The following is a 56,789-nucleotide window of genomic DNA, read 5'->3' as shown; positions in this document are numbered from 1 at the left end:
GCAGCGCGGCCATCACCTTGCGCAGCGCGGAACCGAGCGCGGCGTCGAGGCCGAGTGCGGCGTGGGCGCCCTGCGCGGCCAGGATGAACAGGGCGCGTGACTCGTCGGCGGTCAGTCCCGTGACGTCCGTACGGAACCCGGCGAGCAGCTCGATCCCGCCGTGCCGCCCGCGCTCGGCGTACACCGGCACCCCGGAGGCGGACAACGCCTCGACGTCCCGGTAGATGGTCCGCACCGACACCTCCAGCCGGTCGGCGAGTTCGTGCGCGGGGACACGGCCCCGGGTCTGCAGGAGCAGCAGGATCGAGAGCAGTCGGTCGGCCTTCACACCCCCAGAATCCACCGCCCGAAAGCCCCGCGCAAATGTTGACGGAAACTGTCAGGTTATGCGTCCACCATCGGGGCCGTGAACACAAACGCCACGGACCCCCGCCCCCTGTACACCCGAGCCACCGAGCAGGCCGCCGCCCTGATCAGGACGGTACGACCGGAGCAGCTGTCCTCCCCCACCCCGTGCACGGAGTTCGACGTACGCACCCTGCTGAGCCACCTCGTCGGGGGTACCCACCGCATCGCGACGGTGGGCGAGGGCGGCGACGGCATGGCCGTACACCCCTTCGTGGACGGCGTCGACGACAAGGGCTGGCCGACGGCGTACGACGAGGCCCGCACCCGGGTCAGGAACGCCTGGGCGGACGACGCCCGCCTGGACGCCCTGGTCCAGGTCCCGTGGGGCGAGGCACCGGGCCGTATCGCCCTCTCCGGCTACCTGATGGAGGGCGTCACCCACACCTGGGACCTCTCGGAGGCGCTGGGCCACCCCATCCAACTCGACCCGGAACTCGCCGAGTTCGCGCTGTCGATCGCCCGCCGGGTCCTCCCTGACGAGCAGCGAGACTCCGACACCCCCTTCGACACGGCCCAGCCGGTAGCCGAAGAGGCCGACGCCTACAGGCAGTTGGCGGCCTGGCTGGGGCGGAAGCCGGTCAGCTGAGTCGGGCGCGAGTCCGTCAGGACAGCCGGGCGCGGGCCAACTGCCGGGACTGGGCCACCAGTCGGTCGCCGCTGTCCCAGATCTCCGCGTCCTCCTCCAGGAAGCCGCCGGCCAGGTTGCGGGTGGTGATGGAGACGCGGAGAGGGCCCGGGGCCGGGCTGGCGCGGCCGAGCACCGTGAGATCGACCGTGGGGCCCCAGCCCATGATCCCCATCTCGAACGCGGTCGGGGGGAGGGCGTCCACCGCGAGGAGCAGGGAGAGGGGGTCGGCGTCGCGGCCGTCGGCGAGGCCGAACCAGGAGCGCATCTCGCCCTTGCCGGAGGGGGCGCCCAGGGCCCAGCCGAGGGTGGAGGGGTCGAGCTTGAGCATCAGGCGGTCGGCGATCGCCGAACTGCCGGAGACGGGGGTGGGCCCGTCCTCAGGGCCGAAGCACTGGTCCATGGGCGGGAACACCGGCGGGCGCGCCGTCGTACGGACGTCGTCCGGGAGCGTGTCCAGGTCGCCGTAGGAGGCGAGGACGCGGATGCGTTCCACCTCGTGGCCCTCGTCGTCGTACTGGAAGAGGGAGGCCTGGCCGGTGGAGAGGGTGCGGCCGGTGCGGACGGTATCCGTGCGGATGACCGCGGGGCCCGGCTGGGACGCGGTCAGGTAGTGCGCGGAGATCGTGAACGGGTCGCTGTGAGGGAGCGCGTCCGCGAGGGCTCGGCCGAGGACGGCGAGGAGGTACCCGCCGTTGACGGCGCTGATGATCGTCCAGCCGGCCGAGAGGTCGATGTCGTAGACGCCCGGCGCGCGACGGGTGACCGCCGTGTCGCGGTCGAACTCGCTGTCGCCGATCGTGGCCCGGGGAGCCCGGGTGGCCGCCGGTGCGGATGCTGCTTCTCGCATGGATGAACCGTACAACAGTTGATTACTAAGCGGTAGCTTTGTTGTTGCGGGCATATGAAACCACCGGCAAACCATCGGCCACTCGGGTGAGGAACCGGCAATTTCTTGGTAAGTGTCCGAACTCGTCCGTGACGCGTGGCCCGTGATCCCCCTCTTTGGGGACATGAGCCTCACCGGGACTCCGTTCCTCTACACCGCCGTCGTGCTGACGATCGTCGCCCTGATACTGCCGCTCGTGCTGTGGTCGCGGATGCGCGGCCCCAAGGTCGTACGCGTGGCGGCACGGGCCCTGATGCTGCTGTTCGCCCAGGCTACGGCCGTCACCCTGGTCTTCGTCATGGTCAACAACGAGAACAACCTCTACGACAACTGGGCCGACCTCCTCGGCACCGGCAACCACGTCCAGCAGGCCGCCAACCTCGGCAAGAACGGCACCGGCAACATCTCGCTGAAACGGTTGCCCAAGGTCAAGCAGGCATTCTCGCCCGCCGAGGGCCCCGGCATGCGCGCGGCAGGCGGGGTGGAGGTCACCCAACTCAAGGGCCGGGTGTCGGGCGTCAACGCCGAGGTGTACGTGTGGCTGCCGCCGCAGTACAGGGAACCCGCCTATCGCCACCACAAGTTCCCGGTCGTCGAGCTGCTGCCGGGCTATCCCGGTTCGGCGAAGGCCTGGTTCGGGTCGCTGCACGCGAACGAGCAGCTGCTGCCGCTGATGAAGAGCGGGCGGGTCGCGCCGTTCATCCTGGTCGCGCCGCGCACCAACCTGCTGGCCGGCGTCGACACGGGCTGCGCCAACATCACCGGCACGGTCAACGCCGACACCTGGCTGAGCGTCGACGTACCGAAGATGGTCATGGACAACTTCCGCGCCGAGCCCGCCCCTTCGGGCTGGGCGGTGGCCGGCTACTCGGCCGGGGCGCACTGCGCGGTCAAGCTCGCCGTCGCCCACCCGGACCGCTACCGGGCGGCCGTGGGCATGTCCGGCTACAACGACCCGATCGGCGAACGCAATTCACTCGCCGCGGCGAGCCCGGCCCTGCGCGCCGAGAACAACCCGTACCTGCTGCTCAAGGCGAAGAAGACCCCGCCGCCGATTGCGCTGTACATCTCCGGCGAGTCCGGCGACGGCTACGAGGCGGGCACCGCCCTGGCCTCCGTCGCCGAGGCGCCGACGACCGTGCACGTGGTGTTCCTGCCGCACAGCGCGGGCGGTCACACGATGGCGCTGTGGCGGCCGCAGGTGAAGTCGGTGTTCCGCTGGCTGACGCTGGAAATGGGCAAGAACCGTCCGCACGCGAGGACCGGGACCACTACTCCTCACGGACGGTCGACCGCCGGTTCCACGCACGCGGAGCTCGCCAGTGGAACCTCATCGCGAGCAGGCGCAACACGAAAGCGGTGACGACCGCGAGCCCGCTGGTGAACGGGCCCAGCGCGTCGTAGCGGATGCACAGGGCGACCATGGTGGCGCCGACGATCGCGGGGACCGCGTACAGGTCGCGGTCCCAACGCAGCAGGGACGGAGTCTCGTTGGCCAGCACGTCCCGCAGCACACCGCCGCCGACGGCGGACCCGAGGCCAAGGGCCACCGAGGAGGTCAGGCCGAGCCCGTAGTCGTACGCCTTCACCGTGCCGGTGACACAGAACAGGCCGAGGCCGGCCGCGTCGAAGACGTTCACTCCGAACTGGATCCGCTCCACGTGCGGGTGGAGGAAGAAGACGAGCAGGGCGGCGAGGAACGGAGTGAGGAAGTACCCCAGGTCCGTGAAGGCGGCCGGGGGCACCGCCCCGATGACGAGGTCCCGGAAGACCCCTCCGCCCAGCGCGGTGACCTCGGCGAGCACGGCGATGCCGAACACGTCGAAGTTCTTGCGGACGGCCAGCAGCGCGCCGGAGATGGCGAACACGAAGATGCCGACGAGGTCGAGCGTGTGCTGGACGGAGGGGCTGAACAGTTGCTGAAGCACCCCACATTGTTACTCGTGGAGATCTGTCGGCTGTTCTCTCGGGGATCTACAGGGTGGGCTTGCCGGGCGTGGAGAGCCAGGTCTGGAACAGGTCGTCGAGCTGTTGCCCGCTGATCTTCTCGGCGAGCTTGATGAACCCGGCGGTGTCGCCGTTGCCGTAGCGGTGGAGTTTCGTCCAGGCGGGCAGCAGCTTGAAGAACGCGGTGTCGCCGATGCGCTCGCGGAGCATCTGGAGGGTCATCGCGCCACGCTGGTAGACGGCCGAGGCGAACATGGTGTCCCGCTGCGGGTCGCCGACGACGGTCTGCCAGAAGGCGTTGTCGGCGGGGCGTGAGTTGTAGCCGGCCAGGAACGAGTCGTGCGCGGTGCGGGTGCCCTGGTGTTCGGCCCACAGCCACTGGGCGTAGGTCGCGAAGCCCTCGTTGAGCCAGATGTTCTTCCACTGCGACACGCTCACCGAGTCGCCGAACCACTGGTGGGCCAGCTCGTGCACGATCGTCGTCTCGCTGCGCACGGCCGAGTAGGCGGGCTTGCTCTGCACCTCCAGCGAGAACCCGGCCTCCGGCATGTCGTCGACGATCGCGCCGGTCTCCTCGAAGGGGTACGGCCCGAAGACCTGCGACCAGTAGTCGGTGGCGGCGGCCGTCACGGCGTACACGTCGACGCTGTTGCTGTTGGCGAGGACGGGGTCGATGGCGACGTAGATCGGCGTCCCGCCGGGGGTCGTCCCCGTCTTGACGTCGAACTTCCCGATGGTGGCGGTGGCGAGGTAGGTCGCCATGGGCTTGCTCTCCCGCCAGTGGGTGTAGGTCGAGGCGCCCTTGTCGTACGTGGATATGAGCCGGCCGTTGGAGACGCCGGTGAGGCCCTTGGGGGCCTTGATACGGATGTCGTAGGTGGCCTTGTCGGAGGGGTGGTCGCTGGACGGGAACCAGGTGGAGGCGGCGTTGGGTTCACAGGCGACGAAGACTCCGTCGGCGGTCTTCATCCAGCCGTAGTCGGAGCCGAACACGATGGGACCGTTGAGGGGTTCGGGTACGCCGCCGTAGGTGACGGTGACCGTGAAGTCCCTGCCCTTGCGGAGGGAGTCCCGCGGGGTGATGCGCAGTTCGTCACCGGTGCGGGTGAACTGGGCCCGTCTTCCGTTCACTTGGACCTTGGTGACCTCCAGCTTCTGCAGGTCCAGGTCGAAGGAGGAGAGGTTCTGGGTGGCGCGGGCGGTGAGCGTCGTACGCCCGTCGAGCCGGTCGGTGTCGGGGTTGTAGGCGACGTCGAGGGCGTAGTGCCGGGCGTCGAAGCCGCCGTTGCCCAGTTGCGGGAAGTAGGAGTCACCGATGCCGTCGGCGCCGGGGGTGGGGGCGGAGGAGGCGGCGATGACAAGAAAAGAGGCCGCCGCTGTCGCGAGGGCCCCCAGACGTGCCGAACGGGAGAGTGCCATGAGTCGTCCCTACGGGTGCGTTTCCGATCAGACGGACACGCTCGACTCTGCACTCTCCCGTTTCGACATGGACATGACTTTACCAACTTGTCATGTGCTACTTAGCAGTTGACTCCTGATCGCCGGATTCCGCTTCGGGGGAAGCAGGGGCCGGGGTTTCGGGGGTCTCCTCGGAAGTGGCCGGGGCTTCGGCGGCGGGCGCCTCCGCAGCGGCTTCCTCGGCGTCCGACGCCTCGGTCACAGTCGCGGTCTCGGCCGCCTCGGCCTTGGCTTCCGCCTCGATCTCCGCCGACTTCTCCAGGACCGCGGCGCCCACCAGTTCCACCGCTTCCTTCGCGGCGCTCAGCAGGACGGTGTCCTGCGGGGCCTGGTCCGCGAAGTTCTCCGGGTGGTGGCAGGCGACCTGCTGACCGGGCCGGAGCTCGATCAGCTGGGGTTCCGACGTCCTGCAGATCTCCGTGGCCTTCCAGCAGCGCGTGTGGAAACGGCAGCCGCTGGGCGGGGAGATCGGCGAGGGGACGTCGCCCTTGAGCAGGATGCGCTCGCTCTTGGCACCCCGGCGCTTGGGATCCGGCACCGGCACGGCCGACATCAGGGCCTTGGTGTACGGGTGCATCGGCGACTCGTACAGCTTGGTGCTGTCGGCGAGTTCGACGATCTTGCCGAGGTACATCACCGCGACGCGGTCCGAGACGTGCCGGACCACGGAGAGGTCGTGCGCGATGATCACGTACGTCAGGCCGAGCTCCGTCTGGAGGTCGTCCATGAGGTTGACGACCTGCGCCTGGATCGACACGTCGAGCGCCGAGACCGGCTCGTCCGCCACCACGAGCTTGGGCTTCAGAGCGAGCGCGCGGGCGATGCCGATGCGCTGGCGCTGGCCGCCGGAGAACTCGTGCGGGTAGCGGTTGAAGTGCTCGGGGCTCAGGCCCACCAGCTCCAGAAGGCGCTGGACCTCCTTCCTCACCCCGCCCTCGGGCTCCACGCCCTGCAGCCGGAACGGCGCCGAGACGATCGAGCCGATGGTGTGCCGGGGGTTCAGGGAGCCGTACGGGTCCTGGAAGATCATCTGGATGTCGCGCCGCAGCGGACGCATCCCGGCCGCGTTCAGCCGCGTGATGTCCTGGCCCTCGAAGTGGATCGAGCCGCCCGTCGGGTCCTGGAGGCGGGTGATGACCCGGCCCATGGTCGACTTGCCGCAGCCCGACTCGCCGACGACGCCCAGGGTCTCGCCCTTGCGCACCTCGAAGTCGATGCCGTCGACGGCCTTCACCGCGGCGACCTGACGCTGCAGGATCCCCTTCTTGATGGGGAAGTGCTTCTTCAGGCCCTCGACCTTGAGCAGGACCTCACGGTCCTCCGAGGAGGCCGCCTGCTCCGGTACGGCCGCGGTGGCGGTCTGTTTCTTCGTATCGCTCACAGCTTCGGCGCAATCTCTTCGGTCCAGATCCGCGTACGGTCCTCAGCCGGAAGGTGACAGGCGGACCAGTGCCCGCCGGCGACCAGCTCCAGCTCGGGGCGCACGGTTCGCGTGACGTCGCCCTTGGGGATGTCCGCGTACGGGCAGCGCGGGTGGAAGGCGCAGCCCGAGGGGACGTTGATGAGGCTCGGCGGCTGGCCCTTGACCGGGATCAGCCGCTCCGAGGTCTCCCGGTCGATGCGCGGCATCGAACCCAACAGGCCCCAGGTGTACGGGTGTTGCGGCTTCTCGAAGATCTCGTCGACGGGACCGCGCTCCACGCACCGGCCGCCGTACATGACCAGGACGTCGTCGGCGATCTCGGCGACGACACCGAGGTCGTGCGTGATCAGGACGACCGCGGAGCCGAACTCCTTCTGCAGGTCCCGGATCAGGTCGAGGATCTGCGCCTGGACGGTCACGTCCAGGGCGGTCGTCGGCTCGTCCGCGATGAGCAGTTCGGGGTTGTTGACCAGGGCCATCGCGATCATGGCGCGCTGACGCATACCGCCGGAGAACTCGTGCGGGTAGCCGTCGACGCGCTTGGCGGGCTCGGGGATGCCGACCCGGTCGAGCATCTCGATCGCGCGCTTGCGGGCGACCTTCTTGCTGACGTCGTGGTGGACGCGGTACGCCTCGACGATCTGGTCGCCGATCTTGTAGTACGGGTGCATCGCGGACAGCGGGTCCTGGAAGATCATGGACATCTGCCGGCCGCGGAGCTTGCGCACCTCGTCCGGCCGGGCGCCCACGAGTTCCTGGCCGTCGAGCCAGATCTCGCCGGTCATCCGCACGTTCTTGCCGCGCGGGCCGAGCCGGTGCAGGCCCATGATCGCGAGCGAGGTGACGGACTTGCCGGAGCCCGACTCGCCCACGATGGAGAGGGTCTTGCCCTTCTCCAGCGAGAAGCTGAGCCCGTCGACGGACTTGACCACGCCGTCGTCGGTCGGGAAGTGCACCTTGAGGTCGCGGACTTCCAGGAACGCGTTCGGGGCGGCCTTGGCGGTGTCGACGGGCTCGCCGACCGCGGCGCCGGTCTTGGAAAGGTCGGTCACGAGAGCCTCACCCGCGGGTCGGCGGCGGCGTACAACAGGTCCACCAGAAGATTTGCGATCACTACGAAGAACGCTGCGAGCAGGGTCACGCCGAGGATCGGGGGCAGGTCGTTGCTCTCGATCGACTGCACCGCGTACTGGCCGATGCCGTGCAGGGAGAACACCGACTCGGTGATCAGAGCGCCGCCGAGCAGCAGACCGAGGTCCATGCCGAAGACGGTGATGATCGGCGTCAGGGCGGCCCGCAGACCGTGCTTGACGACGACGTTGCGTTCCCGCAGGCCCTTGGCGCGGGCCGTGCGGATGAAGTCCTCGTTCATCGTCTCCAGCATGCCCGAGCGGGTGAGCCGCGCGTAGATGGCGGAGTAGAGGAGCGCGAGCGAGCACCACGCCGGGAACAGCGTGTTGGCCCACTGCACGGGGTTCTCGGTGAACGGGACGTAGGTGCGGCCGAAGATCGGCCACTGGTACGTGAAGAGCAGGATGGCCAGGTTGCCCGTGAAGAACATGGGCAGCGAGACACCCGCGAGCGCCACGCCCATGAAGGCGCGGTCGAAGAACGACCGCGGCTTGAGCGCGGAGATCACACCGACCGTGACACCGGACACCAGCCAGAGCACGGCGGCGCCGGAGGCCAGCGAGATGGTGACCGGAAGGCGGGAGGTGAGCTGCGGCCAGACCTCGACGTGGTCCTTGAAGGAGTAGCCGAAGCAGGGCGCGTCGCAGTGCACCGTGGTGGGGCCGATGTTGTAGGTGGCGCCCGCCACGATCCCCTTGATGAAGTGCCAGTACTGCAGGTAAAGGGGCTGGTCCAGACCGAGGTTGTGCTTGACCGCGGCGATGTCCGCCGCCGACGGGCTCTTCCCGATGTACTGCTGGGCCAGCTGGTCCGCGGTCTGGCCGGCGAGCCGTGGCAGCAGGAAGAAGATGCCGAAGGTGACCGCGGAGACGACCAGCAGCAGGATCACCGCTGCGACCGTCCGACGGAGAATGTACGAGATCACGGGGATCGGCGCTGGTGCCCGCGGGCCGCTAAGCCCGCGGGCACCAATGCCTTCACCTGCCTTCCGGGGCTACGACTACTTCGTGGTGCCGATGTTGAGGTAGTCGTACTGGCCGCTGAAGGCCGCCGTAGACACCAGGTTGCTGTAGTTCGCCGGACGGGCGAGCAGGACCTTGAAGTAGGTCAGCGGGACGAGGGCCGCGTCGCTCATGGTCTGCTTGTCGACCTGCGCGTACATGCTGTTGCGGGTGGTCACGTCCTCGGTGCCGATGGCCTTGGAGAGGAGCTCGTTGACCGTCTTGTTGTCGTACTGCGACAGGTTGGTGTTACCCGAGGCACCGATCGCCGCACCGTTCAGGATCTGCTGCTCGAAGCCGTAGCCGGAGGGCCAGTCGGCACCCCACTGCATCATGATCAGGCCGATGTTCTGCTGCTCGGTGAACTTCGGGACACCCGCGTAGTCGGTGAAGTACTTGCCCGACGGGTACTGCTTCAGGCTGGCGTTGATGCCGACGGCCTTCAGCGAGTTGATGATCGCGGTGGCCGCGGAGATCTCCTGCGGGCGGTCGCTGCGGGCCGAGAGGTTCGTCGAGATCGACGTCTTGCCGCAGGCCTTCAGCTGCGCCTTGGCCTTGGTGACGTCACCCTTGTTGCCGGTGGTGGCGTACTGGTCGGCCTTCTCGTAGCCGGTGATGTCCGGCGGAAGGACGGTGCTGGCGATCTCACCGCGGATCGGGCCGCCCTCGGCGGTCTGCACCGAGACCTTGTCGATGGCGTACTCGACGGCCTTGCGGCAGGCCACGTTGTCGAACGGCTTCACCTTGGTGTTGATCGCCATGTAGACGAGGCGGCCACCGAAGGTGTTGTCCGTGCCCGCCTTCTTGTCGGCGGAGGTCAGCAGCTGCGCCTGGGTCGCGGCCTGGACACCCGTACCGCCGAGGTCGACAGCGTCGCCCGCGAGGACGTCCTTGTCGATCGTGTCGGCGTTGACCTTCAGGTTCACGACGATCTTGTCCGGGTACTGCTTGCGCAGCGGGTCCGTCGCCGCGTTCCAGTTCTTGTTGCGCACGAGGACGGCCTGCTTGCCGTCCTGGTAGCTCTGGAACTGGTACGAGCCGGAGGACACGATGTTCTTGACGTAGTCGACGCCCTTGTCCTTCGCCTGCGGCACCGGAGCCGTCTGCGGCGCCGCGACCAGGTAGTCGAACTCCTGGAAGGCCGTGTTCAGGTGGAAGACGATCGTGGTGTCGTCCGGCGTCGCGATGGACTTGAGGCCCTCGGCGCTCTTGTCCTTGTACGGGCCCTTGTATGCCTTGCCGCCGACCAGGAACTGCTGGAAGTAGTTCGGGCCGAGGGAGAGCACGTCACGCGCGAAGTTGGAACGCTCCACGGCGTACTTGACGTCCTTGGACGTGATCGCCGTGCCGTCCTGGTACTTCAGGCCCGAACGCAGCTTGTACGTCCAGGTCTTGCCGCCGTCGCTGGAGACACCCTTGCTCGCGGCGAGGTCCGGGGCCAGGGTGTTGCCCTTGGAACCGGGGCCGGGCTCGAACGTCATCAGCGGACGGGCGTACAGCCGGCTGAAGTTGTACATGTACGCGTAGTACGTGTTGCCCGGGTCGAACGAGTCGGGAACGTCGGACAGTTCGTAGGTGACCGTCCCGCCCTTGTGCGTAGAGGCGTTGACGACGTCCTTGGTCGCTGCGTTGGCCCCAGCCGCCTTCGTACCGTTGTCACTCTTACTGTCATCGGCCTTGCTGCAACCTGCCATGAGCAGTGTCGCGGAGCCGATGGCCGCAACTGCGGCCAGCGCTGACCTTCGCATGATGGTCTGCTTCCTCCATTGTCGGAAACTTGGTGGACTCTCGGGTGCGGGCCCTAGCGGCTGCGGGGGTCGAGAGCGTCGCGGAGACCGTCGCCCAGCAGGTTGAACGCCAGGACGGTCACGAAGATGGCGAGGCCGGGAACGATCATGTACGCGGGGTCGACCTCGTAATAGGTGACCGCGTCCCGCAACATGCCGCCCCAGGATGCCTGCGGGGGCTGGATACCGACCCCGAGGAAGCTGAGGGACGCCTCGAAGAGGATGTTGGTCGGGATGAGCAGCGTCGAGTAGACGATGATCGGGCCGACCAGGTTGGGCAGCAGCTCCCGGAAGAGGATGTACGGCGCCTTGGCGCCCATGCCCCGGGAGGCGTCCACGAACTCGCGCTCGCGCAGGGCGAGGGTCTGGCCGCGGACGATCCGGCCCAGGTAGGGCCAGTTGAAGAAGCCGATGACGAAGATCAGCACGCTCAGGTGCAGCGGCAGGCCGTTGAGGCCGAAGGCGCCGCCCTGCAGGGTCGCCGAGATCGCGATGGCGAAGAGCAGGAGGGGGAAGGCCAGGAAGGTGTCCATCAGGCGGCTGATGATCGAGTCGACCCGGCCGCCGTAGTAACCCGCGACGACGCCGAGGATCGTGCCGATCACGTTCGACAGGATCGTGGCGCCGAAGGCGACCACCAGCGACACCCAGGAGCCTTCGAGGATGCGGGTGGCGACGTCCCGGCCGAACTGCGGGTCCACACCGAGCGGGTGGTCCCAGCTCATGCCGCCCCAGCCGCCCGTGGGCAGCGAGGTGTTGGCGTCGATCAGGTTCTGGTGGAAAGCGTCGGGATCCAGCCCGAACATCGACTGGATCGGACGCGAGAGTGCCGCGACCAGGATCAGGAGGACGACGATGACACCGCCGGCCACGGCGACTCTGTCCTTCTTGAACCGGGTCCAGGCGATCTGTCCAAGGGAACGGCCCTCGATCTGCCCCTTCTCGGCGCCGACGAGCACAGCCTCCGGCTGCGCCCCGGCTTCCGCTCCCGTGGTCTCGATCGGTGCGGTCACTGTGACCCGACCCCTCTCGCCGGTGGTTACCGGCTTACGCCTGCCGCGGATTAGCGGCTTTGTCGACTTGCAGTGGACATGGGTCCCTGGACCCTGTGTCTGAGTCGCGAGTCTTCAGCGTGGCTGCGATCACCCGCCAGGTCTGGCGGCGAAAGTATGCGCAACCGTGATGCTTAACTAGGGATTCCGTTATCCGAACAGTGGGTAACGCCCCCCGGACGCCGGGCACTTGGGACAGAACGGAGATTCGGCGTATTTCGGGGCACCACACCGCCGTCTACGCGCGAAGAAATGTGACGTAGACGTAAATCCTGCGGAGAAGCTGGGAAGAGGACTCGCGGGTTCAGTATCCACCACGGACGGGTGGGTATCCGTACCCACCCGCCTGAGCGGGCGCCGCGTGGGCCTCACGGTCGTAGAACGGGCGGGCGTTCGCCCGCAGCCACAGGGCCACCGGGTCGTACTCGTCGGACATCGCCACGGTCGACACCGGCAGCCCGTCGGGGACCGCCCCGATCGACTGCTGCATCATGCCGCGCACCGAGTCCACGGCGGGCGGGCTGGTGTCGTAGACATCCAGACCGATCGCGAGATACGGCGCTCCGAGCGCGGGCTGCACCCAGGCGCGGCGCAGGGCGCGGACCGCAGGGGTGCGGTGGGCGTTCTGCGTGAGCTGGGCGTAGAACTGCGGGATCTCGATGCCCGGCTCCGACAGGCGCAGGGGCCCCGCCGGCTGGCGTTCCAGGCCGGTGGCGATCCGGCGCAGGTCGAGCCAGGGGATACCGACGCCGCCGCCGGGGGCGTGCGGGTTGAGCCAGAGGCCGAAGTGGTCGGGGTAGAGCGTGCGGGCCACGTCGAGGCCGTCGACCACCTCGTAGGAGCGGTTCCAGCCGCTGGCGGAGAGCTCCTGGGCGGAGGTGACGCAGGGGGCGTAGCCGTAGTTCTCGACCTGCATGTTTCCGTACTGGGCGTCCGGGGAGCCGGACTGGCCGTGCCACAGGAGCATCCAGATCTGACCGGAGTGGGGGGTCGCGAGGGCGCGCAGGAGCGCCTCGTAGGCGTCGTAGCGCCCGGGCGTCACCTGGCGCAGCATGTGCTCGACCTGGCCGGTCGCGGTGCCGCTGGCGCTCACGTGTACCGCCCCTTCTGGTAGTTGGCCTGCGTTGGGAAACAGCTTAAGCGCCCGAGGGGTGGGGGCCTTGTGTGCGTTGGCGAGTGCGGGTCGTTCGTGGCTGGGCGCGCCCACGCGGCGGAGCCGCACATCGACACAGCCCCGCGCCCCTGAGGATGCTGCCCCTTGGGATGCTTGCTAGTGACCCTGTGTATAGAAGGGGCGCACTGTCTGCCTCATCCAGTCCGCCACGGGGTCCTGGGTTACGTCCAGGAGGACCAGGTTGACCTGCCACTGGACCGTTACCTGGCCCAGCGCTCGGGCCAGGGCCTCCATCGGGGCCGCTCTCAAGTCGCCGTCCCAATTGGTCAGTTCTACGCCTACGAACATCACCGGGTCGGCCGTCTCGATGGCGGCCAGGCAGCGGCGGGCCGAGCCGACGACACCCGTGGCGGCGAACTCCGTGGAGGCCGAGGCGAGGAAGTCGACCGGGTCGTCCTGCCAGTCGGGTTCGTAGAGGCGGACGCGGCCGCCGCTGGTGGGGCCGTCGAGGGCGGTGCGGCCGATGCGGCACAGCTCGGCCATGGCGAGGGGCGGGAGGGGGACGCCGACCACGCCGCCCGGGTTCACCGCCATGCCGACCTGCGGGGGCAGCCCGCGGGCGAACTCCACCGCGGGCGCGATCGTGAACGACAGATGCGAGCCGACGACCTGCCGGAACTGTTCCTCGGAGCTGAAGACCGGGACGTACGCCTGCCCCTCGATGTCCAGTGTCGGCAGGTCCAGGGGGCCGCTCTGCGGGCCGCCGCCGCTGGGGAGCGGGACCCAGACGAAGCTGCGGCCGAGCACCTCGATGATCCGGCCGCCGGCCGAGGGCATGCCGAGGGAGGCCGAGAGCACCTCCTCCAGCTCGTTGCCCGGCCATCCGCCGTGCGGATGCGGGTGGGGGTGCGCCTGACCGGGGAAGTCCGCCGGGAAGTCCATCTACCTACCGCCTGCTGGTGAAACCGCCTGCTGTAACCCTGCTGTGGCTGAAAAGGCTAGCGGCTCAGTCCGCGAAGTCGATCCGGCGCAGCACGTCCGCCGCGTCCCGGTCCAGGAGAACCGCCGAGTCGACGCCCCGGGGCAGGTCGCCGCGCTCCACCGAGCGCAGCAGTCGGGCGGCGGCCCTGCGGTGGCGCAGGAACGCGTACCGCGAGACTCCGCGGCCCCGTTCGCGCTGGCCGCCGAGCGCGGTGTCCGGGCTGACGTCGAGGAACACCAGGTGCAGCGCGCCGCCCCGGCGCCCGGCGGCGCGGGCCAGCCAGCCGCGCACCCAGGTCTGCGTACCGCAGTCGTGCACGACGGCTCCGGACGCGGACCGCAGGGCGCGGTGCAGTCCGGCGTAGTGGGCGAGACGGACCAGCGGGCGGTAGACCGCGTACGGGAGGAGGCCGGAGAGGCCCGGTCCACGGGATATACGGGTTTCCCAGCGGTCGCGGGTGTCCTGGCTGTCGACGCGGACGCCGTCGCCCGCCACCGCGCGCCGCATCAGCGTGGACTTGCCGCTGCCGGGCAGACCGGTGACCACGACCAGGTCGCGGGGGCCGAAGAGGAGCCCGTGCGGGCTGTGGCCGGCGCGCTCGCGGAGATCGCGGACTGTCGGTACCGGGCGGCCCGGGCATGCCTCTCCGGCCGGGGCCGAGGGCTGCTTGGGCAGCGCTACGGCCGAGGTCGTGGCGTACACCGTGGTCCTTGTCACCGTGATCGTCCTCCCTGCGGGGTCAGGAAAGGTTCTCCCCACTGAACGTAAAGAGAAGGTAATGCACGGTGTCTCGCGGTTCCGTTCGCTTCCGGCCACAGGCCTGTTACAAAGCCTGTGCGATGATGTGCCCGCCAACTGCATACCGGCCGCTTGAATCCGCGCGGGAGAGTCCCCGGTCGTACGTCGTCCGGGGCGCCGAAGGAGCAAGTCCCTCCCTTGAATCTCTCAGGCCCCGTTACCGCGCGGGCGAGGCACATCTGAAAAGCGGGCCGCCCTTCCCGGTGGCCCCACCCAAGGTGCAACCCATGTCCCGTGGCGGTCATGGCGAACCTCTCAGGTCCCGATGACAGATGGGGAGGAACGACCTCGCCGTCATGCCTTGGGAGACCGACCGATGAGCAGTACCACCCCCCGTCGTACCGCGCTCGACGCGCTGCACCGCTCGCTCGGTGCGACGATGACCGACTTCGCCGGCTGGGACATGCCGCTGCGCTACGGCTCCGAGCGCGACGAGCACCTCGCCGTCCGCACGAAGGCCGGCCTCTTCGACCTCTCCCACATGGGCGAGATCACCGTCACCGGGCCGCAGGCCGCCCAGCTCCTCAACTACGCCCTCGTCGGCAACATCGCCTCCGTGGGCGTCGGCCGCGCCCGCTACACCATGATCTGCCGGGCCGACGGCGGCATCCTGGACGACCTGATCGTCTATCGGCTCGCGGACACCGAGGCCGCGTCTTCTGACTACATGGTGGTGGCCAACGCCTCCAACGCCCAGGTTGTCCTGGACTCGCTGGTGGAGCGGGCCGAGGGCTTCGACGCCGTCGTCCGCGACGACCGTGAGGCGTACGCCCTGCTCGCCGTCCAGGGTCCCGAGTCCCCCGGCATCCTCAAGTCGCTCACCGACGCCGACCTCGACGGCCTGAAGTACTACGCCGGCCTGCCCGGCACGGTCGCGGGCGTCCCCGCGCTGATCGCCCGCACCGGCTACACCGGCGAGGACGGCTTCGAGCTGTTCGTCTCCCCCGGTGACGCGGAGAAGCTGTGGCAGGCGCTGACCGAGGCCGGAGCGCCGGTCGGCCTCATCCCGTGCGGTCTGTCCTGCCGGGACACGCTGCGCCTGGAGGCGGGCATGCCGCTGTACGGCCACGAGCTGTCGACCTCCCTCACCCCGTTCGACGCCGGGCTCGGCCGGGTCGTGAAGTTCGAGAAGGACGGCGACTTCGTGGGGCGTGAGGCGCTCACGGAGGCCGCTTCCCGCGCCGCTTCGCAGCCGCCGCGCGTCCTCGTCGGGCTCGTCGCCGAGGGCCGCCGGGTCCCGCGCGCCGGGTACCCCGTCGTCGCCGACGGCCAGGTGATCGGCGAGGTCACCTCCGGCGCGCCGTCCCCCACCCTGGGCAAGCCGATCGCCATGGCCTACGTCGACGCCGCGCACTCGGCGCCGGGTACGACCGGTGTCGGCGTGGACATCCGGGGCAGTCACGAGCCGTACGAGGTCGTGGCGCTGCCGTTCTACAAGCGCGAGAAGTGACAGTCGTCGTAGCGTCTCGTGCGTGACCTGGGGCAGATCGCCCCTGTTCGCCGATGTCCTTCGCAGTCCCCCATTCACCAGCACTCCCCCGCGTACAGGAGAATTCAGGCCATGAGCAACCCCCAGCAGCTGCGCTACAGCAAGGAGCACGAGTGGCTGTCGGTCGCCGAGGACGGCGTCTCGACGGTCGGCATCACCGAGTTCGCGGCCAACGCGCTCGGCGACGTCGTCTACGCCCAGCTCCCCGACGTCGGCTCCACGGTGACCGCGGGCGAGTCCTGCGGTGAGCTGGAGTCGACGAAGTCGGTGTCCGACCTGTACTCGCCCGTCGGTGGCGAGGTCACCGAGATCAACGAGGACGTCGTGAACGACCCGTCGCTGGTGAACTCGGCCCCCTTCGAGGGCGGCTGGCTGTTCAAGGTGCGCGTCGCTCAGGAGCCGGGCGACCTGCTCTCCGCCGACGAGTACACCGCCTTCACCGCCGGCTGAGGAGTCGTACACCTGATGTCTGTTCTGAACACGCCCCTGCACGAGCTAGACCCGGACATCGCCGCGGCCGTCGACGCCGAGCTGCGCCGGCAGCAGTCCACGCTGGAGATGATCGCCTCGGAGAACTTCGCTCCGGTCGCGGTCATGGAGGCGCAGGGCTCGGTCCTCACCAACAAGTACGCCGAGGGGTACCCGGGCCGTCGTTACTACGGCGGCTGCGAGCACGTCGACGTGGCCGAGCAGATCGCGATCGACCGGGTCAAGGAGCTGTTCGGCGCCGAGTACGCCAACGTGCAGCCGCACTCGGGCGCCTCCGCGAACCAGGCCGCGCTGTTCGCGCTGGCCCAGCCCGGCGACACCATCCTCGGCCTGGACCTGGCGCACGGCGGCCACCTCACCCACGGGATGCGGCTGAACTTCTCCGGCAAGCAGTTCAATGTGGTCGCCTACCACGTGGACGCGCAGACCGGTCTGGTCGACATGGCCGAGGTCGAGAAGCTCGCCAAGGAGCACCGCCCGAAGGTGATCATCGCGGGCTGGTCGGCGTACCCGCGCCAGCTGGACTTCGCGGAGTTCCGCCGGATCGCGGACGAGGTCGAGGCCTTCCTGTGGGTCGACATGGCGCACTTCGCCGGGCTGGTCGCGGCGGGGCTGCACCCGAACCCGGTGCCGTACGCGGATGTCGTCACGTCGACGACCCACAAGACGCTGGGCGGCCCGCGCGGCGGCATCATCCTGGCGAAGAAGGAGTTCGCGAAGAAGCTGAACTCCTCCGTCTTCCCCGGCTTCCAGGGCGGTCCGCTGGAGCATGTGATCGCCGCGAAGGCGGTCTCCTTCAAGGTCGCCGCGAGCGAGGACTTCAAGGAGCGGCAGCGGCGTACGGTGGAGGGTGCGCGGCTGCTGGCCGAGCGCCTGGTGCAGGACGACGTGAAGGCCGTAGGGGTCGACGTCCTGTCCGGTGGTACGGACGTGCACCTGGTCCTGGTCGACCTGCGCACCTCCGAGTTGGACGGGCAGCAGGCCGAGGACCGGCTCCACGAGGTCGGCATCACGGTCAACCGGAACGCCGTCCCGAACGACCCGAGGCCCCCGATGGTGACGTCCGGCCTGCGCATCGGCACGCCGGCGCTGGCGACCCGCGGCTTCACGGCCGAGGACTTCGCCGAGGTCGCGGACGTCATCGCCGAGACGCTGAAGGCACCCTCTCCCTTCGGGGAGGCCGACGCGGAGGGCCTGAAGGCCCGCGTGACCGCGCTGGCGGAGAAGTACCCGCTGTATCCCGGGCTCTAGGTCGGCCCACCGGGCGCTGCGGTCGGCCCATCGGGCTGTGGTCGCCCACCGGGGGTGCCGCGCACACTGGGAGGTGTGTGCGGTGCCCCACCCCTTGCACCGCCCTGCGTTGTTGCGTTCTGAGGAGTCACCGTGGCCATCTCGGTCTTCGACCTGTTCTCGATCGGCATCGGCCCGTCCAGCTCCCACACGGTCGGCCCGATGCGGGCGGCCCGCATGTTCGCGCGCCGGCTGCGCAACGAGGACCTGCTGGACTCCGTCGCCTCCGTCCGCACCGAGCTGTACGGCTCCCTCGGCGCGACAGGCCACGGGCACGGCACCCCGAAGGCGGTGCTGCTCGGCCTGGAGGGCGAGTCGCCGCGCACGGTGGACGTGGAGAAGGCGGACGAGCGGGTGGAGCGGATCAAGGAGGCCGGGCGCATCCGGGTCCTGGGCGAGCACGAGATCCCGTTCTCCTTCGACAACGACCTGAAACTGCACCGCCGGAAAACCCTGCCGTACCACGCGAACGGCATGACGCTGTGGGCCTACGACGCGGCGGGCACCGAGCTGTTGTCGAAGACGTACTACTCGGTGGGCGGCGGTTTCGTCGTCGACGAGGAGGCGGTGGGCGCCGACCGCATCAAGCTGGACGACACGGTCCTCAAGTACCCCTTCCGCACGGGCGACGAGCTGCTACGGCTCACGCAGGAGACGGGCCTGTCGATCTCCGCGCTGATGCTGGAGAACGAGCGCGCCTGGCGCACGGAGGAGGAGATCCGGGCCGGGCTGCTGGAGATCTGGCGCGTGATGCAGGCGTGCGTGTCGCGCGGCATGTCGAGGGAGGGCATCCTGCCCGGCGGCCTCCGGGTCCGGCGCAGGGCGGCCATGTCGGCACGCCAACTCCGGGCGGAGGGCGACCCGTTGGCGCACGCGATGGAGTGGATCACGCTCTACGCGATGGCCGTGAACGAGGAGAACGCGGCGGGCGGCCGCGTGGTCACCGCCCCCACGAACGGCGCCGCCGGCATCATCCCGGCCGTCCTGCACTACTACATCAACTTCGTGCCGGGCGCGGACGAGGACGGCGTCGTCCGCTTCATGCTGGCCGCCGGCGCCATCGGCATGCTCTTCAAGGAGAACGCCTCCATCTCCGGCGCCGAGGTCGGCTGCCAGGGCGAGGTCGGCTCCGCCTGCTCCATGGCGGCGGGCGCCCTGGCCGAGGTCCTGGGCGGCAGCCCCGAACAGGTCGAGAACGCGGCCGAGATCGGCATGGAACACAACCTCGGCCTCACCTGCGACCCCGTCGGCGGCCTCGTCCAGATCCCCTGCATCGAACGCAACGGCATGGCCGCGGTGAAGGCGGTGACGGCGGCGCGGATGGCCATGCGGGGGGACGGTTCGCACAAGGTGTCCCTCGACAAGGTCATCAAGACGATGAAGGAGACGGGGGCGGATATGAGCGTGAAGTACAAGGAGACGGCGCGCGGGGGCCTCGCGGTGAACATCATCGAGTGCTGACGGTACAGGCCCTGACCAGCGCGTTCCTATCTTTCAGCGCTGTCGGGGCCTTCCCTGCTTACGCGGCGGAAAGTCCCTGGAAACTCCCTGGGTTGTCCCACGGGACAGGCGCCTGACCTGGGGAATCGCAACACCCTCAATTACTGCTCCGCTTCGCACAGGCCGCCGACAACCCCGAGGATGTATCAAATCGATCCCCTAAGGCCGCCACAGGGGTATCATTCGATACATGAGTGCTGCGGAGAACTCGCGCCTGGAGCAGCGGCTGGCCGGCCTCGCCCCCACGTTCACGACGGCACAGGCACGTCAGGCCCTGCTTTCCCCCCGTGATCTGACGTCCTTGGTCGCGGCGGGAGAGATAGACGAACTGTCCCGGGGGGTCTACCGACGGGCAGACGCACCAGAGACAGCGCACGCCGATCTGCTGGCCGTGTGCGCGCGGGCTCCGCGTGCCGTGGTGTGCGGTGAGTCCGCCCTGGCCCTGCATGAACTCATCGACGACATCCCTACAGCGGTACACATCGCCGTGCCGCGCGGTACACGCCGCCCCACGATCTCCTACCCGCCCACCGTAGTGGCGCAGTACGCCCCGACGACCTTCGCCCTCGGCGTCGAACGATTCGAAGCAGCCCCTGGAGAAACCATCCCCGTGTACAGCGCCGCCCGCAGCGTCGTCGACGCAATGCGCCACCGCAGCCGCATCGGCGAGACCCTCGCCCTGTCCGCGCTCGGCCGCTATCTGCGCCAGGGCGGACGCCGTAACGTCGGCGAACTCCAGGACGTCGCGCGCGAGTTGGGTGCTCTCTCCGTCATCCGCCCTGCCGTTGAGGCGGTGCTCGCCTGATGGCCAACCCCACTCGTGACACCACCGCCGGCCGCGTCTACAACGACCTGCGCAACCTGGCTCGCCGCGCCAGCCGGTCCACGGACGAGATCATGGTCGAGTACGTCCTCGAACGCTTCCTCTACCGCCTGGCCACATCGCCCCTCGGCCGCGAACACTTCGTCCTCAAGGGTGGCCTGCTCCTCGCCCAGTTCGGCGCACGCCGGATGACCCGCGACATCGACATCCTCGGCCGCTCATTCCCAGGCGACGAAGTGGAGATCATTCGCAGGATCGCCGGCATCGCCGCCACCGAGATCGACGACGGCGTCGCATTCGATCCCGCGACGCTCAAGACCGTGCCCATCCGCGAGGAGGACGAGTACCACGGTCTGCGTCTGTCCATGGGCGCCTCCATCGCCCGAGCACGACTCAAGCTCCAACTCGATGTCAGCTTCGGCGATCCAGTCACTCCCGGCCCCCGGATCATCGACTACCCACAGCAGCTCACGACGGACAGCTTCCAGCTCCTCGGCTACCCACTCGCCACCGTCATCGCCGAGAAGCTCTCCACCGCCGTCTCACTCGGCGACCTCAACACCCGCGACCGCGACTACGCCGACCTCTACCGCCTGCTCACCCTCAACGACCTCGACGGCCAGGAACTCACCACGGCGCTGACCGCCACCGCCGCACACCGCGGCATCACCCTGAAACCCCTCGGCACCGCCATCAGCGACCTCGGCGAGCGTCGCCAGAGTTCCTACACCGCCTGGCGCCGCCGGCAAGGCCCCGCCGCAACCAGCTACCCCGAACGCTTCACGGATGTCGTCCGGCAGGTCATCGCCTTCGCGGACGCACTCCTCAACGGCGAGGCCCTCACTCTCACTTGGAGTTCGGCGATCCTCACGTGGTCATGAACCAGACCCGGCCGACCGGCGAGGCTTCAACAGGCCTCCACCACGACAACGACGCATCTGGTCAGTGTTGATGTCGGACGACCATGGAAGAAAGTGGACCACCCCAGATTCCCCGCCAACTGAGACCACAACTGACCCACCATAGGGAACGCGTACGCTCCGTGCTGAAGAGCAAGACATCCAGCCGTCCTGCAGAGGGGACTGAGATGAGGGCACACAGTAGGCCGTCGGTGCGCCACACTTCTCCGTTCCGGGCGATGCCCCGAAGCGGCAGAGAAAAGTCGACGGTCACCGGTGGCCACGAGAGTCGGCGGGTCCTGCGGTGACGGACTTCACTTTCGACGCGATAGGGACCGGATCCGTCGCCGCCCACCGCATCGGGACAGCGATCACCGGCCCGGTCACCGTTCTGACGGCCGAGTTGATGAACTCGGCGCGCGACGTCCAGGCGCCTGCCGGGCTCACCAACCTGCCGCCGCTCCCTCTGTGTTTCGGCCGCACGAGCGAGCTGGGCTGGCTGCGCGGCACGCTCGGGCAACAGGCCTCCGGGACTGCCGTCGTCCAGGGCCTCGGCGGCGTCGGCAAGAGCAGCCTCGCACTTGCGTATGCCCACAGACACCGTCGCGACTACAACGTGGTGTGGTGGATTGCCGCCGGATCACCCGTCCACATCGAGCAATCGCTGGCCGACCTCGCTCTGCGACTGATCCCAGTGTGGGCAGGCAGCGCATCTGCCGAGGAGCGCGCCGCCTGGGCGATGTTGTGGCTGCAGTGGCATCCGGGGTGGCTGCTGGTCTTCGACAACGTTGAAAATCCGGCTGATCTGCAGCCCTACGTCAGCACGCCCAACGGCCACGTCATCGCCACCAGCCGACGGTCAGCCAGCTGGCCGACCTCCGTCGCAACGCTGGCCCTCGACGTACTCAACCTGGCTGCAGCGAGTGAACTGCTCTGTAGGCAGGTGCTCGGCGCGACTCCGCCGACCCACCGTCAGATGCAGGAGACCCGGGCCCTCTCCGCTGACCTGGGGCAGCTTCCCATCGCACTGATGTAGGCCGGCGCCTACCTCGCGCAGAATCCGACGATCAGCATCGAACGTTACCGCCAAAGGCTGATCGGCAAGTTGGACAAGGCTCCCGAAGGTGTAGACCCAGAGCGCACCGTCGCCCGGATCTGGCGCCAGACGATCAGCACCCTCACGGAGCGCAACCCCTTGGCAGTCTCCGTCCTGTCCACTCTGGCGTGGCTGGCCCCCGACGACATCCCAGTGGAACTGCTGACCCCTATCGCCGACGACAGCGACGACCTTCACGAGGCCCTTGGGATTCTTGCCGTCTACTGCATGGTCTCCCTCACCCGGGACACAGTGAGCATCCACCGACTGGTCCAGAGCACGCTCCGGAATCAGTCGAACCTCGGTGACACAGCGCCAGCCGGCAGGCCCGAGGCCGAACGGCTGCTGTGTGCCGCGGTCGTCCCACTGGGAGAACCGCCCAACTCTGGCCGGTCCCCCGCCTGGGACCGGCTGCTCCCGCACCTCGTCGCACTCGCGGCCACCACTCCTGACGGACACGCTGACACCTTTCCCGCCGGACGGTACGCGAGCGCTGCGCGCTATCTCCATGGCCTCGGTCACGACGCCGGCGCCATTCCACTGCTCACGGCGGCCCTCGCCCGCTGCGAAGCACTCCCCGGCGCCGAGCACGAACTCACCATGAAGGTCCGCGCGAACCTGTCAGCGGTGTCGACGTTGGTCATCGTTGAGCGCCCTTCCACTTCCCGGGAGGGCGCTCGTGTGTGAGCACCGCATTACGAGTGCGGGACTCACCGAAGTCATCGGATGCCGCCCGAGCATCAACGACCCAATCCCACAGGCGTCTCACGCAGCATGGGATACGTTGCAATCAGCCCCCGACAAGAAGTCCCCAAAAAGTCCCTGACGTGATTCAAGGCAAGCCTGGGTATATCAAAACCGCAGGTCAATCCCATGATCATCTGCCGCCCACATGTCCGTGAAGTACAAGGAGACGGCGCGGGGCGGCCTTGCGGTGAACATCATCGAGTGCTGAGGAAACCTCCGGGTCTCCTGCCCCCTCCCCGTCTTCAGGGCCGATACACCATCCCCGGCCGGGGCTTGGCCGGGGCGAGTAGTTGGGACACCGTGACGATGGTGTAGCCGCGCTGCTGGAGTGCCTTGATGATTCCTGGGACGGCGGGCACCGTTCCCTTGTGGAGGTCGTGGAGCAGGATGATGCCGTCGCGGTGGGTCTGGTCGAGGACGCGTTGGGTGATCAGGGCCGGGTCGGTCGTCTCGTAGTCCTTGGCCGTGACGCTCCACAGCACCTGCCCCAGGCCCAACTCCCGGCAGATCTTGGATACTTGGCGGTTCGTGCGGCCCTGCGGCGGGCGCATCAGGACAGGCTTGGTGCCGGTGATCCGCTCGATGGCGTCCTGTGTGCGGGTCAGCTCCCGGCGGGCGTCGGCCGCGTCGATCTGCGTCAACACCTTGTGGTTCCAGGTGTGGTTGCCGATCTCGTGGCCCTCGTTCGCGATGCGGCGGATGATCTCCGGGTACTTGGCGATGTGGCCCTTGCCCTGGAGGAAGAACGTCGCGTGCAGATGCTTCCGCTCAAGGATGTTCAGGAGGCGGGGAGTTGTGGGGCTGGGGCCGCCGTCGAAGGTGAGGGCTACGCACTTCCCCTTGCGGCAGTCGACGGTTCCGGCGGGCACCGGTCCCGACGCCTTGTCGCGGGCGGCGCGGGGTGAGGTGTGGTCGTACGTCGTGACCGTCAGGGCCAGCGTCAGCGTTACGGCCAGGACGGTGGTCGTGGCTGCCGCGAGGGCGATGAGCAGGCGGGATCTGCGTATGTGCCTGAGCCTGTAGAAGGGCATGGGGAACCTCAACCTCGCACGAGGGAACGGGTGTTGGGTGTATGGGTGACGGGTCGGGCCGAGCGGTGGCGGATCCACCAGACGCACAGCCCCGCGAGCCCGGCCGCCGGCAGCAGACACAGGCCCGTCTCCGCCCACTGCAAGGGCCACAAGTGGGACGAGGGACGGAACTCCGCCCAGCGGCCCGTCCTGCCGTGCCGGGCAAGGCACTTGGCGTGGTCGTCGGTCGCGTAGCAGCTCGGCAGATCCGGTACGCGGCGCCCGGTCGCGTCGACCGCTCCCTCGGAGAGGACCCACGCGTTCGACGGGGCCGCCGTGCCGGTCGTGTGCTGGGCCGTGGTCAGGACGGTGGGCAGCAGAGGGCCCGGAGTGACTCCAGCAGGTACATCGCCGCCGCGCTCACGACCACCGTCGCGCCCATCACCAGGACCGTGTGGCGCAGGATCAGGCCCGCCGTCACGCCGATGAGCAGGGACAGCACGGACAGGCCGACCACGACGGGGCCGATGCCGTCGTGCGGATACCACTGCCACCAGGGGAACCAGGCGCCCAGCAGGGACCCCGACGGCTGCCACCACCAGGTCATCGCGGCGGCGATCGTGCCGCTGATCAGTACCGTCAGGACGACGGGGACGAGCAGTTCGGCCGCGAACCAGCGCAGCCGGGTGACGGACTGCGTGCACACGGTCCGGTACGTGCCGGACTCCAGCTCCTGTGCCGGTCGGGGGCCGCCGAGGAAGGTGCCGAAGACCAACGGCAGCGTGAGCATGGCCTGGTCTCCTGGTGCCAGGTCGGATTCAGCTCGCGGCCGATACGCAGCGTGTCGGACACCCGGAAGCGCGGACAGAGCGCCTTCTCCTGGCTGAGGAACGCGGTGTGCTGCCGGGCCTCGGCGGACCGGGCCGCGTGTCCGCCCAGCCGGCTGGTGCCGGTGCTCGGCTCCAGCAGGCCGGCGGCCGGCGACAGCAGGGTCGTCTTCCCGGCGCCGTTCGGGCCGGCCAGCGCGCAGATACGGCCGGCAGGCAGCCGGAACGAGCAGTCCCGCAGCGCCCGGCCGCGCCGGTAGCGCCTGCCGAGGCCTACCGCCTCCAGCGCCGGGCGCTCTCCCCAATCCATCAGATCAGTCGGGTCAGTCGGGTCAGTCATTGGGCTGCCGTACCCGCGTCGCGAGGACCAGTGTCGCGACACCGGCGAGCACCAGGGCCAGCTTGATCAGCGACGAGCCGTAGCCGGGTACGCCGAAACCCCAGAGCGTGAGATGGGCGTAGAGCCGCTGGGCGAGCGGCACCCCGCCGCAGAGGGCGAGCAGGGCTCCGGACAGCAGCAGGACGTATTTCTTCAAGGCCGGGCCTTTCATGGAGACGCGGTGGGAAGCGACTCCCGGAACGCTAGAAGCGCCGGTCCATGGGTGGCTTCGGCTCAAAGTCGGTGCTCTGGCCTCGCCGTACGACCAAAGTCTCTAGACCAAAGTCTGTACGTCGACCGTCGACGGCCGCTCTACATTTGTCGCTTGTGAGCGGTTACCGGCGTGAGAAGACCATCGACCTGGGCATTGTGGTGCTGGCCCTGGTGCTGTCGGCCGCCCTCTCCCTGGTCCAGGTCAGGGGGGATCTGACGCTGAGCCCGGGACTGGGTTCCGGCACCTGGCCGTTCGACCGGCTGATCTTCTCGTCGCCGCTGCTGGTCGGGTTCGCCTGGGCGGTGAACCCGGTCTCCCTGATCGCCGTAGGAGCGCTGTGGTGGCGCAGGCGGTCGCCGGCCGCTGTCGCCGTCGTGGCGATCGTCGCCGCGATCATCACCCCGGCCGTGGTGCCCCTGGTCGTGGCGCTCTTCACCGTCGCCGTCCTCAGGCCACCGCGCACGATCCTGACCGTCGCCCTGCTGGCACTGCTGCCGATCCCCGTCCACTTCCTGAGCAGTCCCTACGTCTCAGGGGTGCCGATCGCCAACGCGGTGATCCTGGGAGTCCTGATCGTCGCCGCGATCGGCTGGGGTCTGTTCGTCCGTTCCCTGAGCGAGCGCACCGAACGGGCCGAGGCGGAGGCGGTGTTGCGAGCCCAGCGCGCTCAACGTGAGGCGCGGGAGGACATCGCGCGGGAGATGCACGACGTGCTGGCCCACCGGCTGTCGCTGCTCAGCGTCCACGCGGGGGCGCTGGAGTTCAACGCCGGGGCGTCCGTGCGGGAGACCACCCGGGCCGCCGCCGTGATCCGGGAGAGCTCCCATCAGGCGCTGGAGGATCTTCAGGTGGTGCTGCAGGTGTTGCGGTCGCCGGTCGGGGGTCCTGTAGGGGACGGCATCACCGCGACCCGGCCCGCGCAGACCGGGCTCGCCGAGGTTCCCGAGCTGGTCAGGGAGTCGCGGGACACCGGTATGAAGGTCGACCTCGACATGGGCGGCACTGGGTCGGGCAGCGGTAGCGGTCCGACGGGGATCGCCGGACTCGCCGCCTACCGGTTCGTGCAGGAAGGGCTGACCAACGCCAGGAAGCACGCCCCCGGTGCGCCGGTCAGGATCACGGTGGCGGGCGGCCCCGGCGACGGACTCACCCTGGAGCTGACCAATCCATCAAATTCGGCTGATTCGGCCAATCCGGCCGGACGAGGTGGTCCGCGCGACGGCGTCCCGGGCTCCGGCCAGGGTCTGATCGGCCTCGCGGAGCGCGTCGCGCTGGCCGGCGGCCGGTTCAGTCACGGCAAGGACGGAGCGGAATACGCGCTTCGGGCCTGGCTACCCTGGCCCGCATGATCCGTGTGCTCCTCGTCGACGACGACCCGCTGGTCCGCTCGGGACTCCGGCTGATGCTCAGCGGCGCCGACGACATCGAGGTCGTGGCCGAGGCGGCGGACGGCGGCGAGGTGCTCGCCCTGGTCGACGAGCACGCCCCCGACCTGGTGCTGATGGACATCCGGATGCCCGGCGTGGACGGCCTGGAGGCGACCCGGCTGCTCCGCGCCCGTACCGGCGAGCGGGGCGCCGTACCGGCCGTCGTCATGCTGACGACCTTCAAGGACGACGAGCAGGTCCTCAGCGCGTTGCGCGCCGGCGCGGCCGGTTTCCTGCTCAAGCACACCCCGCCCGCCGAGATCGTCGCGGCGGTGCGCAGGGTGAAGGCGGGCGAGCCGGTGCTCTCCCCCGCCGTGACCGAGCAGCTCATCGCCCGGGTCACCCAGGACGGCGACGGGACGGGCCCGCGCCGACCGGAGACCGCCGAGGCCCGCATCCGGCTCGACCGGCTGGGCGACCGGGAACGGGAGGTCGCCGTTGCCGTGGGCCAGGGCAGGACCAACGCGGAGATCGCGGCCGAGCTGTACATGAGCGTGGCCACCGTCAAGGCCCACGTCTCCCACATCCTCACCAAGCTGGAACACACCAACCGGGTCCAGATCGCCTTGACCGTTCACTACGCGGGGCTGGTCTGACGTCACTGGCCCAGCCGCCGGCCGGACTCCCGCCGGTGCACCCGATCTCCAGGCGCTCGGCGTCGCCCTGCTGCACCACTGCGCGGCCGAGATGAACCACCTCGCCTCGTTCCTGCCCGAACTCAACGAGACCACCGGCGCCCGGGTGACCGCGCTTCAGCTGCCCCGGGCCGTTGTGACCCCATGGCCGGGCATGGCCGGCCGCTCGTCACACTTCCCTGTGAGACCGCCTGCGCACCGGCACGAGGACTATGCTGTTGTGCGGACGTCCCAGACCCCGGCGGCTCGTCGTAGCTCGACACAGATGGTTGCGGGGAGCGGATTCTTCGTCCGTCGCCCGGCGCATCCCTGGAGGGATCTGGGTGGGTCCGCCGTCCTGGAGCGCGCAGGCCCTCGGACCGGCCCCCGCTCCCTCTCCGCCGAACGTACGCCCCTGTCGACAGCGCGCCCCGGGCGCCGGAACTCCCGGCGCCATCACGCCTGTTGCCGGATGTTCCCCCGAACCGAGGCGTCATGCCCTTCGCGCACATCACCGGCTCCGAAACGTTCGGCGGCCCAGCTGCCGTACCAACCGCCGTACGGCTCACGGGACTTGGGGACGACCGCTGGACGCGGTGGCTCGAATGAGGGCCGGCAGTCGGTCGGCCCGTATCCAGGTGCTGGTCGCCGAGCAGGCGGCGCGACGTGGTGGGCGGGCCGGTGTGGTGGACGTGTGCACCGCTGCCGTGGCCGCGCTCCCGGTCGGCGGGGCGGGGTTGTCCGCGATGTCCCGGACCGCGGCGAGCCATCCGCTGTGCAGCACCGACGACATCAGCGAGCAACTGGAGGAACTGCAGCTGACGTTGGGCGAGGGCCCGTGCGTGGACGCGTTCCTGGACGGTTCGGCCGTCCTGACGCCCGATCTGCTGACCGGTCAACTGCAGGACCGCTGGGCCGTGTTCGCGGACGCGGCCCTGGAAGCCGGGGCCCGCGCCGTCTTCGCGCTCCCCTTACAAGTGGGCGCGATCAGCCCGGGAGTCCTGGACCTGTACGCCGACGTGCCGACCGTACTGGACGCGGAACAACTGGCCGACGCCCTCGCGTTCGCCGATCTCGCGACGCTGCTCCTGCTCGATGCCCGGATCGACGAGACGGGCGGACCGTCTGCCGAACAGGCCCCGGCGGACCGGGACTTCGAGGACCTGGACGGATACCGCGCGGAGATCGACCAGGCCACCGGCATCCTCACCGTCCAGCTCGGCATCGGCATCGACGAGGCCTTCGTACGGCTGCGCGCACACGCCTACATGCGGGGGCGCCGGCTCGCCGACGTGGCCGCCGACGTCGTGGCCCACCGGGTCCGTTTCTCCCCGCACGCGGAGCCGGACCGGGCCGACGAGGACACCTGACGCGTCGACCGACGCAGCGGTTGACGCGTCGACGCCGGCCAACGGACGTGCCGCACTTCCCGCCCCCTCCCGGCGGGACCAGTCTCCAACGAAGGTGACACGATGAATCAGCAGCTCCTGGCCAAGACCTTCGTCGAACTGGCGGACAACCTGGTCGCCGACTTCGATCTGATCGACTTCCTGCGCCTGCTCACCGACCGCTGCGTGGGCATGCTCGGAGCCGACGCGGCAGGCGTGCTGCTCGCGGACCGCGACGGCGAACTGCGCGTGATGGCGGCCTCCGACGAACAGGTACGTCTCCTGGAACTGTTCCAGCTCCAGAACGACGAGGGCCCTTGTCTGGACTGCTTCCGCTCCGGCGCACCCGTGATCGTCACCGACCTGACCCGGGAGGCCGAGCGCTGGCCACGCTTCGTCAAGACGGCCCACCGCAGCGGCTTCACCGCCGTCCAGGCGCTGCCGATGCGGCTGCGGGACGAGGTCGTCGGCGCCCTCAACCTCTTCCGGGCCGCCCCCGGCCCGTTCGACCCGGCGGGCACACTGATCGCCCAGGCCCTGGCCGACGTGGCAACCATCAGCCTTCTCCAGCAACGCTCCAGCCACCGCAGCACGCTCCTCAACGAGCAACTGCAGACCGCGCTGAACAGCCGCGTCCTGATCGAGCAGGCCAAGGGCAAGCTCGCCGAACGCCTAGGCATCGACATGGAGCGCGCCTTCACCACCCTGCGCGGCTACGCCCGCGCGCACAACCGGCGCCTGTCGGATGTGGCCCGCGCCTTCGTGGACAACTCCGAGCCCCTGCCCGGTCTGGGGTGTTGACCCGCTCGACGGTCCGGACGGCCGCCGCCGCTGTGGGCGGCGGCGGCCGTGGCCACGAGGATGAGAGGCCCCCCTCCACCGTTTCCTCGCGCGTGTCCTCCACGGCGGCGGGTCTGGTGGGAGCACCCCGTCAGGAACTGCCGGGAGGACGGAGCTGGAGCCGCGCACTCCGGCTATGCGGCTCCGGCCGGTCTCGTTTCCGACTCGGGGGCTGGGAGCCTGGGCGGGGAGATTCACCGGTACCGGACACGGTCGCGGTCCCGAACTCCCCGTACAGGAGCCTAGAGCAGACACGGGCAAAACGGAACATGCCCTACGCGGGAGCCATAGCCGTATCCGTAGCCGGAGTGATCGGGTAACGGTGGACGGGTGGCAGGTCAGGCAGCAACCCGGGCCAGACCGTGTCGATGACATGCGCGCTCGGCGTGAACAGCGGCTGGGGCAAGGCGGGTAGATCGGCGACCTCGTGCCACTCCCACCGGTGGATCAACTGCGGTTCGGTGACGGTCGGTTGGCCGGTCCAGGCGGTGACGCGGACGGCGCCCGTCATCCGGGGCATCCCGTGCGTGGAGTCCATCAGGAGGGCCAGCAGCCGCCCGCCTCCCGGGTCGGCCTTCAGGCCGGTCTCCTCCTCCAACTCCCTTACGCCCGCCTCAAGAAAACCCTCGCCTGCGTCGTTCTTGCCGCCGGGCAGCTCCCAGACCCCGCGCACCGACCAGCCCAGCAGGATCCGCCCCACCGGATCGGTGACGACGACACCGGCACCGGTGAGGGCGTGCGGCGAGGGCCGCTTCTTGCCCGCGCAGGTGGCGGACGCGGGCGCCGGGTCGCGCAGGACGACGAACGCGAGCCCGTCCGCGTCGTACCGTTCGGCCACCGCCCAGCCCGCGCACAGCACACCGATCTCCTCGTCGTCCAGGGCGATGGAGCACTTGCCGTCCGGTGCGTCCGACAGGTCCGCTACGGCTTCCGCGACGGGCGTGATGACGCAGACGACGCCGCCCGGTCGCAGCCGCTCGCGCAGCCGGTTCATCACGCGGGTGCGGTCGTGGACGAAGGCCCAGCTGAGGCGGAAGGTGATCAGGTCGTAGGCGGGGCGGGGCAGGGCGTCGAGGCTGTCGCGTTCGATGTCGAGGAGGTGGTAGTTCACTGCCGTGGTGGTAGGGGCGGAGGGCTGGGCTCGGGCCCGGTTGAGAGCGGCGGGGGCGAAGTCGACGGCGTCGACCTCATACCCCAACTCGGCCAGATTGCGGGCGAGTTCACCCAGCCCGCAGCCGACGTCCAGGGCGTGTCCGCCGCCGTCGGGGACGGGGGCGTGCTCGGTGAGGAGTGCGCGTTCGGTGTCACTGAGGGGGCTGAAGGTGTTGCCGCTGGCGTAGTGCGCGTCCCATGCGTCGGTCACGGGGTTCTCCTTCTGGGCGGCGGGCGGGGTGCCGTGCCCCACCCGAGACGCGGGCACGGCACCCCCATGGTCGGTCAGCGGTCGTTGGACAGAGCCAAGAGCTCGGCGAACAGGCCGCCACCGTGGGCGAGTTCGTCGTAGGTGCCCTGTTCGGCGATGCGGCCGTGTGCCATGACGACGATCCGGTCGGCGATCTTCGTGTTGACCAGTTGGTGGGTGACCACGATCGTCATGCGTTCGGCGGCGATCGCCTTGATCTGTTCGAGGATGGCGTGTTCTCCGCGGGCGTCCATCTGACTGGTCGGCTCGTCCAGGATGAGGAGGTCCGGCTGCCGGTACAGGGCTCGCGCACACGCCAGCCGCTGCCACTGCCCGCCGGACAGTTCGGTACCGCCCCACAGCTCACGGGCCAGCAACGTGTCGAGCCCGTAAGGGAGTTCCTCCACCGCCTCCCGCAGTCCTACGGCGTCCAGCGCCTGCCACACCAACGTGTCGTCCCGCGTGCGGGGCTGGCCGAGGGTGACGTTGTCGCGGACGTTGAGGGGCCACTGGGCGAAATTCTGAGGCACCAGTCCCGACAACTCCCACACCTCGTCCGGGGCGAGACCCGCGAGGTCGTGCCCGTTCCAGCTGACCGTGCCCTTGTCGGCGAGGAAGATGCCCGCGAGGAGCCGGGTCAGCGTGGACTTTCCTGAACCGTTCTCGCCGACCACGGCGAGGATCTCTCCGCGCCGCAAGGTCAGCGAGACCCCGGCCACCGCAGGGATCTCCTTGCCCGGGTAGCAGTAGACGGCCCCGTCGAGCCTGATCTCCTGCACCGGCTCGCCCGGCCCCGACTCCCCCCGTTTCGGGGCACGTTCGGCGGCGAAGGCGAGGAAGCCCTCCAGGTCGGCGAGGTAGAGGGCGGTGTGGAACATCGCGGCGCCGTAGATGACGAGCTGGCCGAGCGCGGCGAGGGTGGTCTGGACGGCGACAACTGCCGTGGCGGCAATGGCGGGTTCGACACGTCCGGTGGCGGCAAGCCAGGCGAGCGCGGCCCAGGTCGCGATGAGGAAGACACCGCCGATCGCCGAACTGGCCAGCACGATCCGCAGCATGCGCGGCGCCACGTCCAGGACCCGTCGGTCGATGCGCTCGGAGATCGTACGGTGCCAGAACCCGAGGTAGGGGACCATGCCGTTGGCGCGGATCTCGTCGGAGAACTTCGGGCTGGTCACCCAACCCCGCATGTTCTGGCGGACGTTGCGGTCGCCGATGTTGGCGTAGTGCGTCTCGTACTGGACCTTCGCGTGCAGGATCGCGCCCACGGCTGCGGGGACGACCGCGAGCAGCAACAGGGGCAGCATCAAGGGGTGCAGTACGGACAACACCCCGCTCGCGCTGACCATCCGGACCACGGCTGCGGTGAAACGCGTGGCGTCCTGCACCATCACATGGCCCCGGATGACCCCCATCTCCGCGGCCTCCTGCCGATCCGCGAAACCGTCCTCGGCGCGCGCGGCGGCCTCCACCCGGCACACCGCCTCGACGAGGGCGCTGTCGGACGCGGTGGTCAGCCGCGGGGTGATCCGCCCGTCCGCGTACGAGGACAACGCGCTCGCGACCCGGCCGACCGCCGCCGCGACGGCGATGACCAGCAGCGCGGGCAGCGCCTGATGCAGCCGGTCGGCCACCGGCCCGGCGGCCAGCACCGAGCGCATCGCCCGCGCGGTGGACAGCAGCAGCACGACGGCACCGGCGCCGACGGCCAGTTGGCAGCCGGACAGCAGCAGAACGGCGGACCGGTCGATGGCCCACGCCATCCGCGCGGTCTGCGCGAGCACCGAGGGCAGCCGCGCGCACAGTTGCCCGAACTCGGCCTCGGCCAGAGGGTTTTGGGCATGCCGGCCCTCGTAGCGGATCTCGGCGGGTTGGGGTGGCGGCACGCGCGAGGCGGTACCGGGCGGCGGTGTCGGGCCGGTCGTCGGGGACTGCGGTGTCGGGCCGGTCGTGGCGGACGCCGGTGTCCGGCCGGTCGCCCCGGCGCTCATCGGGCCGCTCCCTCGGCACGGCGGGGCGTCAACTGCCGTTCGGGCAGGCGGTGTTCAAGACGAGTCATACGACAGCCTCCCCCAACGGCTCCTGTCCTAGCCGTCCGACCGGCTCTCGCTGTTGACGGCCTGCTCCCCACTCCGCACGGGCGCCGACCGTGTGCGGGGCGGTCAGACAGAACAGGGCGCGCTTCTCCTCCGGGACGAGGCGGCGGCCGTAGCCGGTGAAGAACGCGGTCCTCAGGCGGGGTTGTCCGGCGGCACGGGTCGGCGCGAACTCCCGTTCTGCGGGCCCGGACGGGGTCCGGCAGTGTCGATTGCCGGACAGCGCGGAACCGTCCCGGTGGCGCGGGGGATGTGGCCACCGGGACGGTGAATGGGGCGGGTTTCTCAGCCGCGTGGTGTGGTCAGGCCGGGGCGCCGACCGGGAGGTCCGACGCGTCGTCGGGGCGTACCTCGCCGTCCTCGTCGACGTCCGGGGGGATCGTCGACAGGGCGCTGGCGTGCAGGTCCTTCGTGCGGAGCATCGTGAAGCCGATGATCGCGGCGACGAAGCCGAGGATCGCGCTGAGGGTCATCGCTCCGTGGAACGCGTTCATGAACGCGTCCTGTCCGGCGGCCAGTACCTTCTCGCGCAGCGGGCCCGCGGCCTGGGCGACGGCGTCGAGGCCACCGGCGCTGATGCCGTGGGCGGCGTTCTCCGCGGCGTCGCCGCCGAGCTGCTTGCCTACGGCCGAGGAGGTGAAGTCCTTGGACACGGTGTGCTGGAAGTAGGCGCCGATGCCGGCGATGCCGACCGCGATGCCGACCTGCTGGAAGGTCTCGTTGATGCCGGACGCGACACCGGACTTGGCCGGTTCGGTGACCCCGATGGCCAGGGCGGCACGGGCCGGGTTGAAGGCGCCCATGCCGAAGCCGGAGATGACCAGCGCCGGGACGAGCACGGTCCAGGACGAGTCGGCCTCGGTCAGGTTCAGGCACAGGATGCCGATGGCCATGACCAGAGTCGAGCCGCCCAGCAGGATCCGGAAGGGGACCTTGCCGATGAGGCCGCCGCCGAGGGCACCGGCCACGAACATCGCACCGGTCAGCGGCAGGAACCGTAGACCCGTGCCCCACGCGTCGACGTGCAGCATGTTCTCCAGGTAGCTGGTCTCGAAGAACACCGAGGGCAGGGCGCCCGCGTTGCCGATCATGGCGACGAGGGAGATGCCGACGAAGGTGGGGCTGCGGAAGAACGCCGGGTCGATCAGGGCGCGTTCGCCCAGTCGGCGCTCGATGGCGACGAAGACGACCAGGAAGAGGACGCTCGCCGCGTAGAGGCCGAGCGTGTTGCCGCTGGTCCAACCCTCCACGGGGCCACGGATGGTGGCGTAGACGAGGGCGCCGAGCGCGAGGCTGAAGGTGCCGAGACCGGCCCAGTCGGTGGCGTGGGCCCGCGGGTTGAGGGACTCGCGGACGCGCAGCGCGCCGATGAGGATGGCGAGCACGCCGACCGGCACGTTGATGTAGAAGATCCAGCGCCAGGACAGCGAGTTGATCAGCGAACCGCCGATGAGCGGGCCGGTGGCCACGGCGAGACCGATGGCGGCGCCGAACGCGGTGAACGCGGTCGCCCGTTCCTTGCCGTGGAACTCATGGCTGAGCATCGCGGGACCGACCGCGAACATGATGGCCGCGCCGACGCCCTGAATGGCCCGGAACCAGCTCAACTCCCCTGCCCCGTTGGCCAGTCCGCAGGCCAGGGACGCGGCGGTGAAGATGGCGAAGCCGACCTGGAAGACCTTCTTGCGGCCGATCCGGTCGGCGAGCGAGCCCGCCGCGACCAGGAAGATCGCCAGCGTGAGGGCGTAGGCGTCGAACACCCACTGCAGGTCGGCGAAGCTGCTGCCCAGGGACTTGTGGATCTGCGGCAGCGCGATGGAGACCACGCTCAGATCGAGCATCAGCATGAACGAGCCCAACGCGACGATCCCGAGTGTCCACCACCTAGTGGGAGATGGTGCGCGTTCTGCGGACATGCGGGGACCTTCCAATCAACAGGAACTTTGGACCTTGGGATCTCTAGATGATGGAAATCTAGATGATTGGAAAGCCGTGAGTCAATGCCGCCACGACCGGGAGCGGCGGACGCGTCACCCGGAGCGACGTTCACGGGCACGACAAAGCCCGCGACACCGGTCGGCGCCACGGGCTTGTGCGAATTGGAGGATGTCCTACGTCAACTCACGTTCATTCCACGTCAGTTGGCGGGCGTTCTACGTCAACTCAAGTCTATTCCTCGTCAGTCCGAGCAGACCGACGCGGGCCAGCGGCCGGCCATCAGCGTGCCGAGCATCTTGCGCAGCACCGCGCTCTCGTCCTCCGAGAGCGCGCCGAAGAACGCCGACTCGACCTCCGTGGCCACCCGGTCCGCCGTCGCGAGCGCCTCGCGGCCGGTCTCGGTGAGGATCAGGTTGTAGCGGCGCCGGTCGGCGGGGTTGCGACGGCGCTCCACGTGCTCGTTGCGCTCCATCTCGTCGATCACCGTCACGACCGTGGTCGGATCGAGGTTGAGCAGCCGGCTCAGGTCCTGCTGGGAGAGCTCGGGCCCGCCGGCCAGCGCGGCCAGCACGAAGAAGTAGCGGATGCGCATACCGACCGCGCCCAGCGCCTTCTCCACATCCTCCACCAGCACCAGCCCCGCCTTGTGGAGCAGATAGCCGGGACGCTCGGCGATGAGGAAGTCCTCCCGGGGGGACACCCCGTTCTGCTCCGTGCCGCCAGTGCGCACCATGAGCCGGCTCCTTCGATCGTCGCAATCTCCACCATCGAAGATACAACGTTCTACGGCTACGGAACCCCCGTCCGCCAGGGAAATCGCCCCGGCGGCACCCCGCCGACCCGGGGGCCCCGTCGCCCCGCCGCGGCCCCCGGGTCACACGGAATTCATCGGTCCGCCGACCGCGACGACCCTCCGGACAGTTGTCCCGATGCAAAATCCGACGGAATGCAGTCGTCCGCATAGCGCGAAATGGAACGGATCGTTCTCCCGAGATCATCGAGGTCAGCCACTCGGTGATCGATCACAGAATCGAACGTTCGACAGGGGAAAGCGAAACGCCGGGTGACCTGAGTCACGTGGCACCAAGTAGCGCGCCTGCTACGCTCTCGAAGCGCCTGGGCAGAACATTGCAGTCTGCGACCGGGTCGCACACGGGGAAGAACACGGGGACGAAACCGCGCTTCGCGCAACGGGGGTTTCAAAATGGTTCAACTTTCGACCAGCTGTCGCAATGGACAACGCTGACGACGAGGACAACGCGCCCATCGGCGCTGGTCAGACACTAGTGAACTGACTTTTTCGCACAGTGCCGCGCTTTTTCGCGCAGCGCGCCGTGCGCTCTTTTCGCCTGCATTCTCCAACGCGACGTGTATTCATTCATCACTTTCGCACGTCCACTTTCAGGTCCGTTTATCGGGCAGGGCTGTGTCATGACGCCACTGCCCTCTCAGGCATGGAATGGAAAGCTCATGGAAAGCTCAAACAAGCAGTCGAGTACCGCCCTCGCGGAGGCTCTGGAGGGCTGGCTCGGCGACCCGGAAGTGGAATCCAACTCCTTGTCGTTCGCCGGGGCTCTGGCGCTCGACGAGCGGGACGAACTCCCCTCCGCCGGAATCGACCAGGTCCGCGCCTTCGGGTTCAACCGGTATTTCGTGCCCGAGCGGCTGGGCGGTGATCTCCGGGCCGCCGAGGACATCCTCATGCTGACCCGGGTGATCGCCCGCCGGGACATGAACGTCGCGGTGAGCGAGAGCACCCAGGTGTGGATGATGCTCGCCTGGATCGGCGGCGACGCCGAGCAGCAGGAGAAGTACGCGGCGACGGTCCTGCGCGGCGGGGTCGTCCCGTGCCTGGCCTACTCCGAGCCGGGGCACGGCGCCGACCTGGCCGCCAACCGGTTCACGGCCGCCCCGGACGGCGGGCAGTACGTCCTGTCCGGCGAGAAGTGGCCCATCAACCGGGGCCGCACCTCCACCCACGTGGTCCTGCTCGGCACCACCGGCGACGAGCGCACCCCGGCCAAGCGCCAGCAGTCCATGTTCCTGGTGGACCGCTCGCAGGTCATCTCCGGCGAGGTGACCGGGGTCCCCCGCGTCCCGACCTACGGTCTGCGCGGCTGCGACATCAGCGGCGTCGCCTTCGACAACGCCCGCGTGGACGCCACGGCCCGGCTCGGCGCCGAGGGCGAGGGCCTCGAACTGGCCCTGCGCGGCCTGCTGATCACCCGCACCTTCTGCACCGGCCTCTCCCTGGGCACCGGCGACACCATGCTGCGCACCGTGGCCGGCTTCCTCTCCGACCGCATCCTCTACGACGGCCCCGCGAACGAGATCCCGTACGTCACCGAGTCCCTCGCCAACGCGTACCTGAGCCTGCTGGTCGCGGAGTGCGAGAGCCTCGTCGCGATGCGCGGACTGCACCTGTACACCGAGCAGTTCAGCATCTGGGGAAACCTGGCGAAGGTGCAGGTGGCCCGGCTGATCGACACCAACAGCAAGGTGCTGGCCCGCACGCTGGGCGCCCGGTACTTCCTGCGGGCCGCCGAACACGTGGGCACGTTCCAGAAGATGCTCCGCGACGGCGCGGTCGTCTCGGTCTTCGACGGCAGCGAGCCGGTCTGCCTGGACAGTCTCGCGCTCCAACTCCCCGCGCTGGCCAAGGCACATGGGCGCGACCGGGACGAGGACTGGCGCCCGCTGTACGACCTGCGGGCCGAGCTGCCCGTCTTCGAACCGCACCGGGTGAGCGTGTTCGGACGCGGCAGGGACGCCACCTTCGCCAGTCTCCCCGCGCTGATCGCCCGCCTCGCCGAGCTGGCACCGTCGGACGGCTGCGACGAGGACCGGCTGACCGCACTGCGCGGCCAAGCGGAGGAGCTGCGGCGGGAGTTGGACGCGCTGCTCACCCGGGTGAACGAGATACGCCGGTCGACGGCCGGCCAGCCGTCGACGGCCACCAGGACGGGCACGTCGACCAAGTCCACCGCACCCCGGCTGATCCGGGTGGCGGAGGAACTCTGCTCCCTGCACGCGAAGGTGGCGGCCCTCGGCGTGTGGCTGTTCAACCGGGACCACCTCGACGCCTTCTTCGCCGACGGCGAGTGGCTGCAGGCCGCGCTGGCCCGCCGCCAGGTCCACCAGTACGAGGTCGGTGACCTCGAACAGGCCACCGCCCGGCGGCTGTTCACCCGCATGAGCTCCCAGCGCGCCGACAACGAGTTCTTCTCCGTCCGCCCGGTGCGGATGGCCGAGCCCGGGGCCCGCGAGGCGGCCCGGGACGACGACGCGTCCACGACAGCCGCGTGAACACCATCCCTGACCACGAGCACATACCGGCCGGAAGGTACCGATCCGCGATGAACACGACCAGCACCACCAACCTGACGCTCGACGACGTGAAGAAGGTCCTCGTCGAAGCAGTGGCCGCCGAAGCCGGCGTCGCCCCCGCCGAGTTGGAGACCGACCGGCCCTTCACCGACTACGGCCTGGACTCCATGGCCGCGCTCTCCGTCGGGATGGAGATCGAGGACGCCTGCGGTCTCTCCGACCCGCCGGTGGACCTCCTCTGGGACCACCCGACGGTGGACACCCTGGCCGAGGCCCTGTGGAAGCTGCTGAACGCCCAGCCCGTCGCCGCCGGCGCAGCAGCGGACGGTCAGCGATGAGCACTGCGCATCCCAGGACTTCCGTGAACTCCGTGAACGCCCAGCAGTCCGGTCTCTGGTTCATCCACGAGACCGACCCGGGGTGCTCCGCGTACCACATCGTGTTCGGCGCGGAGGTCACCGCCGACCCTCAACTCGGCACCCAGGTAGGGGAGATACTCACCGACCTGACCCGCGAGCACGACGCTCTCCGGGTCGGCTTCCGCGCCGGTCCGGAGGGTCCGGAGCAGTTCGCGCAGGACGCCGTACCGCTCGACATCCGCCGTACCGACGCACGGGAGTTGACCCCGGAGGCGCTGCGGGACCTCGTCCGGACGGACAGCCGTAGCCCCTTCGACCTCTCCCAACCCCCGCTGTGGCGCGTGCACTTGTACCGCACCGGCGAGCGCACCTGGGTGTTCGCCGTGGTGATGCATCACATCGCGGCCGACTTCTGGTCGCTGGCCCTGCTGCTCTCCGAGGTGCGCAGCCGGCTGGAGGGCACGCCGAACCGGTTCACGCTCGACGGCGGTGCCTTCGCCGCGTACGCCGAGCGCCAACAGTCCTTCCTGGCCGGTGAGAACGCGCGGGCGCTGCTCGACGGCGAGGCGAAGCGGCTGGCGGACATACCGCCCGCGCTGGATCTGTACGGCGACCGGACGCGCCCGCCCGTGCCGTCCTACGACGGCGGTTCGGCGCCGTTCGCGCTGTCCGTCGCCGCGACGGAGGCGGTACGGCGGCTGGCGCGGGAGACCTCGTCGACGCCGTACACGGTGCTGCTGTCCGCGTACTTCGTGCTGCTGAGCCGGTTGAGCGGTCAGTCGGAGACCGTGGTGGGCACCCCGACCTCGGGGCGGCTGCACCGGCAGTTCCGCGACGCGCTCGGCAACTTCGTGAACACCGTGGTCGTACGGGGCGAAGTGGACGAGGAGTTGACGTACCGTCAGTCCCTGGCGGCCTCGCGTGAGCGGGTGTCGGAGGCGATGCGGGCGCAGGAGCTGCCGTTCCCTTGGCTGGTACGGGAGTTGGCGCCGCCGCGCGATCCGAGCCGGACGCCGTTGTACCAGGCCGGTTTCGCCTGGGACAGGCTGCCGTTCCTCAACGACATGGACGCGTTCTTCCTGCTGGAGCCGGGCCCGGGCGCCGAGTTGGCGATCGGGGGCGCGACCCTGCGGCCGTATCCGCTGCCGCAGCAGGAGGGCCAGACCGATCTGTGGGTCGAGATGGGCGCGGAGCGCGACGGTGCCTTCGCGGGGGTGCTGCGCTACAACACCGACGTCTTCGGGGCCGGTACGGCGCGGGAGTTGGCGGCCACGTTCGTCACGACGGTGGAGACCCTGGTCGACCGCCCGGACGAGCCGCTGCGCGACCTGGCGCGCGGCGACGAACGGCAGCGGGCACGGCTCACCGAGTGGGGTTCGGGACCCGAACGCGCCCTGCCCGCAGCCCGGTTGCCGGAGCTCTTCCGCGAGCAGGTGCGGCGCACGCCCGAGGCGGTCGCGCTGGTCGCGGACGGCGAGGAGTGGAGCTACGGCCGGCTGCTCACGTCCGTGGAGGAGACCGCGGCGGCGCTGCGGGCGGCCGGGATCGCCCCGGGTGACCGGGTCGCGGTGATGGTGGAACGCGGTGCGCCACTGGTGGCCGCGCTGCTGGGGGTGCTGGAGGCCGGGGCGGCGTACCTGCCGCTGGACCCCAACTTGCCGGCGGAACGGCTGACTTACATGGCCGAGGACTCCCGGGCCCGGCTGCTGCTGAGCCAGTCCGGCCTGCGGGAGAGCTGGCTGCCGGGGCTTCCGGTGCTGGATCTGGACGACCTCGGGGCCGGAGTGCTGCGCGGCGGCGCGGGCGGCGGGGCGGACGGAGGAGTGGGCGCCGCGAGCGACAACACGACGGCCGCCGCCCCTGCGGACCCCGCTGTCGCCTCTGCCGACCCGGCGATCGGCTCCTCCGATCTCGCCTACATCCTCTACACCTCGGGCTCCACCGGCCGCCCCAAGGGCGTGGCCATCCCCCACCACGCGCTGACGAACCTGCTGCTCGCGATGCGGGAGACCACTGGTTTCGGCGCGTCGGACAGTCTCCTCGCCGTCACGACGATCTCGTTCGACATCGCCGGACTGGAGCTGTACCTGCCCCTGCTGACCGGCGGCCGGGTCGTCGTGTGCGACAGCGGTACGGCCGCCGACGGTGCCGCTCTCGCGGTGCGGATCGAGGAGTCGGGTGCCACCTGGATGCAGGCGACGCCCACCTCGTGGCGCATGCTGCGCGACGCCGGCTGGACGGGTGCCCCGCAGCTGAACGTGCTCTGCGGTGGTGAGGAACTCCCCCTGGATCTGGCGGAGTTCCTGTCCTCGCGGGTGGCGAGCCTGCGCAATGTGTACGGGCCGACCGAGACGACCATCTGGTCCACCGCCGGTGTGGTGGAGCCCGGCTCGGGCATCGACATCGGCGCGCCCCTCGACAACACGCAGCTGTACGTCCTCGATCCGCAGGGCCGTGCCGTGGAGCCGAGTTTCCCGGGCGAGCTGTGGATCGGCGGCGACGGTCTCGCCGTCGGGTACTGGGACCGGCCGGAGTTGACCGAGGAGCGGTTCGTGACCGGGCTGCCGGCCGCGCCGGACCGGCGGCTGTACCGCACCGGTGACCGGGCGCGCTGGAGCAGCGAGGGGCGGCTGCTGCACCACGGGCGGCTGGACAACCAGGTCAAGCTGCGCGGCTACCGCATCGAACTCTCCGAGGTCGAGACGGTTCTCGAAGCGGTCGAGGGTGTCTCCACGGCCGTCGTCGTGGTCCGTGACGACAGGCTTGTCGCCTATCTACTCGCGGAGAACGGCGCCGAGTTGAAGGCGTCCGACGTCCGGTCGGCGGCGGGGGTGTCCCTGCCGCCGTACATGGTGCCCGGCATCGTGATGGTCCTGGACGAGCTGCCGCTGACGGCGAACAAGAAGATCGACCGCAACAGGCTGCCGGAGCCCGTGGTCGCCTCGGACGCGGGGTTCGAGAAGCCGCGTGACGCCACCGAGATCACCCTCGCGCGGATGTGGACGGAGATCCTGGGCCTGTCCCAAGTCGGCGTCCACGACCACTTCTTCGACGTGGGCGGCCACTCCCTGCTCGCCGTCCGGCTCAGTTCGGCGATCCGCGCCGAGTGGGACGTGGAGATCCCGATCTCGGTCATGCTCGGCCGGCAGGGCACCGTCGCCGAACTCGCCGCGATCGTACGGTCCGGCGGCCAGGAGACCGCGCGCGGCCCGCTCGTCGTCCTGCGCGAGGGCGACCCGGAGCAGCGCCCGGTGTTCCTGTTCCACCCCTTCGGCGGCACCGTCTTCTGCTACGTCGAGCTGACCCGTCATCTCCCGCCGGGCAGGCCGGTGTTGGCGATCGAGGCGCCCGGCATCCAGAACGAGGGCGAGGCCGAGATCAGCGTGGAGGCCATGGCCACCCGCTATATCGACCTCCTCCGGGAGGTCCAGCCCAACGGACCGTACGCGCTGGGTGGTTGGTGCTTCGGCGGCGTCATCTCCTACGAGGTGGCCGGTCAACTGCGGGCGCTCGGCGAGGAGATCGAGTTCATCATCGGCATCGACAGCCGGGCGCCGATCGAGGAGAACATCCCGGAGTCCGCGGACGACTCGACGATCCTGTCCTGGTTCGCCCGCGACCTCGCCGTACCCGCCGGGAAGACGCTGGACATCCCGGCGGACGACCTGCGCGCGCTCGGCGGTGACGCGGCCTTCGACCACATCCTCCAACAGGCCGCCGCAATAGGCGTCCTGGCCGAGGACGCGGACCGCGCGACCATCCTGCGCTACTTCGAGGCATACCTCGCCAACGGCATCGCCCTGCAGACCTACCTCCCCGAACCGGCCGATCTCGACCTGGTGCTGCTGCGCGCGGCCGACGAGGTGACCGACTACGGCCCGAAGCTCGGCTGGGAGGCCCTGATCAAGGGGGACCTGCACGTCATCGACGTCTCCGGGGACCACAACTCGGTGATGTACCCGCCGCACGCGGAGCTGGCGGCCCGCGCGATCGCTCCCCACATGGAAGGACTGGCCGACGATGACCAAAACTGAGCAGGTCAAGGCCGAGTACGCGTTCCACCTCCCGGTGCCGCCCGACGAGGCGTTCGCCCTGATCTCCGACCCCGTCCAGGACCCCGTGTGGCAGGCGGCCTGCGTGGACGTGACGCTGCTGAACGGCGAGGCGCGGCCGGGCGGGCAGTACGAGATCACGTTCCAGCTGATCGGCAAGCGGATGGAGTTCACCGTGGAGATCAGCGAGTTCGAGCCCGGTCGGCGCTCCAAGTTCCACACCCTCAAGGGGCCGTTCCACTACGTCGGCACCTACGAGTACGTCGCGCGCGAGGACGGCACCACCACCGTGCACTGGACGTTCGAGGTGGACCCCGGGGACTACTTCGGGATCATGCCGAAGTCCCTGCTGCGCAAGGTGCTCGTCAACTCGGTCAAGAAGGACTCCGGAAAGCTCGCCGCACAGCTCGGACAGGGAGTGCGCAACCGATGAAGAACCGTCAGGAAGAGAACCACAAGGTCGTTGTCACCGGCCTCGGCGAGACCACCCCGCTCGGCGGGACCGTCGCCGACACCTGGGACGCGATGCTGCGCGGCGAGAGCGGCCTCGGTCTGCTGGAGGAGGAGTCCTGGGCCAAGGACCTGCCGCCGCTGCTCGGCGGACGGGCAAAAGTGGACCCCGGCCTGGGACTTGGGCACCAGCAACGCCGACGCCTCAGCCGTTCCGCCCAGTTCGCGGTGACGGCGGCGGCGGAGGCCTGGGCCGACGCGGGCCTCGACGACAGCTCCGCTGTCCCGAGCCGGGTGGCCGTGGTGGTCTCGGCCGCGCTGGGCGACATGACCTCGATCATCGACGGCTGGGAGGCGTTGAAGACGCGGGGCTGGCGGCGCGTCCCGCCCATGACCGTGCCGATGTCCATGGGCAACGGCTCGGCGGCGGCCGTAGCGTTGCTGGTGAACGCGCGCCTCGGCGTGCACGCCACCGTCAACGCCTGCTCCTCCGGGACCCAGGCGCTGGTCACAGCGGCCGAGTTGATCCGGCGCGGGGACGCGGACATCGTGGTGGCGGGCGGCGCGGAGGCGCCCCTGCACCCCATGGTCCTGTCCTCGTTCGCGGCCATGCGGGCGCTCTCGCAGCGCTTCGAGGACCCCGCGTCCGCCTGCCGTCCCTACGACGCGGACCGCGACGGCATGGTCCTCGGCGAGGGCGCCGGCATCCTCGTACTCGAATCGGAACGGCACGCACGCGAGCGCGGCGCCCGAATCTACGCCGAATTGGCGGGAGTTGGCATCACCTCCGACGCCTACCACATGGTCCAGCCCGAACCGAACGGCACCGGCACCGCCGCGGCCGTCCGCGCCTCCCTCGCCGACGCCGGAGTGACCCCCGCCGACGTCGCCCACTTCAACGCCAACGGCACCGCGACCGCCCCCGGCGACGCGGCCGAAGCGCGCGCGGTGATGGCCGTGTTCGGCGACGCGGACGGAGACACCACCCAGGGCCCGGCGCTCTCCGCGAACAAGTCGATGACCGGCCACAGCCTCGGCGCGGCGGGCGCGATCGAGTCGATCACCACGATCCTCGCCCTCCACCACGGCCTGGTACCGCCGACCCGCAACTTCACCCGCCTCGACGAGGGCCTCTCCGTCGACGTCGTGCACGGCAACCCGCTCAAGCTGGGCCCCGAGCAGATCGTCGCGGTGAAGAACTCGGCCGGGTTCGGCGGCCACAACGTCGCCCTCACCTTCCGCGCCGAGAAGGGCAAGTGACGTGACGTCAACTCTGGAAAGTCACACACCAGTTCGCGCTACGGCCCCTGCCGCGACCGCTCGCACGGGGCACCGTCACGCCTCCCTCACCGTCCGGGGCAAGGACCGGCCCGGCATCGTCGCGGCGGTCGGCGCGGTGCTCGGTGAGCACGGCGCGAACATCGTCTCCCTCGACCAGTACTCGGACAATCCGCAGGGCGGCGCGTTCTTCCAGCGCACGGTGTTCGGCCTCGACCACCTCGGGGCGGCGCTGCCCGCGATCGAGGACGGGCTGCGGCAACGGCTCGCCGGGGACTTCGAGTTGGAGTTCACGCTGCGGGACCTGTCGGTTCCGAAGCGGGTGGCGATCTTCGCCTCGAAGTCCGACCACTGTCTGCTGGACCTGCTGTGGCGGCACCGGCGCGGTCAACTCCCCGTCACCGTCGCCATGGTGATCTCCAATCACCCGGACACGGCGGAGGAGGTCCGGTCGTTCGGCATCCCCTTCTTCCACATCCCGTCCTCGAGCCCGGACAAGTCGGCTGCGGAGGCTGAGCAGTTGCGCCTGCTGCGCGGCAACGTCGACTTCGTCGTGCTGGCCCGCTACATGCAGATCCTGTCGGCGGACTTCATCGAGCGACTGGACGTGCCGATCATCAACATCCACCACTCCTTCCTGCCGGCCTTCATCGGCGCGGGCCCGTACGCCAAGGCGAAGGAACGCGGCGTGAAACTCGTCGGCGCCACAGCCCACTACGTCACCGAGAACCTCGACGAGGGCCCGATCATCGAGCAGGACGTGGTCCGGGTCAGCCACGCGGACACCGCCGCCGAGCTGCAACGACGCGGCGCGGACGTGGAACGGGCGGTGCTCACACGGGCGGTGCAGTGGCACGGCGAGGACCGCGTGCTCCGCCACGGCAACCACACGATCGTCTTCGCATGAGCGCCCGACGGACAGCGACGGGAGCAGGAGCAGCAACAGGAAGGAGGGCACGGCGATGACCCGACTCAGGGACGCGGACGTGCTCGTGACCGGCCTGGGAGCCATGACCCCGCTCGGCGCCACGGCACCCGAATCATGGCAAGGTCTGCTCGACGGACGCTCCGGCGTGCGCACCCTGCACGACGAACAAGGCTCCTGGCCCGAGGAGTTACCGGTACGGGTCGCGGGCTCGGTGTCCGCCGACCCGGTCGAGATCCTCGGCCGGGTGCAGGCCCGCAAACTGGATCGCGGTGAGCAACTGGCCGTAGCGGCAGCCCGGGAGGCATTCCAGGACGCGGGCCGGCCCCCGGTCGAACCGGAGCGGCTGGCCGTGGTCGTCGGCACCGGTATCGGGGGCGTGTTGAGCACGCTCGGCCAGAACGACGTCTACGAGCGGTCGGGCATGCGGAAGTTGTCCTCGTACGCCGTCCCCATGCTGATGCCGAACGGACCGGCGGCCTGGGTCAGCATCGACCTCGGCGCCCGCGCGGGCGCCCGCTCCCCGGTCAGCGCGTGCGCCTCGGGCGCCGAGTCCATCGCCCTGGCACTGGACCTGATCCGCCTCGGCCGCGCCGATGTCGTGGTGGCCGGGGGCACCGAGGCGAGTCTGCATCCGTTCATGCTGGCCGCGTTCGCGCAGATGAAGGCGCTTTCGCGGCAGGAGGGCGACCCAGCCGCCGTGTCGCGGCCGTTCGACGCCGGCCGCTCGGGGTTCGTGATCGCCGAGGGCGCGGCCGTACTGGTCCTGGAACGCGCCGAGTTCGCCCGCGCCCGGGGAGCCCGCGTATACGGCGCGGTGGCCGGTGCGGCAGTGACCTCCAGCGCCCGGCACATCTCGGCGTCCGACACCGAGGGGCAGGTCCGGTCGATCGAAACGGCCCTGCGAGAAGCGGAGTTGGAGCCCTCCGACATCGGCCATGTGCACGCCCACGCCACCTCGACCCCGGGTGGCGACCTCGCGGAGGCCGACGCGGTGACGAAGGCGCTGGGTACGCACCCGGTGGTGACCGCGACCAAGTCGATGACGGGCCACATGCTGGGCGCGTCGGGGGCGTTCGGCGCGATGTCGGCGCTCCTCTCCCTTCACCACGGGGTCGTCCCGGCCACCCGCAACCTCGACGCACTCGACCCACAGGTCCATTTGGACGTGGTCAACGGCGGTAACCGCAAAGGCAGTTGGGACGCGGCGCTCGCCAACTCCTTCGGCTTCGGCGGCCACAACGTCAGCCTGGTCCTGAAACGGACACCATGAGCCAGGGGCAGGAGCAGGAGCAGAAGAACGCGACGCCGACGATCGGCGTACTGGGCACGGGCGGCATCGCCGTCGCACTCGCGACGATGTTCGCCCGTGCCGGGCACGAAGTACGGTTCGGCGGGCACTACGAAGAGGTCGTGGCGGAGTCCTCGGTCGTGATCCCCGCCGTCCTCGGCGTACAGGGAGCGGTGCAGCAACTCCGGCCCTGGCGGGCCGGGTTGCGCGGGAAGATCCTGGTGGACATCACCAACCCCTTCACCGGCGGCCACGTCGACTTCGTGGGCCCGTGGGCGACCGGCGGCACCACGGACCTCGCCGCCGCGTTCCCGGAGGCGCGGCTGGTGGGCGCCTTCAAGAACGTGTGGTGGGAGACGTTCGACGGCACCCCCGACCCGTTCGTCCCCGAGATCCACGTGATCTCCGACGACTTGGCGGCGAAGCGGACGTTCCTGGGACTGTGCGCGGCGACACCGTTCACGTGCGTCGACGGGGGCGGGGTGGACCAGGCGCGCCGGGTGGAGCGGATGGCGCTGCGCGGGGTGGGGTCGGCGGGGGTGTTCGCGGCGTAGGGCCCCGGTGGGTCAGTCGAGCAACATGCCCCCATATGAGCCCACTTGGGATCCACGGAGCCCCACCCTGCCCACAACTCCCCGCCCCCCACACGTGGTTCTCGCCACGCGTCGGCAGGGATTGCTCCCGCACACGATCCGGGAAGTGATCACGGCGTCATCTCTGTGATGTGAAGGGATTCACCGTGACCGTCGCGCCTCCCCCCATCCCCAGGGCCGCGGGCTCACTCCCGCTCCTGGGGCACGCGATCCCCCTCCTTCGCGACAACCTCGGATTCGTGGCCTCGCTGCGCGGCTACGGCCCGCTCGTCGAGATCCGGCTCCAGCCCGGCCAGTCCACCATCGTCGTCAACGACCCGCCCCTGATCCGGGCCATGCTGGTCGACCTCGCCCCGACCCTCGACAAGGGCCGGTTCTTCGAGAAGATGGGCCAGTTGCTCGGCGACAGCGTCGTCACCGCGGCGGGCACCGAGCACGTACGCAAACGACGCCAGCTCCAACCGGCGTTCCGGCACACCGAGATCACCCGGTACGTCGACATCATGCGCGACCAGGTCACCGCCGCCGTGAGCGGCTGGCGGCCCGGCCAGGTCCTCGACGTCCGCGAGGCGATGGTCCGGCTGTCCCTCGACATGCTGGCCGCGACCGTGTTCTCCGGCAGCATCGACGACGACGCCTTCCGCCGGCTCCGCGAGGACCTGTCGGTGGTCATGAACGGCGTCGGCGCCCGCATCATGCTGCCGGACTGGGTGGAGAAGCTCCCGCTGCCGGCCAACCGCCGCTTCACCGCGGCCCGTGACGCCGTCCGCGCGACGATCGACACGGCCGTCGCCGACCTGCGCTCCGCCGACCGGGACAGCGGCGACATGCTCTCCCTGCTGCTGCGGGCCACCGACGAGGAGACCGGCCGGCCGCTCACCGCCCACCAGATCTGCTCCGAGATCCTCACCCTGGCCGTGGCCGGCACGGAGACCACCGCGTCGGTCCTGTCCTGGGTGCTGTACGAGCTCGCCCGCGATCCCGGCATCGACGCCCGCGTCCAGGACGAGCTCGACACCGTCCTCGGCGACCGCCCCGTCACCTTCGACAATCTGTCCCAACTCCCGTACCTCGCAAGGGTGATCCGCGAGACCCTACGGCTCCATCACACCGGCTGGCTGGTCACCCGCCGCACGCTCACCGCCACCCGGCTGGGCGACTGGGAGATCCCGGCCGACACCGAACTGGCGTACTGCCAGCACGCGCTGCACCGCGACCCGGCACACTTCCCCGACCCGCTCGTCTTCGACCCCGACCGCTGGCTGGACGACAGCCGACAACTTCACGAGGAAACGTTCCTTCCCTTCGGTGCGGGCAAGCACAAATGCATCGGCGACCGCTTCGCCCTGGCCGAGATCACCACCGCGATCGCCACCCTGACCCGCGCCTGGCACCTCGACCTCACCACCGACCGCACCGTCCGCCCGGTAGCCCGCGCGACGGTCCGCCCCAGCACCCTCCGGATGACACCCCGACCCCGGACCCGCCGCCCGGCGACGACCTGACAGCGGGGCCGCCGAGCGCCGGCCGGCGGCGCTCGGCGGCGGTCGGGCCCGCGCCGTACGACGCGGGCCCGGCGATGGAATCCGGCCCTTTCCGGACTGGAGTAACGTGGCAATACCGAGCGCACCTCGCACGCCGTCAGCCGTTTCGGCGTCGCCCTCGGGGAACGGCAACGCCGGAGCGCTTCGTGTCCGGCCGGAAATGAGCCGCCCCACATGAGCCTGATGAGTCTCGGAGTACTCCACTCCTCCCGCAAGGAGAACGAGTTCCGTCTGCCGCTGCACCCCCGCCACCTCGACCGGATCGCCCCGGACATCCGGGAGCGAATCTTCCTCGAACAGGGCTACGGCGAACGGTTCGGCATCGCCGACGACGCACTGCGCCCCCTCGTCGGCGGCCTCCGTTCCCGTGAGCGCCTGGTCGCCGAGTGCGACATCATGCTGCTGCCCAAGCCCATGCACGCCGACCTCGCCGAGCTGCGCGAGGGTCAGGTGCTGTGGGGCTGGCCGCACTGCGTGCAGGACGAGAAGACGACGCAGATCGGCATCGACCGACGGCTGACCCTGATCGCCTGGGAGGCCATGAACCACTGGACCTCCACGGGCGCCTTCAGCGTCCACGTGTTCCACAAGAACAACGAGCTGGCCGGTTACTGCTCGGTGCTGCACGCCCTGCAGCTCGGCGGGCTGACCGGCAGCTACGGCCGTCGGCTGCGCGCGGTGGTCATAAGCTTCGGCGCCACGGCACGCGGCGCGGTCACGGGCCTGGGCGCCATGGGCGTCTCCGACGTCACGGTGCTCACGCAGCGCGCCGCCGCGGCCGTGGCCTCGCCGATGCCGTCGGTCGTGATGGGGCACTTCGAGGAGCAGGAGGACGATCCCTCCCGCCTCCAGGCGGTGACCGGGCTCGGGCCCGTGCCGCTCGCGCAGTACCTGGCCGGGTTCGACATCGTCGTCAACTGCGTCCTCCAGGACACCGACGCGCCGCTCATGTTCGTCAACAACGAGGAACTCGCCCTGTTCCAGCCGGGGACCTTCTTCATCGACGTGGCCTGCGACGAGGGCATGGGCTTCGCCTGGGCCCGGCCGAGCGGCTTCGGCGACCCGATGTCCACGGTCGGTCCGGGCTGCCACTACTACGCCGTGGACCACAGCCCGTCCCACCTGTGGAACTCCGCCACCTGGGAGATCAGCGAGGCGCTCCTGCCGTACCTGGGCACGGTCATGAGCGGCCCCAGCGCGTGGGACGACGACGTCACGGTGCGGAAGGCCATCGAGATCCGGGACGGTGTCGTCCAGAACCCGAAGATCCTCTCCTTCCAGCACCGGTCGGCCGCCTACCCGCACGGCCCCGAGGTCTAGAGATCCAGAGGTCATGAGGCAAGGCGGCCTGGCGGCCGGGCAGTTGGTGGCCCAGTGGTGGTCTAGCTCCGGTTGACCCCGGTGGCCACCGCGTGGCCGATGAAGAGGTAGACGAGGGCCGGCAGGCCGTAGTTGACCACGGTGCGCCAGTCCGCCGAGTGGATGGTGAACAGGTTGTGCGACCAGCCCGACAGCCAGTTGGCCGCGTCATGGACCCAGTCGACCGAGTTGTTCGCGGTGTTGGCGTCGAACAGATAGAGGGCGATCCACAGGATCAGGATCAGTGCCGCGATGTCCGCGATGACGGAGATGACCGTCCCCGCGGGGCTTCCGCCGTAGCGTGTGGACATGTTCAACGGATGGCCCGGAACGCCGAGTTGAAACCTCTCGGCGTCCGGTGCCGTCAGCGGCGGGCCAGTTGGCGCTCGCCGCCCGCGCCGGGCTGGTACGGCAGGCCGTAGTGCTTGAAGATCGCTTCCTCCTGGTCGGCGGGCAGCACGTCGTCGGTGCCGATCGAAGGGGCCTGCTTCACCAGGGCTTTGGGGTAGCCGACCCTGACGTAGTCCGGGCCCACGATCGCGTCGTCCAGGGGGACGAAGATCAGCCGGTGCCGCGTGGGCAGTCCGGTGCGGACGGTGGCCATGGCCGGCTCGTCGGTGGCGGTGTCCACGTACACGGCCTCAAGCACACCGATCTTGTGCGACTCCGCGTCCACGACGTCACGCTCACGCCACTCCCGGACATCGGCTGAGCGAATCATGACCTTCTCCTTCGGACGACTCGTCCACCAGCGGGTCCAGAGCGTCATTGCCGGGCCGGGGCCTGTTCGACCAGCGTAGTCCTCCCCCCATGACGCGGACAGTGACCGGGGTCGGCGGCTTGCCTGCGGGGGCGACCGGAGCGGAAGGCCGTCCGGCTGCCCAGGCACCCCAGGGCGAGCACCACGGCCACCCACACCAGCGCGCCGAACGCGGTCGAGCCGACAAGGACGTCGTACGACATCGTCGTGTCCTGCGCGGCGCCGCCGCCACCGCCACCGCCGAACATCCCGCCCAGGGCACCCAACGCACCAATGCCACCAACGCTCGCCCCGGCGCCCTGCCCACCGCCGAGCCCGCTGCTCATCGCCGAGTCCGGCACGCTGATCGTCCCGTGCGCAAGGGTGGTGACCAGCACGAACGCGATCAGTGCCGCCGCTCCGGCACCGGCTGCCCGGGCGCCCAACTCGCTTGCGGTGAGCGGACGTTGCCGCAACCGCCGCGAGAACACCAGCCACAGCACCACGGACCCGACCAGCGTCACCCCGAGCGGCGCGACCGAGGCCGCCCCGCTCATCGACGGGCTCATCCCGCCTCCGCCGCCGAAGAGACCGAACAGCATCGAACCCATCGACCCCGAACCCCCCGCGCCCCCGGCGGAGTTGACCGACCCGGCACTCAATGACCCGCCAACTGCCATGGCAGCCAGGGCCATTGCCATCGTGCCCGGCATCCGACCGAACCGGCCGCGATCAACGCGGCGACGAGGAAACGGACTTGCTTCGTACGGGCGGCCATCGCCGCGAGCATCTGGACGGGGCTGGGCAGATACCCGTCCGCCGAACCGTGGTGCTCGGAGACGGTGATCCGCGCACAGCCGAGCCCGTCGGCCCACTCGGCCATGTCGAGGGCGGCCGCGTACCGGTCGGCCATGGTCGTACCGGCCGACTCCGGGTTGCGGAAGTCGAAACGAAGAGCGAACCCCATGCCCGGACGATTCATTGTCCGAGAATATGGTTCTCCATAAACAGAACGCAATATCCGCGAAACGAAAGCATTCTTCTCAGCCCGGGGCAGGTGGAAGCCGATGTTCCCCCAGGGGCTACCGAGGAGTAACCGCTTCGCCCTACGCTGCTGCCGCCAACAAGGCTCCAACTAGGCCACGGCGAAGGGGACTTGAGACTCATGAAGGCGATAAGACGGCTGGCGGCGTTGCTGGGCACTGCCGCCCTGCTGCTGACGGGGGCCGCGGGCAACGCCCATGCGGCGGCGGCGAAGTTCTCCGAGACGACGACGATCGGGACGCACAACGCGTACGAGAAGGACAAGTACACGTACTGGGCACAGGCGTTGGACTCCGGGGCCTCACTGCTCGAACTGGACGTCTACGTCGACAGTCTGAGCAAGCGGTGGCGGGTCAGCCACAGCGACCTGTTCTCCAACGACAACAACTGCGAGTACGCGAGCACCCCCGCCGACCTGTACAGCAAGGCCACCGACCAGGACCTCGGCAGTTGCCTGGACAACATGGCCGCCTGGAACACCCTGCACCCGGACCACGCGCCCATCATCATCAAGGTGGAGATGAAGGTGGGCTTCAACCAGACCATCGGTCTCGGCCCGACCGCGTTCGACACCCTGGTCTCGCAGAAACTCGGCAGCAGCGTCTACAAGCCGTCCGACCTGCTCGGCTCCTCCTACTCCACGCTCGACGCGGCGGCCCAGGCGAACGCGTGGCCCTCACGCGACGACCTCAAGGGCAAGTTCGTCTTCGAACTGATCCCCGGCACGGTCGAGCAGGCCAACCCGTTCGACCACTACTGGACGGACCAGGAGTACGGCGACCATCTGCGCGACCTGTACGCGGCCGGCACGATCGCGCAGGCGCAGGCCTTCCCGGCGGTACTGGGCGCGGCGAACGGCGATCCGAGGGCGAGCCGTTGGACGTCCGACACCTCGATCCGCCCCTGGTTCGTGTTCTTCGACGGTGACGCGGCGACGTACGTCAACAACGGCTACGACACGTCGTTCTACTCCACGAACCACTACATCCTGATCATGACGGACGCGTACGCGGTGGCCCCGGCGATCTCCTCAACAGCCCCCACAGACGCGGAGGTTGCCGCCAAACTGGCCCTGCTGGCGGCGGACCACGCGAGCGTGATCACCTCGGACTGGTCGGCGAAGTCGGCGTCGGTCCTCAGCTCGGCGGCCACCAGAAGCTGAGGTTCCGGATCCCGGGGACGGGGCACAAGTCCCCCATGTTGCATGGCATCGACGTAAGCGCGTACCAGTCCACCGCGTATGGCACGGACGGCTCCTCCTTCGTCTTCATCAAGACGACGGAGGGCCATTCGTACGTCAACCCCAGACTCACGGCCCAGACGAAAACGGGCCGTGACGCGGGACTGGTCGTCGGCTTCTACCACTTCCTCTGGCCGGGCAACATCACAGCCCAGGCCGAGTACTTCGTCAGCAAGGCCCCGGAAAAAGCAGGCGACTTGCTGGCCGTCGACTGGGAGACAACAGGCGACGGCACCCACGCCACGAACGCGGAGAAGGACAGCTTCATCCGCAAGGTGAAGGCCCTCCGCCCGAACAACCGGGTCATCCTCTACTGCAACCGCAGCTTCTGGCTCACCATCGACAAGACCTCCTACGCGGGCGACGGCCTGTGGATCGCCGACTACACGACAGCCGGCAAGCCCCGCATCAAGGCGGACTGGAAGTTCCACCAGTACACCTCGGACCCCCACGACAAGGACGTCGCCGACTTCACGACCAAGGCGGCCTTGCAGACGTGGGCGAAGGACGCCTGATGGTCGTGTGAGCCGGCCCCTCAGCCGCTGAAGGCCCTTCAGCCCTTGAAGTCCCCCGTCCGCTCCGGCGAAGCCTCCGCCAGTCCCTTCTCGATCCCGTCCACGCCCTCCCGCAGCCCGTACACCGGCGTCCCCGGCTGCTGGCGCCAGGACTCGTCGAGGCTGCCCGAGTCGACCGTGTCGAAGCCGAGGTCGTCGATCAGGGCCCGGACCACGCGCTTCGCGGCCTCGTCGTCGCCGGCCACCGGGAGGGCGAGGCGGTCGGGGGCGCCGGCCGGGCGGGGGCGGTCCAGGATGTCCTGGGCGTAGGTGCCGTTGAAGGCCTTGATCACGGTGTGGCCGATCTGCTGCGCCGTCCAGCGGCTCTCGGTATGGCCCTCGTCGAGGATGGCGTCGATCCGGCCGTCCCGCCCGGGGTAGTAGTTCCCGGTGTCGATGACCGCGACGTTCTCCGCCGCGCCGTCGAGGAAGCCCTTGGGCAGGTTCGGGACCGCCTTCAAGGGGACGGTGACCACGACGACCTCGGCCCCGGTCGCCGCCTCCTCGACCGGTACAGGTGTGGCGCCCGTCTCCTCGGCCAGCACGGTGAGTGTCTGCGGGCCGCGCGAGTTGGCGACGGAGACGTCGTGACCGAGCGCGGTGAGCCGCCGGGTGAGGTTGCCGCCGATGTTGCCCGCGCCGATGATGCCGATCTTCATGACAGACCCTTCGCCGATCCAGAATCCATGCACACGCATGCGTCTGATGGGCCTCAACCTCGGGCCGTCATCGGCTATTCCGGGCCCCCGCCATACGAGTGACAGGCGACAAGAAACAGTGACGGCGAGCAACGGTCGACCGACTCCCCGGAACCTACTCCCCGAACGGATCCTCCCAACTCCGCCCGCAGCACCTCCGCGGCCGTCTGTGCATCCCCCTCCGCTGCCGGGCCGGGAGCGGCTGCTCGACGCGCTGGACGGGCTGCGCCGGGAGCATTCGCAGCTGGCTGCGGTCCTGGTCACCCACCACCTGGAGGAACTGCCCGTCGGCACCACCCACGCCCTGCTCCTGCGCGACGGCCGCCCCTCGCGCAGGGCCAGGCGGCGGACGTCCTCACCAGTGACCAGGTCGGCAAGTGCTTCGACCTGCCGTTCGTCCTGGAACGGCACGAGGGCCGCTGGAGCGTACGGATCAGGAGCGGCCGCCGGCCATGACTCACCACCGGACATGACGGAAGGGGCGCCCGTCCACCGTAGGACGGGCGCCCCTTCCGAACGATCGGGTCACTTGTTCAGGTGGGCCCAGAACTCGTCGAACGACAGGACCTTGTCCCCATTGAGGTCCCGGCTCTTGATGATCGCCTCGGCGACCGTCTCGGTCACGTTCCAGTCGCCTCCCTGGGCCAGGGCGGTCTTGAACTCGGCCGCGGTGATGACACCGTCACCGTCCGTGTCGATCCGCTGGAAATGCTTGCGTGCTTCCTCGATGTCCGCCACCGGATCCGCCCCTTCGTAACGCTTTACCGCCTGTTGACGGAGGCCAGACTAACCGGCCGCGCGAGCCCGCAGCGCGGCGACCACCCACGCGAACTCCTCCCGGTGCGCCGCCGCGGGCCCCGCGCCCTTCACCGTGGACAGCAACTCCCGGTACCGGGCGAGCCGGTCGTTGGACGCCGACTCCATCCGTTCGAGTACGACGGCCGGGTCGCCGCCGTCCCCGAGCACCTCCCGCAGGATCGCCTCCGCCTCCGGCGACTCGGGGGCGATGCCCCGCTCCCTGGCTTCCGCGCCCAACTGCACCAGCCGCATGGGAAACCAGGTGGACCGCCCGCGGACGGCGATGCGGTCCTGGTCCGACGCGTTGAACTCCATGACCTGGCGCATCTGCGCCCGGAACTCCGGGTCCTGCACCAGCTCCGCCAACTCCACCCAGGCGTCGACCTGTTCGGGGGTCGGGTCGTCCGGGAGGTCCGACGCGATGGAGCGCATCCGCTCCTCGATGGCCGGATCGACGGTGTCGAGCCCGTGGAACAGTTCGTCCACGAACTCCTCCATGATCCGCTTCCGTTCGGCTGCCGACAGCCGTGCCAACTTGTTCATGAACGTCATCTCCTCCGCGGTCGAACCGCGTCTCGCGACGGTCGACAGCACCGCACGGGTCACCCTCAGCGACCTGATCTGCGCGTCCAGCGCCACCACATGCGCGGCGGCCACCTCCGCGACGGTCGTCTCACCGGCCAGCACCTTGCGCACGTCGTCCAGGCCGAGGCCCAACTCCCGCAAAGTACGGATCAGTTCGAGACGGGCGGCGGACTCGGCGTCGTAGAGCCGGTAGCCGCCTGCGGAGCGGGTCACCGGGGTGAGCACGCCCTCGTCCGACCAGTAGCGGATGGTGCGCACGGTCAGTCCGGTGGACCTGGCCAGTTCCCCGATGGTGAGGAGTCCGGTGCCGTCATCGATCATGTTGGTGAGTGTGGGCCTTCCAGTGGGTGGAGACTCAAGCGGCGCAAGGAGCTTGGTGATGGAGACTCTTCGGGACATTCTCGACGCGGTGGCCCGGGACGACCTCCCGCCGCCGGACGGCCGTACCGTCGTCGTCCCGCAGATGTCCGAGCGGGACGCGGGGGTGCTCGCCTTCACCGCGCACGCGGTCGTCTTCGTCGACGAGGATCCGCAGTGGGTCCACGACACCCTGGCCGCCGTGCCGTGCGACGCGCTCGCGGCGCCGATGAACCCGCGGTTCCTGACGGCCCTGCTCGACCGGACGGGCCGCAGGGCGGAGACGATCGACGCGATGCTCGTGGGTTCCCCGCTGCCGGGCGAACCGCCGCTCCCGCTGCGGGAGATCACGGACGGCGACCATCCGCGGATCGTGTACGCCCGCGGCCGGCGCGACGACGTGCGCGCGTGGACGACGGACGGCGGTGTGCTCGAGCTGGTCGCCACGCCCGCCCCGCGCAGGCCCGACCTGTGGGACGGCGGCGCGAGCGACCGCATCGCCGACGTGCTGCT

Annotated in this window: 53 protein-coding genes, 1 pseudogene and 1 riboswitch (1 of these 55 running past the window's edge); of the genes and pseudogenes, 27 read left to right on the top strand and 27 right to left on the bottom strand. The window is 69.5% G+C overall.

The features are described 5' to 3' along the window. Positions 1-328, bottom strand: the beginning of a protein-coding gene (locus ACFWP5_RS03535; RefSeq protein WP_384149500.1) for a helix-turn-helix transcriptional regulator. Its footprint begins 662 nt before the window's first position; the window shows 328 of its 990 coding nt (coding positions 1-328); the start codon lies at positions 326-328; its stop codon lies beyond the left edge, outside the window. Positions 329-406: 78 nt separating this feature from the next. Here ACFWP5_RS03535 and ACFWP5_RS03530 point away from each other — a divergent pair, with 78 nt between their 5' ends. Then, on the top strand, positions 407-994 hold the full coding sequence (locus tag ACFWP5_RS03530) for a TIGR03086 family metal-binding protein (protein ID WP_384149497.1): 588 nt from the start codon (positions 407-409) through the stop codon (positions 992-994). 16 nt (positions 995-1,010) lie between these two features. Here ACFWP5_RS03530 and ACFWP5_RS03525 read toward each other — a convergent pair whose 3' ends face one another. After that, positions 1,011-1,883: a thioesterase family protein gene (locus ACFWP5_RS03525; RefSeq protein ID WP_384149495.1), complete on the bottom strand. Its 873-nt coding sequence runs from the start codon at positions 1,881-1,883 to the stop codon at positions 1,011-1,013. A gap of 163 nt (positions 1,884-2,046) precedes the next feature. On the opposite strand from ACFWP5_RS03525, the gene ACFWP5_RS03520 reads away from it, so the two are divergent. Further along, the gene (locus ACFWP5_RS03520) at positions 2,047-3,285 is read left to right on the top strand and encodes an alpha/beta hydrolase (protein ID WP_384149493.1); all 1,239 of its coding nucleotides are present in this window, start codon (positions 2,047-2,049) and stop codon (positions 3,283-3,285) included. Here ACFWP5_RS03520 and ACFWP5_RS03515 read toward each other — a convergent pair. The 10 genes from ACFWP5_RS03515 to ACFWP5_RS03470 all read right to left on the bottom strand — a co-directional run bounded on the left by ACFWP5_RS03515 (position 3,194) and on the right by ACFWP5_RS03470 (position 14,540). Next, positions 3,194-3,850: a trimeric intracellular cation channel family protein gene (locus ACFWP5_RS03515; RefSeq protein ID WP_384149491.1), complete on the bottom strand. Its 657-nt coding sequence runs from the start codon at positions 3,848-3,850 to the stop codon at positions 3,194-3,196. The two genes, ACFWP5_RS03520 and ACFWP5_RS03515, sit on opposite strands and share 92 nt — an antisense overlap. 46 nt (positions 3,851-3,896) lie before the next feature. Continuing rightward, positions 3,897-5,288, bottom strand: a complete 1,392-nt coding sequence (locus ACFWP5_RS03510) for a M1 family metallopeptidase (protein WP_384149489.1) — start codon at positions 5,286-5,288, stop codon at positions 3,897-3,899. A gap of 97 nt (positions 5,289-5,385) precedes the next feature. After that, positions 5,386-6,708, bottom strand: a complete 1,323-nt coding sequence (locus ACFWP5_RS03505; protein WP_384149487.1) for an ABC transporter ATP-binding protein — start codon at positions 6,706-6,708, stop codon at positions 5,386-5,388. Beyond that, a complete protein-coding gene (locus ACFWP5_RS03500) occupies positions 6,705-7,802 on the bottom strand; it encodes an ABC transporter ATP-binding protein (RefSeq protein ID WP_384149485.1) in 1,098 nt (365 codons plus the stop codon). Before ACFWP5_RS03500 ends, ACFWP5_RS03505 begins: the two co-directional genes overlap by 4 nt. Then, positions 7,799-8,806, bottom strand: coding sequence for an ABC transporter permease (locus ACFWP5_RS03495; RefSeq protein ID WP_365306799.1), 1,008 nt, complete (start codon positions 8,804-8,806; stop codon positions 7,799-7,801). Before ACFWP5_RS03495 ends, ACFWP5_RS03500 begins: the two co-directional genes overlap by 4 nt. 75 nt (positions 8,807-8,881) lie before the next feature. Then, positions 8,882-10,630, bottom strand: a complete 1,749-nt coding sequence (locus ACFWP5_RS03490; RefSeq protein WP_384149482.1) for an ABC transporter substrate-binding protein — start codon at positions 10,628-10,630, stop codon at positions 8,882-8,884. Between the two features lie 53 nt (positions 10,631-10,683). Further along, positions 10,684-11,682 carry an ABC transporter permease gene (locus ACFWP5_RS03485; protein WP_384149480.1) on the bottom strand — a complete coding sequence of 333 codons (999 nt, stop codon included), beginning with the start codon at positions 11,680-11,682 and terminating at the stop codon, positions 10,684-10,686. A 343-nt stretch (positions 11,683-12,025) separates the two neighbouring features. Then, on the bottom strand, positions 12,026-12,814 hold the full coding sequence (locus tag ACFWP5_RS03480; RefSeq protein WP_384149478.1) for an enhanced serine sensitivity protein SseB C-terminal domain-containing protein: 789 nt from the start codon (positions 12,812-12,814) through the stop codon (positions 12,026-12,028). Positions 12,815-12,991: 177 nt separating this feature from the next. After that, positions 12,992-13,777: an enhanced serine sensitivity protein SseB gene (locus tag ACFWP5_RS03475; protein ID WP_384149475.1), complete on the bottom strand. Its 786-nt coding sequence runs from the start codon at positions 13,775-13,777 to the stop codon at positions 12,992-12,994. 64 nt (positions 13,778-13,841) lie between these two features. After that, positions 13,842-14,540: an AAA family ATPase gene (locus tag ACFWP5_RS03470; RefSeq protein ID WP_384149531.1), complete on the bottom strand. Its 699-nt coding sequence runs from the start codon at positions 14,538-14,540 to the stop codon at positions 13,842-13,844. Between the two features lie 148 nt (positions 14,541-14,688). Next, positions 14,689-14,788: riboswitch (glycine riboswitch) on the top strand. Between the two features lie 143 nt (positions 14,789-14,931). Here ACFWP5_RS03470 and gcvT point away from each other — a divergent pair. The 8 genes from gcvT (at position 14,932) to ACFWP5_RS03430 (ending at position 22,888) form a co-directional block, all read left to right on the top strand. Beyond that, complete coding sequence (gcvT, locus tag ACFWP5_RS03465) at positions 14,932-16,065, top strand: glycine cleavage system aminomethyltransferase GcvT (protein ID WP_384149473.1); 1,134 nt, start codon at positions 14,932-14,934, stop codon at positions 16,063-16,065. A gap of 111 nt (positions 16,066-16,176) precedes the next feature. Beyond that, on the top strand, positions 16,177-16,554 hold the full coding sequence (gene gcvH, locus ACFWP5_RS03460) for a glycine cleavage system protein GcvH (RefSeq protein WP_384149471.1): 378 nt from the start codon (positions 16,177-16,179) through the stop codon (positions 16,552-16,554). Between the two features lie 15 nt (positions 16,555-16,569). After that, positions 16,570-17,844 (top strand): serine hydroxymethyltransferase, encoded by a 1,275-nt coding sequence (glyA, locus tag ACFWP5_RS03455; RefSeq protein ID WP_384149469.1) that lies wholly within the window; start codon positions 16,570-16,572, stop codon positions 17,842-17,844. A 132-nt stretch (positions 17,845-17,976) separates the two neighbouring features. Then, positions 17,977-19,344: an L-serine ammonia-lyase gene (locus tag ACFWP5_RS03450; RefSeq protein WP_384149467.1), complete on the top strand. Its 1,368-nt coding sequence runs from the start codon at positions 17,977-17,979 to the stop codon at positions 19,342-19,344. Positions 19,345-19,573: 229 nt separating this feature from the next. Continuing rightward, positions 19,574-20,188 (top strand): type IV toxin-antitoxin system AbiEi family antitoxin domain-containing protein, encoded by a 615-nt coding sequence (locus ACFWP5_RS03445; RefSeq protein ID WP_384149465.1) that lies wholly within the window; start codon positions 19,574-19,576, stop codon positions 20,186-20,188. Then, a complete protein-coding gene (locus ACFWP5_RS03440) occupies positions 20,188-21,087 on the top strand; it encodes a nucleotidyl transferase AbiEii/AbiGii toxin family protein (protein WP_384149463.1) in 900 nt (299 codons plus the stop codon). Before ACFWP5_RS03445 ends, ACFWP5_RS03440 begins: the two co-directional genes overlap by 1 nt. Before the next feature lie 322 nt (positions 21,088-21,409). Continuing rightward, positions 21,410-22,141, top strand: coding sequence for a hypothetical protein (locus ACFWP5_RS03435; RefSeq protein WP_384149461.1), 732 nt, complete (start codon positions 21,410-21,412; stop codon positions 22,139-22,141). 159 nt (positions 22,142-22,300) lie between these two features. Then, entirely contained in the window at positions 22,301-22,888 is a 588-nt protein-coding gene (locus ACFWP5_RS03430) for a hypothetical protein (protein WP_384149459.1), read from the top strand. 302 nt (positions 22,889-23,190) lie between these two features. On the opposite strand, the gene ACFWP5_RS03425 is transcribed toward ACFWP5_RS03430, so the two are convergent. From ACFWP5_RS03425 to ACFWP5_RS03410, 4 genes and pseudogenes are all read right to left on the bottom strand, one after another. Continuing rightward, positions 23,191-23,979, bottom strand: a complete 789-nt coding sequence (locus tag ACFWP5_RS03425; RefSeq protein WP_384149457.1) for a polysaccharide deacetylase family protein — start codon at positions 23,977-23,979, stop codon at positions 23,191-23,193. A 340-nt stretch (positions 23,980-24,319) separates the two neighbouring features. After that, positions 24,320-24,748, bottom strand: coding sequence for a hypothetical protein (locus tag ACFWP5_RS03420; protein WP_384149537.1), 429 nt, complete (start codon positions 24,746-24,748; stop codon positions 24,320-24,322). 11 nt (positions 24,749-24,759) lie between these two features. After that, positions 24,760-25,125 (bottom strand): annotated as a pseudogene (locus ACFWP5_RS03415) (ATP-binding cassette domain-containing protein); the annotation flags it as partial. Then, complete coding sequence (locus ACFWP5_RS03410; protein ID WP_384149455.1) at positions 25,118-25,336, bottom strand: hypothetical protein; 219 nt, start codon at positions 25,334-25,336, stop codon at positions 25,118-25,120. The gene ACFWP5_RS03410 and the pseudogene ACFWP5_RS03415, both read right to left, overlap by 8 nt. A 155-nt stretch (positions 25,337-25,491) precedes the next feature. Between ACFWP5_RS03410 and ACFWP5_RS03405 the strand changes: the two genes are divergently transcribed. From ACFWP5_RS03405 to ACFWP5_RS03390, 4 genes are all read left to right on the top strand, one after another. Next, positions 25,492-26,727 carry a sensor histidine kinase gene (locus ACFWP5_RS03405; RefSeq protein ID WP_384149453.1) on the top strand — a complete coding sequence of 412 codons (1,236 nt, stop codon included), beginning with the start codon at positions 25,492-25,494 and terminating at the stop codon, positions 26,725-26,727. Further along, positions 26,724-27,401 carry a response regulator gene (locus ACFWP5_RS03400; protein ID WP_384149451.1) on the top strand — a complete coding sequence of 226 codons (678 nt, stop codon included), beginning with the start codon at positions 26,724-26,726 and terminating at the stop codon, positions 27,399-27,401. The genes ACFWP5_RS03405 and ACFWP5_RS03400 overlap by 4 nt, the downstream gene beginning before the upstream one ends. A gap of 623 nt (positions 27,402-28,024) precedes the next feature. Beyond that, entirely contained in the window at positions 28,025-28,789 is a 765-nt protein-coding gene (locus ACFWP5_RS03395; protein ID WP_384149449.1) for an ANTAR domain-containing protein, read from the top strand. A gap of 102 nt (positions 28,790-28,891) precedes the next feature. Next, positions 28,892-29,608 carry a GAF and ANTAR domain-containing protein gene (locus ACFWP5_RS03390; RefSeq protein WP_384149447.1) on the top strand — a complete coding sequence of 239 codons (717 nt, stop codon included), beginning with the start codon at positions 28,892-28,894 and terminating at the stop codon, positions 29,606-29,608. 313 nt (positions 29,609-29,921) lie between these two features. Here ACFWP5_RS03390 and ACFWP5_RS03385 read toward each other — a convergent pair whose 3' ends face one another. From ACFWP5_RS03385 to ACFWP5_RS03370, 4 genes are all read right to left on the bottom strand, one after another. After that, the gene (locus ACFWP5_RS03385; protein WP_384149445.1) at positions 29,922-31,010 is read right to left on the bottom strand and encodes an NUDIX domain-containing protein; all 1,089 of its coding nucleotides are present in this window, start codon (positions 31,008-31,010) and stop codon (positions 29,922-29,924) included. 74 nt (positions 31,011-31,084) lie between these two features. Then, a complete protein-coding gene (locus ACFWP5_RS03380) occupies positions 31,085-33,040 on the bottom strand; it encodes an ATP-binding cassette domain-containing protein (protein ID WP_384149443.1) in 1,956 nt (651 codons plus the stop codon). A 407-nt stretch (positions 33,041-33,447) separates the two neighbouring features. Further along, positions 33,448-35,061 (bottom strand): MFS transporter, encoded by a 1,614-nt coding sequence (locus ACFWP5_RS03375; protein WP_384149441.1) that lies wholly within the window; start codon positions 35,059-35,061, stop codon positions 33,448-33,450. 263 nt (positions 35,062-35,324) lie between these two features. Beyond that, entirely contained in the window at positions 35,325-35,816 is a 492-nt protein-coding gene (locus tag ACFWP5_RS03370; RefSeq protein WP_384149439.1) for a MarR family winged helix-turn-helix transcriptional regulator, read from the bottom strand. A 737-nt stretch (positions 35,817-36,553) separates the two neighbouring features. On the opposite strand from ACFWP5_RS03370, the gene ACFWP5_RS03365 reads away from it, so the two are divergent. The 10 genes from ACFWP5_RS03365 (at position 36,554) to ACFWP5_RS03320 (ending at position 50,222) form a co-directional block, all read left to right on the top strand. Beyond that, on the top strand, positions 36,554-38,389 hold the full coding sequence (locus ACFWP5_RS03365; RefSeq protein ID WP_384149437.1) for an acyl-CoA dehydrogenase: 1,836 nt from the start codon (positions 36,554-36,556) through the stop codon (positions 38,387-38,389). Between the two features lie 50 nt (positions 38,390-38,439). After that, positions 38,440-38,748, top strand: a complete 309-nt coding sequence (locus tag ACFWP5_RS03360) for an acyl carrier protein (RefSeq protein WP_384149435.1) — start codon at positions 38,440-38,442, stop codon at positions 38,746-38,748. Between the two features lie 23 nt (positions 38,749-38,771). Continuing rightward, positions 38,772-42,803, top strand: a complete 4,032-nt coding sequence (locus ACFWP5_RS03355; protein ID WP_384149433.1) for an amino acid adenylation domain-containing protein — start codon at positions 38,772-38,774, stop codon at positions 42,801-42,803. Further along, entirely contained in the window at positions 42,790-43,254 is a 465-nt protein-coding gene (locus ACFWP5_RS03350; RefSeq protein ID WP_384149431.1) for an SRPBCC family protein, read from the top strand. Before ACFWP5_RS03355 ends, ACFWP5_RS03350 begins: the two co-directional genes overlap by 14 nt. Then, positions 43,251-44,531 carry a beta-ketoacyl-[acyl-carrier-protein] synthase family protein gene (locus ACFWP5_RS03345; protein ID WP_384149429.1) on the top strand — a complete coding sequence of 427 codons (1,281 nt, stop codon included), beginning with the start codon at positions 43,251-43,253 and terminating at the stop codon, positions 44,529-44,531. Before ACFWP5_RS03350 ends, ACFWP5_RS03345 begins: the two co-directional genes overlap by 4 nt. Before the next feature lies 1 nt (position 44,532). Beyond that, positions 44,533-45,456, top strand: coding sequence for a formyltetrahydrofolate deformylase (gene purU, locus ACFWP5_RS03340; RefSeq protein WP_384149427.1), 924 nt, complete (start codon positions 44,533-44,535; stop codon positions 45,454-45,456). 55 nt (positions 45,457-45,511) lie between these two features. Beyond that, the gene (locus ACFWP5_RS03335; RefSeq protein ID WP_384149425.1) at positions 45,512-46,747 is read left to right on the top strand and encodes a beta-ketoacyl-[acyl-carrier-protein] synthase family protein; all 1,236 of its coding nucleotides are present in this window, start codon (positions 45,512-45,514) and stop codon (positions 46,745-46,747) included. Next, positions 46,744-47,319 (top strand): NADPH-dependent F420 reductase, encoded by a 576-nt coding sequence (locus tag ACFWP5_RS03330; protein ID WP_384149423.1) that lies wholly within the window; start codon positions 46,744-46,746, stop codon positions 47,317-47,319. Before ACFWP5_RS03335 ends, ACFWP5_RS03330 begins: the two co-directional genes overlap by 4 nt. A gap of 185 nt (positions 47,320-47,504) precedes the next feature. Continuing rightward, positions 47,505-48,863 carry a cytochrome P450 gene (locus ACFWP5_RS03325; protein ID WP_384149421.1) on the top strand — a complete coding sequence of 453 codons (1,359 nt, stop codon included), beginning with the start codon at positions 47,505-47,507 and terminating at the stop codon, positions 48,861-48,863. Positions 48,864-49,076: 213 nt separating this feature from the next. Continuing rightward, positions 49,077-50,222: a N(5)-(carboxyethyl)ornithine synthase gene (locus tag ACFWP5_RS03320; RefSeq protein WP_384149419.1), complete on the top strand. Its 1,146-nt coding sequence runs from the start codon at positions 49,077-49,079 to the stop codon at positions 50,220-50,222. Between the two features lie 62 nt (positions 50,223-50,284). Here ACFWP5_RS03320 and ACFWP5_RS03315 read toward each other — a convergent pair whose 3' ends face one another. From ACFWP5_RS03315 to ACFWP5_RS03300, 4 genes are read right to left on the bottom strand one after another with little or no spacing between them, the layout of a single operon-like run. Further along, a complete protein-coding gene (locus tag ACFWP5_RS03315) occupies positions 50,285-50,572 on the bottom strand; it encodes a hypothetical protein (protein WP_384149417.1) in 288 nt (95 codons plus the stop codon). Between the two features lie 53 nt (positions 50,573-50,625). Next, on the bottom strand, positions 50,626-50,982 hold the full coding sequence (locus tag ACFWP5_RS03310) for a PRC-barrel domain-containing protein (protein ID WP_384149415.1): 357 nt from the start codon (positions 50,980-50,982) through the stop codon (positions 50,626-50,628). Positions 50,983-51,026: 44 nt separating this feature from the next. Further along, entirely contained in the window at positions 51,027-51,680 is a 654-nt protein-coding gene (locus tag ACFWP5_RS03305; protein ID WP_384149413.1) for a streptophobe family protein, read from the bottom strand. Then, the gene (locus tag ACFWP5_RS03300; RefSeq protein WP_384149411.1) at positions 51,659-51,967 is read right to left on the bottom strand and encodes an LLM class flavin-dependent oxidoreductase; all 309 of its coding nucleotides are present in this window, start codon (positions 51,965-51,967) and stop codon (positions 51,659-51,661) included. The genes ACFWP5_RS03305 and ACFWP5_RS03300 overlap by 22 nt, the downstream gene beginning before the upstream one ends. A gap of 198 nt (positions 51,968-52,165) precedes the next feature. Between ACFWP5_RS03300 and ACFWP5_RS03295 the strand changes: the two genes are divergently transcribed. Continuing rightward, entirely contained in the window at positions 52,166-53,206 is a 1,041-nt protein-coding gene (locus ACFWP5_RS03295; RefSeq protein ID WP_384149409.1) for a phosphatidylinositol-specific phospholipase C domain-containing protein, read from the top strand. A 35-nt stretch (positions 53,207-53,241) separates the two neighbouring features. Further along, positions 53,242-53,799 carry a GH25 family lysozyme gene (locus tag ACFWP5_RS03290; RefSeq protein WP_384149407.1) on the top strand — a complete coding sequence of 186 codons (558 nt, stop codon included), beginning with the start codon at positions 53,242-53,244 and terminating at the stop codon, positions 53,797-53,799. Between the two features lie 38 nt (positions 53,800-53,837). On the opposite strand, the gene ACFWP5_RS03285 is transcribed toward ACFWP5_RS03290, so the two are convergent. From ACFWP5_RS03285 to ACFWP5_RS03275, 3 genes are all read right to left on the bottom strand, one after another. Further along, complete coding sequence (locus ACFWP5_RS03285; RefSeq protein ID WP_384149405.1) at positions 53,838-54,497, bottom strand: NADPH-dependent F420 reductase; 660 nt, start codon at positions 54,495-54,497, stop codon at positions 53,838-53,840. A gap of 564 nt (positions 54,498-55,061) precedes the next feature. After that, positions 55,062-55,274: an EF-hand domain-containing protein gene (locus ACFWP5_RS03280; protein WP_033282798.1), complete on the bottom strand. Its 213-nt coding sequence runs from the start codon at positions 55,272-55,274 to the stop codon at positions 55,062-55,064. Between the two features lie 48 nt (positions 55,275-55,322). Next, positions 55,323-56,240, bottom strand: a complete 918-nt coding sequence (locus ACFWP5_RS03275) for a MerR family transcriptional regulator (protein ID WP_384149403.1) — start codon at positions 56,238-56,240, stop codon at positions 55,323-55,325. Between the two features lie 58 nt (positions 56,241-56,298). On the opposite strand from ACFWP5_RS03275, the gene ACFWP5_RS03270 reads away from it, so the two are divergent. Continuing rightward, positions 56,299-56,789 (top strand): hypothetical protein (locus ACFWP5_RS03270; RefSeq protein ID WP_384149401.1); only part of this gene is annotated, 491 nt, incomplete at its 3' end.

This window comes from Streptomyces sp. NPDC058469 (genome assembly GCF_042721125.1).
Taxonomy (GTDB): domain Bacteria; phylum Actinomycetota; class Actinomycetes; order Streptomycetales; family Streptomycetaceae; genus Streptomyces.
This window is presented reverse-complemented; position numbering and strand designations above follow the sequence as displayed.

What these genes read in the sequence shown, in the direction of transcription:
- ACFWP5_RS03525 (WP_384149495.1), bottom strand. Translation starts at nt 1,883, where the DNA reads ATGCGAGAAGCAGCATCCGCACCGGCGGCCACCCGGGCTCCCCGGGCC.
- ACFWP5_RS03520 (WP_384149493.1), top strand. Translation starts at nt 2,047, where the DNA reads ATGAGCCTCACCGGGACTCCGTTCCTCTACACCGCCGTCGTGCTGACG.
- ACFWP5_RS03510 (WP_384149489.1), bottom strand. Translation starts at nt 5,288, where the DNA reads ATGGCACTCTCCCGTTCGGCACGTCTGGGGGCCCTCGCGACAGCGGCG.
- ACFWP5_RS03490 (WP_384149482.1), bottom strand. Translation starts at nt 10,630, where the DNA reads ATGCGAAGGTCAGCGCTGGCCGCAGTTGCGGCCATCGGCTCCGCGACA.
- ACFWP5_RS03475 (WP_384149475.1), bottom strand. Translation starts at nt 13,777, where the DNA reads ATGGACTTCCCGGCGGACTTCCCCGGTCAGGCGCACCCCCACCCGCAT.
- gcvT (WP_384149473.1), top strand. Translation starts at nt 14,932, where the DNA reads ATGAGCAGTACCACCCCCCGTCGTACCGCGCTCGACGCGCTGCACCGC.
- gcvH (WP_384149471.1), top strand. Translation starts at nt 16,177, where the DNA reads ATGAGCAACCCCCAGCAGCTGCGCTACAGCAAGGAGCACGAGTGGCTG.
- glyA (WP_384149469.1), top strand. Translation starts at nt 16,570, where the DNA reads ATGTCTGTTCTGAACACGCCCCTGCACGAGCTAGACCCGGACATCGCC.
- ACFWP5_RS03445 (WP_384149465.1), top strand. Translation starts at nt 19,574, where the DNA reads ATGAGTGCTGCGGAGAACTCGCGCCTGGAGCAGCGGCTGGCCGGCCTC.
- ACFWP5_RS03440 (WP_384149463.1), top strand. Translation starts at nt 20,188, where the DNA reads ATGGCCAACCCCACTCGTGACACCACCGCCGGCCGCGTCTACAACGAC.
- ACFWP5_RS03425 (WP_384149457.1), bottom strand. Translation starts at nt 23,979, where the DNA reads ATGCCCTTCTACAGGCTCAGGCACATACGCAGATCCCGCCTGCTCATC.
- ACFWP5_RS03420 (WP_384149537.1), bottom strand. Translation starts at nt 24,748, where the DNA reads ATGCTCACGCTGCCGTTGGTCTTCGGCACCTTCCTCGGCGGCCCCCGA.
- ACFWP5_RS03410 (WP_384149455.1), bottom strand. Translation starts at nt 25,336, where the DNA reads ATGAAAGGCCCGGCCTTGAAGAAATACGTCCTGCTGCTGTCCGGAGCC.
- ACFWP5_RS03400 (WP_384149451.1), top strand. Translation starts at nt 26,724, where the DNA reads ATGATCCGTGTGCTCCTCGTCGACGACGACCCGCTGGTCCGCTCGGGA.
- ACFWP5_RS03395 (WP_384149449.1), top strand. Translation starts at nt 28,025, where the DNA reads ATGAGGGCCGGCAGTCGGTCGGCCCGTATCCAGGTGCTGGTCGCCGAG.
- ACFWP5_RS03390 (WP_384149447.1), top strand. Translation starts at nt 28,892, where the DNA reads ATGAATCAGCAGCTCCTGGCCAAGACCTTCGTCGAACTGGCGGACAAC.
- ACFWP5_RS03380 (WP_384149443.1), bottom strand. Translation starts at nt 33,040, where the DNA reads ATGAGCGCCGGGGCGACCGGCCGGACACCGGCGTCCGCCACGACCGGC.
- ACFWP5_RS03375 (WP_384149441.1), bottom strand. Translation starts at nt 35,061, where the DNA reads ATGTCCGCAGAACGCGCACCATCTCCCACTAGGTGGTGGACACTCGGG.
- ACFWP5_RS03370 (WP_384149439.1), bottom strand. Translation starts at nt 35,816, where the DNA reads ATGGTGCGCACTGGCGGCACGGAGCAGAACGGGGTGTCCCCCCGGGAG.
- ACFWP5_RS03365 (WP_384149437.1), top strand. Translation starts at nt 36,554, where the DNA reads ATGGAAAGCTCAAACAAGCAGTCGAGTACCGCCCTCGCGGAGGCTCTG.
- ACFWP5_RS03360 (WP_384149435.1), top strand. Translation starts at nt 38,440, where the DNA reads ATGAACACGACCAGCACCACCAACCTGACGCTCGACGACGTGAAGAAG.
- ACFWP5_RS03350 (WP_384149431.1), top strand. Translation starts at nt 42,790, where the DNA reads ATGACCAAAACTGAGCAGGTCAAGGCCGAGTACGCGTTCCACCTCCCG.
- ACFWP5_RS03345 (WP_384149429.1), top strand. Translation starts at nt 43,251, where the DNA reads ATGAAGAACCGTCAGGAAGAGAACCACAAGGTCGTTGTCACCGGCCTC.
- ACFWP5_RS03335 (WP_384149425.1), top strand. Translation starts at nt 45,512, where the DNA reads ATGACCCGACTCAGGGACGCGGACGTGCTCGTGACCGGCCTGGGAGCC.
- ACFWP5_RS03330 (WP_384149423.1), top strand. Translation starts at nt 46,744, where the DNA reads ATGAGCCAGGGGCAGGAGCAGGAGCAGAAGAACGCGACGCCGACGATC.
- ACFWP5_RS03320 (WP_384149419.1), top strand. Translation starts at nt 49,077, where the DNA reads ATGAGCCTGATGAGTCTCGGAGTACTCCACTCCTCCCGCAAGGAGAAC.
- ACFWP5_RS03315 (WP_384149417.1), bottom strand. Translation starts at nt 50,572, where the DNA reads ATGTCCACACGCTACGGCGGAAGCCCCGCGGGGACGGTCATCTCCGTC.
- ACFWP5_RS03310 (WP_384149415.1), bottom strand. Translation starts at nt 50,982, where the DNA reads ATGATTCGCTCAGCCGATGTCCGGGAGTGGCGTGAGCGTGACGTCGTG.
- ACFWP5_RS03305 (WP_384149413.1), bottom strand. Translation starts at nt 51,680, where the DNA reads ATGGCAGTTGGCGGGTCATTGAGTGCCGGGTCGGTCAACTCCGCCGGG.
- ACFWP5_RS03300 (WP_384149411.1), bottom strand. Translation starts at nt 51,967, where the DNA reads ATGGGGTTCGCTCTTCGTTTCGACTTCCGCAACCCGGAGTCGGCCGGT.
- ACFWP5_RS03295 (WP_384149409.1), top strand. Translation starts at nt 52,166, where the DNA reads ATGAAGGCGATAAGACGGCTGGCGGCGTTGCTGGGCACTGCCGCCCTG.
- ACFWP5_RS03290 (WP_384149407.1), top strand. Translation starts at nt 53,242, where the DNA reads ATGTTGCATGGCATCGACGTAAGCGCGTACCAGTCCACCGCGTATGGC.
- ACFWP5_RS03285 (WP_384149405.1), bottom strand. Translation starts at nt 54,497, where the DNA reads ATGAAGATCGGCATCATCGGCGCGGGCAACATCGGCGGCAACCTCACC.
- ACFWP5_RS03275 (WP_384149403.1), bottom strand. Translation starts at nt 56,240, where the DNA reads ATGATCGATGACGGCACCGGACTCCTCACCATCGGGGAACTGGCCAGG.